The organism is Geodermatophilus sp. SYSU D00965, assembly GCF_054050075.1.
This window is the reverse complement of sequence record NZ_JBJGYQ010000013.1, coordinates 56,802-113,948: the sequence shown is the minus strand read 5'-3', so window position 1 is coordinate 113,948 and position 57,147 is coordinate 56,802. Positions and strand designations below refer to the sequence as shown.

The window sequence follows — 57,147 nt, the reverse complement described above, 5'->3', positions numbered from 1 at the left end:
CATGTCCTGGTAGCCCTGGTTGACGTCCTCCAGGCGGTAGGTCTTCGTCACCAGCTCGTCGAGCTTGAGCTTCCCGGAGCGGTAGAGGCTGATCAGCCGCGGGACGTCGTGCAGCGGGTTGCAGCCGCCGAAGATGCCGCCCTGCACGCGCCGCTGGTAGCCGATGAACACGCCCGGGTGCTCGTTCACCCAGCCGTTGCCGACGGCGGTGATGGTGACCTGCCCGGTCTTGCCGACCACCTGCAGGGCGTCGGCGATGACCTCGTCGTGCAGGCTGCCGACGGTGATGATGGCGTGGTCGGCCAGCTCACCCCAGGTCGACTCGACGACGAACTCGTGCGCCTCCTTGGCCGAGGCGAAGGTGTGGGTGGCGCCGAAGACGGTCGCCATCTCCCGCTTGAACTCCACCGGGTCGACGACGACCACCCGCTCGGCGCCGGCCAGGGCTGCACCCTGGACCGCGTTGCTGCCCACGCCACCGGCCCCGTAGATGACCACGGTGTCGCCGGCCTTGACGCCGGCGAGGTGGACCGCGCTGCCCCAGCCCGTGGGCACGCCGCAGCCGACGAGGGCCGCGATCTCGAACGGGATGTCGTCGGGGATCTGGATGACCGAGTACTCGCTGACGACGGCGAACTGGGAGAACGTGCCCAGCACGCAGAGGCCGCCGAAGTCCTGGCCGTCCTGGTGGAAGCGGAAGGTGCCGTCGGGGAACTCGCCGGTCGAGGCGTTCTTGCCCTCGTCGCAGAGGTTCTGCCGGCCGGTGGAGCAGTAGCGGCACTTGCCGCAGGCGGGGATGAAGGAGCAGACCACGTGGTCGCCGACCTTCACCCGGGTGACGCCCTCACCGACGGCGTCGACGATGCCGGCGCCCTCGTGCCCGCCGACCACGGGGAAGCGCATCTGCGCGTCGCCCTTCTGGATGTGGTCGTCGGAGTGGCACATCCCGGCCGCCATGAACTTGATGCGGACCTCGTTGGCCTTCGGCTCGTCGAGCTCGAGCTCGGTGATCTCCCACGGCCGACCAGGCTCGCGGCAGACCGCGGCGCGCGTGGTCATGCTCATATGGGCTCCTTCCCAGTACTGGACGTCGGCCGCTGCGGGGTGCTCGGCGGAGGCGGTGGGCCCCTCGGGAGGCCGTCCGTCACCGGCTGCTGAGCGCTCTCCCGGCCGGCCTCCAATCTGCGGCGACGACGGTGGCCTGGACCACAGGTCTTCCCCATCACGGAAGACGACGGCGCCGGTGGGCTGCCCGGCCGCGCTGTGCACTGCGTCTCCTTTCCGGGACGTGGAAGGAGGACTGCTCGCCCGCCGGTGCGGCTGCTGCACTCGTCGTGCCGACCGAGGTGACCGCTGCCCGGTCCGGTCGGTTCCCCCGACGAGCAAGCCCCGCGCCGCCCGGCGCCTCCGCGGAGCCTCCTGCCGGTCCGCGAGCGAGCCCATCCCCGTGGAAGGACCCATCCCCCGTGAAGGACCGCCAGTGATCGACAAGTTCCGCGAGGACGTCCTGTCCGTGGTCGACGCCGTGCCCTCGGGTGCCTCCATCGCCGTGGGCGGCTTCGGCAGCTCCGGCCGGCCGGACGGGCTGATCGACGCGCTCTGCGCGCTGGACAAGCGCGACCTGCACGTGATCGTCAACAACGTCGGCCACGACTTCACCGGCGTCGGCCGGCTGCTGCACGAGAGCCGGCTGCGGCGCGTGACGGCGTCCTTCCCGATCCTGCAGGAGTTCTACGACGAGTACTTCGCCGGCAAGGTGGAGCTCGAGCTCATCCCGCAGGGCACGCTCGCCGAGCGGCTGCGCGCCGGCGGCTCCGGCATCCCCGCCTTCTTCACGCCGTCCGGCGCCGGGACGATGCTCTCCGACGGCTCCTTCACGCTGCGCTACTCCCCCGACGGCGGCGTCGCCGAGCACGTGCCGGCCAAGGAGACCCGGCTGATCAACGGCCGCGAGTACGTCCTCGAGGAGGGCATCGTCGCCGACTTCGGGTTCGTCAAGGCGCACAAGGGCGACCGGAAGGGCAACCTGCGGTTCCGCCTCTCGGCCCGCAACTTCAACCCGATGGCGGGTATGTCCGGGAGGACCACCTTCGCCGAGGTCGAGCACCTGGTCGACGTCGACGAGCTGCACCCCGACGACGTGCACCTGCCGGGCGTGTTCGTGGACGACGTCGTGCTGTCCACGAGCAAGGCGCCCGCCACCGACGAGCCCGTCGCCGCGACCCCGAGGAAGGCCTCCTGATGACCGGCACCATCCCCGCCCCGGCCGCCCTCGTCGGCCGCACCCGCGAGGGCATCGCCCAGCGCCTGGCCGAGGACCTGCAGGACGGCTACGTCGTCAACCTCGGCGTCGGCATCCCGCTGCTGGTCCCCCGCTACCTGCCGGCGGACAAGGAGATCGTCCTCCACGCGGAGAACGGCGTCCTGGGCATCGGTGGCGAGGCCGCCCCCGGCGAGGAGGACCCCGACCTCACCGACGCCGGCAAGCAGCCGATCACCCTGATCAGCGGCGCGGCCATCACCGACTCGGCGCTGTCGTTCGCGATCATCCGCGGCGGCCACCTCGACGCCACGATCCTCGGCGCGCTGCAGGTCTCGGCCTCGGGCGACCTGGCCAACTGGTACGTGCCGGGCAAGAACCCCGCGGTCGGCGGCGCGATGGACCTCGTCGCCGGCACCCCGCAGGTGTGGGTCGCGATGGAGCACGTCGACCGCAAGGGCCGGCCGAAGATCGTGGCCGAGTGCACCATGCCCCTGACCGGCAAGCAGTGCGTCACGCGGGTCTACACCGACCTGGCCGTCTTCCACGTCGTCGACGGCGCGCTCCGGCTGGTCGAGTGCGCCCCCGGCGTCACGCCCGAGGACGTCCGCGCCCACACCGCCGCCCCCTACACCGAGCACCTGGCCGGCTGACCGGTCCGGTCCCACAGGCTCCCGGGCCCGTACCGCCGTCCGTGCGGTGCGGGCCCGGACCGTGTCGAGACGAGGAGAGAACATGCAGGACGTCGAGGGCAAGGTCGCGTTCATCACCGGCGGGTCCAGCGGGATCGGCCGCGGCATCGGGCTGGCCTTCGCCCGGGCGGGCATGACGGTGGTCATCAGCGGCCGCCGGCAGGAGCACGTCGACGAGACGCTCAAGGAGTTCGCCGACGCGGGGCTGTCCGCCGACGCCGTCCTCCTCGACGTCACCGACCGCGACGCCGTGGAGCGCGCCGCCGAGGAGACCGTGCGCCGCCACGGCCGGGTCGACGTGCTGGTCAACAACGCCGGCATCGGCCTCACCGGCCCGGTCATGGCGGCCACGCCGGCGGACTGGGACTGGCTGATCGACGTCAACATCAAGGGCGTCGGCCACGGCATCCAGGCGTTCGTGCCGCACATGCGCGCGCACGGGCAGGGCGGGCACATCGTCAACACCGCCTCGATGGCCGCGCTCATGCCGATCGTCGCGGGGCTGTACTCGATGACGAAGGCCGCAGTCGTGGCGCTGTCGGAGGCGCTGGCCATCGAGCTGGCCCCCGAGGGCATCGGCGTCTCGGCGTACTGCCCCGGCCCGGTGCACAGCAACATCGCCGGCGCCGTGGCCAACCGGCCGGAGCAGTACGGCGAGAGCGGCTACACCCCGCCGCCGGCCGAGTTCCTCGAGCGGGCCAAGACCCAGCCGTACATGAGCTACGTGGAGGCCGGCGAGCGGGTCCTGGACGGCGTCCGCCGGGGCGACCTGTTCATCCTCACCCACCCCGAGTTCAAGGCCGGCGTGCAGGACCGCTTCGACACCACGCTGGCCGCGTTCCCCGACGAGCCGATCGACCAGGAGCGGGCCGCGGCGATCCCGTTCCTGACCGCGTCCCCGATCTACTCGCCGGAGGAGCGGCTGCCCTCCCCGCGCTTCGCGCGCTGACCCCCGCCCGGAGGGGCAGGAATGGCCATTTCTGCCCCTCCGGTGCCGGGCCTGTGGACGGCGAGAGCGAGCACGTACCCACTCCGGCCACCCTGCCGCAGTGCCTCGCTCACACCTCACCGGCCTCTTCGTCGGCAGCCAGGCCGTCGCCGACGGGCTCCTCACCGCCAAGCAGTTGCGTGAGCGCAGCTACCGGCGCCTGGTGCAGGGCGTCTACGCCGACCCCGGGCTGGAGTTCGATCATCGGCTGCGATGTCAGGGCGTCGCCCTCCTCCTGCCACCCGGCACTGCGATCGGCGGTCACTCCGCGGCTGCCTGGCACGGCGCGCCCTTTGCCGGCCTGCACGACCCCGTGACCGTCGTCCGACCCGCCACCGTGCAGTGGAGGGGACCGCGCGAGGTCCGCGTCCACCGCAGTGACCTCGACGCGACCGACGTCGAGTGGCACGACGTCCCGGTGACGTCGGCCCTGCGGACGGCCTGGGACCTCGCCGCGCTGGAGTCGCGGGGTGCCGCAGTCGCCGCACTCGACGCGATGGTCCGGTGCAGAGCGGTCTCGCTGAACGGTCTGTCGGCCATGGCGAACGCGGGCACGGGCCGGTGGGGCGTCACTCGTGTGCGCAAGGCGGTCGCGCTCGTCGACCCGCGGGCGGAGTCGGCGCCGGAGTCCCGGGTGCGGGTGGCCCTCGTGGTGGCCGGCCTGACGCCGGTCCCCCAGTACGAGGTGCGCGTGGCCGGCGCTTTCGTCGCGCGCGTGGACCTGGCCTTCCCGGAGGCGCGCCTGGCGATCGAGTACGAGGGCGCCCACCACTTCACCGACGGCCAGATCGCCCGGGACGACTCCCGTCTCCGGAGACTGCGCGCAGCGGGTTGGAGGGTGATCCGGCTCAGCGCGACCGACCTGCGGGACCTGGACGGCGTCGTCGCCCGGGTCCGCGCCGCACTGAGCCGGTGACCCACTGGAGGGCAGAAATGGCCATCTCTGCCCTCCACCGACGACCAGGGTCAGGGCAGCGGGGTCTCGTCCAGCGGGATGAGCGGGACCGGACCGGCGAGGTCCTCGGGGTCGGCCGGGAAGTAGGCGAAGTTCTTCGCCCGCGCGCCGCCGTCGACGACCAGGTCGGTGCCGGTGATCAGCCGCGCGTAGTCCGAACACAGCCAGGCGACGGCGTGGCCGATGTCGGTCGGCGTCCCGGTGCTGCCCAGCGGCACCAGCGGCGGGCGCTCCCCCGTCCAGCGGGCCGGTCGGCGCCACGGCTCGTCGCCGGTGTTGCCGCCCAGGCCGCCGCCCTTGCGGCCGGCGCCCAGCATGTCGACGGGCCGGCCCTGCGCCTGCAGCTCGGCGACCAGCTCGGGGTTGTCGATCGTCGGCGCGGTCGGGGTGTAGCTGTTGACCCGGATGCCGTAGGGCGCGAGGTCCATCGCGGCCGCTCGGACGAAGTTGTTCACCCCGCCCTTGTTGAACGCGTAGGCGATGACCCCGGCCGAGCCGTTCCACCCGTTGGACGACGAGATGCAGACGATCGAGCCGCGGATGCCGCGCTCGGCCATGGCCCGGCCGACGATCTTGGTGTTGAGGAAGTAGCCGAGTCCGGAGACCTTGATCGAGCGCTCGAAGGTCGCGGCGTCCTCGTCGAGCACGCCCTTGCCGCCCAGCATGGCGGCGTTGTTGACCAGGATGTCGATCCGGCCCCACCTCTCCAGGACCGCGTCGACGTAGCCCTGCACCGCGGCCTCGTCGGTGACGTCCCCGGGCGCGGCCATCGCCTCGCCGCCGTTGCGCTCGATGCGCGCCATCGCGGCCTTGATGACGTCGTCGCTGACGTCGTTGCAGGCGACCTTGGCGCCGTACCGGGACAGCGCCAGGGCGATGCCGCTGCCGATGTTGGGGCCGACGCCGGTGACCAGCGCGACCTTCCCCTCCAGGGAGATCTCCACTCCGTGCTCCGTTCGCTGTGGCTGCAGGCGCGGGCTGCAGCGCGGGGGTCGACGTGTCGTGGGCACACCACGGACCCGTGGAGGAGCCGGCGGGCTCCCCACGGGTCCGCGGGGCTGCCGTCCGCGCGGGGGTCGGGACCCGCGCGGACGACGGCGGTCAGGCCTTGTCGGCCGGGTAGGTCAGCCGGATGCTCGCCGGCTCCACACCCAGGACGGGCGCCAGCATCGACTGCATGAGCGGCTTGGGCACGAGGCACTCCTCGCACGCGTCGGGCCCGGCGACGATCTGCACGTCGGCCGAGTCACCCTGGACGTCGACGTCGAGCCGGTAGTCGTCGGCCTGCAGCGTCTGCTTGAGCTGGTCGAGCTGAGCCTGGTCGATGGTCACGAGGAGACCTCCTGGACTGCGGTCTGCCGGGAGGCGGCCGACCAACGGACGGGAACGGAGCGGCCGGACCACGAGGCCCAGCCGAACGGACGGAACACCATGGAGATGGCGGCGTTGGCCGCCCCGGCGACGAGCACCGGGATCTCCGCGGCCGACGGCATCATCGCGAACGCCTCGTCGCCCTCGGCGGGGCCGCCGGGCCCACCGGCCTTGCCGGCCGCGGCCAGCTCGGCGGCGCTGCGGGTGGCGTGCTCGAACAGCCACTGCTGGACGTCGGCCCGGCTGTAGCCGGCGTCGGCCAGCACCTGCGCGTGCTCGGGGCCCAGCACCAGGCCGCCGCTGGAGTGGCGGACGCCCAGGTAGGCACCGATGCGGCCGAGCGAGTCGGCGAAGTCCTGCAGCACCGCCTCGGCGCTCTCGGTGTGCCGGTTGTCGACGTACTCGCAGCAGCGGATCAGCATCGCCGAGACCGCGTCGACGCCGGGCTCGAGGCCGCCGACGACGCTGAGCGGCTCCCACGGGGAGAGCTCCTCGTTCTCGCCGACGAGCAGCTGCCACCGGCCCGGGACGCCCTGGGTGGCCTGCTCGAGCTCCTGCGGCTTGATGCCGTAGCCGTTGCGCACGATGAGCCCGATGGCCCGGGCGATCGTGGCGTTGGCGCGGAAGCCGGGGCCGAAGACCCCGCCGGCGCAGTTGATGCCCAGCCGCTGCCGCATGGGGCCGTTGGCCACGAGCAGCGGCGCCGGGCCGCTGGTCGACTGCCACGCCCCGCCGTTGGCCGCGGGCTCCCCGTTGAGGGCGTCCCACGCGGCGAGGACCACCGGGAAGTACTCGGGCTCACAGCCGGCCATGATCGCGTTGACCGACGCCTGGCGCACGGTGACCCGGCGGTTGAGGTGGTCCTGCGCCCCGATCACCTCGTCGGGGTCGCGGTCGGTGGTGGCGAGGAAGGCCTCGACGTCCTCCGCCGTGGCGGGCACCACCGGCAGGCCGTCGGTCCAGCCCTGCTCGTAGCAGTACCGGATGGCCTCCTTCGCCGTCCGGACCGGGTCCGCCAGCGTCGTCACGAGGCCACCGCCACGGCAGGCCGGGTGAGCATGCCGACGATCTCCGGGAGCGCCTGGACGGCGCGCTCGCGGACCCCCTCGCGGGACAGGCTCGCGACCGGGTGGGCGGTGGTGACGTACTCGTAGCCCGGCGTCCCCTGCAGGTTCGCCATGGCGTCGGCGCTGACCCGGAAGGCGTCGCTGCAGATGACCGCGGCGGGGATGCCGGCGGCCTCCAGCTGCAGCCCGTCGGCGACGGCCGAGGCGCTGCAGGACCCGCAGTCCCCCACGCCGACGACCACGACGTCGGTCTCGCCGCGGAACTCGGCGAGCACCTCCGGCGGAGCCGGGTGGACGATGCTCGGCTTGGTGCGGGTGAGCACCGTGGTCAGGCCGTGCTCGGCCTCCAGCAGGGCGGCGACCTCCTCGAGGAAGTCCGCGGCGTTGCGCTTGGTGTTGACCAGCAAGCCCAGCCGCAGCCCGGCCAGCCCGGCGGGTCGGCCGGCCAGCGCCGTGCGGCCCCGGTCGTCGCCGGGAGCGCCGACGGTCGGGTCGACGATGCTGTCGAACACGTGCCCCTCCTCCGCGCTCATCGCGCTCATCGGGACGGCGGGCCGGCGGGCGCGGCCACCGGGGTGGGCTGCGCCGGCACCGGTGCCGGAGCGAGCGTGGCGCCGCCGGTCCGCGGCGGCACCTGGGGCATGGGCAGGTCCAGCGGGAAGTGGCAGGCGACCTGGTGGCCGGGCTGGTGCTCGACCAGTGCCGGCGCGACGTCGGCGCAATTCTGCTGCGCCCGCGGGCAGCGGGTGCGGAACCGGCAGCCGCTGGGCGGGTCGATCGGCGAGGGCGGCTCGCCGGGCAGCGCGACCGGACGGTGCGCGGCCCCGGTGACCGGGTCCACCCGCGGGATGGAGTCCAGCAGCGCGGCGGTGTAGGGGTGCAGCGGCTGCCGGTACATCGACTCGGACGGGCCGATCTCGGCCAGCTGCCCCAGGTACATGACCGCCACCCGGTCGCTGACCTGCTTGACCATCGCCAGGTCGTGGGCGATGAACAGGTAGGACAGGTTCATCTCGCGGCGCAGCTTCTCGAACAGGTTGAGCACCTGCGCCTGGATGAGCACGTCGAGGGAGGAGACCGCCTCGTCGGCGACGACCAGCGCCGGCTCCAGGGCGATCGCGCGGGCGATCGCCACCCGCTGGCACTGGCCGCCGGAGAGCTCGAACGGACGCCGCTTGGCGTACTGGGACGGGTCGAGGCCGACCAGGTCCAGCAGCTCCTCCGCCCGCCGCCGGCGCGTGTCGGCGGTGCCCCAGCCGTGGCCGACCAGCGGCTCCTCGACCAGCTCGGACACCCGCCAGCGGGGGTTCAGCGAGCCGAACGGGTCCTGGTAGACCATCTGCATCTGCCGGCGGGACTCCTTGAGCTCCCGGCGGCCCAGCGTCATGAGGTCCTTGCCCTGGAACTCCACCGTGCCGGACTTGGGCCGCGGCAGCTGGATCACCGAGCGGGCCAGGGTGGACTTCCCCGACCCGGTCTCCCCCACCACGCCCAGGGTCTCGCCGGGGTAGATGTCGAACGACACGTCCGACACCGCGTGGACGACGCCGCCCTTGACCCCGCCGGCACCCCGGACGGGGAACTCCTGCACGAGGTTGCGGGCGCGCAGCAGCGGGGCGCGCGCCCCCGCCCGGTCTCCGGCGGTGCGCTCCTCGACCGCGGTCATCGCTGGTCTCCGTTCGGGGTGGCGGTGCCGGCGGCGACCCCGACGGGGTGCCAGCAGGCCCAGAGGTGCTCGGGCTCGTGCTCGGTCAGCGGCGGCGCGGTCAGGCACTGCTCGGTGGCGTTGGAGCAGCGCGGCCGGAAGGGGCAGCCCTTGGGCAGGGCGGAGAGGTCCGGCGGCTGACCGGGGGTGACCTCGAACAGCGAGTGCGGCTCGCGGTCGAGGGCGGGGATGGCCCCCAGCAGGGCGTGGGTGTAGGGCATCCGGACGTTGCCGAACAGCGTCCCGGTGGGCGCCTGCTCCACGGCCCGCCCGGCGTACATGACCACGACGTCCTGGGCGTAGCTGGCCGCCAGCCCGAGGTCGTGGCTGATCATGATGACCGCCATGCCGAGCCGCTGCTGCAGCTCGACGAGCAGCTCCATGATCTGCGCCTGCGTGGTGACGTCGAGGGCGGTGGTCGCCTCGTCGGCGATGAGCAGCCGCGGCTCCCCGGCCAGCGCGATGGCGATCATGACGCGCTGGCGCATGCCGCCGGAGAGCTGGTGCGGGTACTCGTGGAACCGTCGCTCGGCGGCCGGCAGCCGCACCAGCTTCAGCAGCTCGACCGCCCGGGCGTGCGCGCCCTTCTTGTCCAGGTCGCTGTGCAGCCGGATCGCCTCGGTGATCTGGGCGCCGATCTTCATCGTCGGGTTGAGCGACCGCGCCGGGTCCTGGAACACCATCGCGATGTCGCCGCCGCGCAGCTCGCGGAACTCCCGCTCGGACAGGCCGAGCAGCTCGCGCCCGTCGAAGCGCACCGACCCGCTGATCCTCGCGGTCGGCGGGAGCAGGCCCATGAGGGCCCGCGAGCTGACGCTCTTGCCGGACCCGGACTCGCCGATGATCGCCATCATCGAGCCCGGGTGCAGCTCGTAGGACAGCCCGTTGACCGCGTTGACCTTCCGGCCGCCGCGGGTGAACTGGACCCGCAGGCCCTCGACCACCAGGAGCGGCTCGCCGGGCTGGGCCGCGTGCGCCGGTCCGCGCGCGGGCGCGGGCTCGAGGACGCCCTCGGAGACGGTCGTCCCGGCGGCGGGGTAGGTCACCGTTCGCTTGCTCATCGACCACTCCAACGTGCACGCAGGTTCTCGCCGAGGAGGTTGAAGGCGAGGACGGTGACCAGCAGCGCCACGCTGGGCCAGACGACGAGCATCGGCGTGGCCGAGAGGCTCAGCTGTCCGGTGGCGACCATGTTGCCCCAGCTGGGGGCCGGGTCGGGGATGCCGAGGCCGAGGAAGCTCAGTGCGCCCTCGATGATGATCACGATGCCCATGCCGAGCATGCCGAAGGTGATCAGCTGCGGGGCGATGTTGGGTGCGAGGTGCTTGAACAGCATCCGCCGGGCCGGCGTCCCGGCCAGCTGGGCGGCGGCCATGAAGGGCATGTCCCGCAGCCGCAGCACCGCGGAGCGGGCCACCCGGGCGAACGCGGGGATGCTGAAGAAGGCCAGGGCCAGGATGGTGTTGGTCATGCTCGGGCCGAGGGCCTGCGCCACCGCGAGGGTGAGCACCAGCGACGGGAAGGCGATGAGCACGTCGAGCACCCGCATGATCACGGTGTCGACGACGCCGCCGACGTAACCGGACAGCGCGCCCAGCGTGCCGCCGATCGCCAGGCCGAGCAGGTTGACCGCCACGGCGATCCACAGCGAGGACTGACCGCCGTTGAGCAGCCGCGACAGGATGTCGTTGCCGTTGGGGTCGGTGCCCAGGACGTGGCCCGGGGAGAACGCCGGCAGGTTGCTCTGCAGGATGTCGCCGCCGACCGGGCTGGGCAGCGACAGCAGGGTCGGGCCCAGGAAGCAGGCGATCACCACGAAGGCGATCAGCCCGGCCGGGATCCAGGTGCCCAGGTTGCCCGGCCGCCGGCGGCGACCGACCGCGGCCTCGGCGTCGTCGATCTCCGGGGTGATGGCGATCGACGGTGCCGGCTCAACGACTGCCATAGCGGATCCTCGGGTCCAGGACGGCGTAGAGCAGGTCCACGACCAGGTTGGCGACCACCGCGACCAGCGCGAAGATCACGACCGCGGCCTGCACGACGACGAAGTCACGGGTGTTGATGGCCTGCAGGAGCATCTGGCCGATGCCCGGCAGGGCGAAGATCTGCTCGATGATCACGGTCCCGCCGATGAGCGCGCCCAGGTTCAGGCCGACGACGGTGATCAGGCCGAACGAGGAGTTGCGGAAGGCGTGCCGGATGAGCACCGTCCACGAGCCGACGCCCTTGGCGCGGGCCGTGGTGACGTACTCCTCCTGCTGCATCTGGTCGACCAGGTCACCGCGGAGGAACCGGGTGTAGAAGCAGAACAGCGGCAGGCCGATCGCCGCCGACGGCAGGATCATGCCCTTGAGGTTGGCCCAGAGGCCCTCCTCCAGCGGCACGTAGCCGATGGCCGGCAGCCAGCCGAGGTTGACCGCGAAGACCAGCACGAGGATCAGGGCCAGCACGTAGTTGGCCACCGAGAGCCCGAGGGTGCTGACGACCATGCTGATCCGGTCCAGGACGCCGCCGGGCTTGTGGGCGGCCAGCAGGGCGACCGGGACGGCCAGCACCAGCGAGACGACGAACGCCAGCAGGACGAGCTCGCCGGTGACCGGGAGGCGGTCGGCCAGGATGTCCGAGACCGGCTGCCGGCTGACCAGCGAGTTCCCCAGGTCGCCGGTCACGGCGCCCTGCAGCCACTCGAAGTAGCGGACCACGCCGGGCTTGTCGAGGCCGAGCTGCTGCTCGAGCAGCGCGATGTCCTCGGGCGTGGCCTCCGGGCCGAGGAGCTGCTGGGCGGCGTTGCCCGGGATCAGGCTGAGCACCCAGAACGTCAGGACCGTGACGCCCAGCATGATCGGGATGGCCATCAGCAGGCGCTTGACGACCAGCCGGAGGACCGGCGACCCGGTGACCCGGGTGAGGCGGGAGGCCCGCGGGCCCCGGCTGTGCGCCGGGACCCGCGGGGTTGCTGCCGTGGCTGTCACTGCTCCCGCCAGACCTCGTCCCAGATCACACCGGTGTTGACCAGCAGCGGCGGGATCTTGGTGGTCAGACCCGGGCCGTGGACGCCGGTGGCGGCGAGGTTGGCCGGGGCGAAGGCCAGACCGAACGGGGCGTAGCGGTTCTCCGCGATCAGCTCGGCTGCCTGCTGGTACAGGTCGGCCCGCTGGTTCTCGTCGACGGTCGCGGCCGCGTCGGAGAGCAGCTGGTCCAGCGCCGGGTCGTTGACCCCGCTGTAGGGGACGCCGGAGTTGAACCGGAAGCCGACGCCGACACCGGCCGCGGGGTCCCAGGCACCCGCGGTCTGCAGCATGGCCTGCCACTGACCGCCGGTGAACTTCTGGATGACGCCGGAGAGCTGGGAGTCCTCGATGGTGACGTCGATGCCGGCCTTCTCCCACTGCGTCTGCAGCGCGGTGTTGATCTGCGTCGCGACGTAGTTGCTGATCGTGCCGATGTTGACGGTCAGCCCGCCGAGCTCCTGCACCAGCTCCTTGGCGCGGTCGAGGTCGTACTCCGGGTAGCCCTCGACCGACTCCTCGTAGAACTTGCCGCCGGGCGCGGTGAAGCCCTGGCTCACCTCGTAGTTGCCGCCGAAGATGCCCTTGTTGATGGCGTCGAAGTCCGTCGCCCGGTAGATGGCCTCACGGGCCCGCGGGTCGTCGAACGGCGCGATCTTCGTGTTGAGCTGGATGACGTAGGGCGAGGTGGCCGGCTGGATGGTCACCTGCAGCTGGCCGTTGGCCTGCGCCTGCTCGAGCAGCGGCGTGGTGTTGAGCCCCTCGTAGGCCTGCGCCTGGCCGGCCTGCAGCGCCTGGTAGGCGGGCTGGTCGCCACCGATCGACTGGAAGGTGAGCTTGTCCAGGTAGGGCAGGCCCTCCTTGAAGTAGTTGTCGTTGCGCTCCAGCTTCAGCACCGAGCTCAGCTGGTTGTCCACGACGACGAACGGGCCGGCGCCGACCGGCTTGATCTTGAAGGCGTCCTCGCCCATCTGCTGCAGCGCGGTCGGGGAGGCGATCCAGTTGACGTTGCTGACCGGGAACGAGGCCAGGATGGCCGGGTACGGCTGGCTGAAGGTGAGCTTGATGGTCAGCGGGTCGACCACCTCGATGCCGTTCTCGGCCAGCGGCCAGTTCGGCTTGCAGGTGCACGGGTTGGCCAGCGCCCGCTCCCAGTTGGCCCGGACCGCCTCGGCGTCCAGGGGCGTGCCGTCGCTGAACTGGATGCCGTCGTGGAGCTTGACGGTGAACTGCGTCCCGTCCTCCGACAGCTCGTAGCTCTCGGCCTGCTGCCCCTCGACGCGGGCGTTGGAGCCGTCGTCGTCGGCGCGCAGCAGGAAGAGGCCGCCGAAGATGGCCTGGTTCATGGCGATGTTGGAACCGCCGGTGGTGTTGGTCGCCGGGTCGAGGCCGGCCGGCCAGCTGCCCGCGAAGGAGGCGTCCTCGAGGACGGTCAGCTCGCCCCCGGACTGCGGGTCGCCGACCGGTCCCCCGGTACCGGAGGCGGCGGTGCCTCCGTCGCCACCGCCGCACGCTGACAACGCCAGCGCGGCGGCGGTGAGGAGGGACAGGATCGTCCGTTGCTTCATGTAGGTGCTCCCCTTGGGGCCTCGATGACTTCGGGGTGGACGGTGAGCGGTACGCCGAGGACTGACTCGAGCAGGCGGACCGGCGGCTGGACGCCGTGATGGGGGTCACTGGCAGCCGGACCAGATTCGGTGAGCCGCCTGCCCGTGAGCCCCGTCGCTTTCGTCCCGCGGAAGACAACTTCGCCCGTCCCACGGCGGACCGGACGGTCCGCTCGACGCGACGCCACAGGGGGCGCAGGCGGCACACGGACCGGCTCGCGAGCCCGTTTGACACGCCCGACCGCGCGCACGGACAGTGGCCGGGGAAGCGCGCCGTGCCCCGCGTCGGAGGCTGCTCGCGAGGCGGAGCTGGAGGTCGGGTTGAGCACGACGGGACCGCTGCGGGCTGCCGGCGGACGAGGCCGGGAGGTCCCCGCTCCCGGGCAGGGCGCCACCGCGGCGGGCCGGGTGCTCGCCGTCCTGGCGGCGTTCGGCCCGGCGCACGCCACCCTCACGCTGAGCGAGATCAGCCGTCGGTCCGGGCTGTCGCTGACCACCACGCACCGCCTCGTCGGCGAGCTGCGGGAGTGGGGCGCCCCGGAGCGGGGCGAGGACGGGCGCTACGGCATCGGGCTGCGGCTGCTGGAGCTCGGCGCGCTGGCGCCGCACGGACTGCAGCTGCGCGAGCTGGCGGTGCCCTACGTCGACGACCTGCACCAGGCGACGCGGGCCAACGTCGTCCTCGGGGTCCGGGACGGCGCCGACGTCGTCTACGTGGAGGCGCTGCGGGCCCGCGGCGCGGTGCGGCTGATGAGCCGGATCGGCGGGCGCTGGCCGCTGCACACGACCGGCACCGGCCAGGTGCTCCTGGCCTTCGCCGGCCCGGAGGTGCAGGAGGAGGTGCTCAGCGGCCCGCTGCAGGCGTTCACGCCGGAGACGATCACCGACCCGGCGGTGCTGCGGCGCACGCTGGCCGAGGTGCGCCGGACCGGGTTCGCCGCCGCCGAGAACCAGCTGACCGCGGACGCGCCGGCGCTCGCCGTCGCCGTCCCGGTGCGCGGCCGCGGCGACGAGGTGGTCGCCGCCCTCGGCGTGACGGTGGCCGCCGGGACGACGCAGGCCCAGGCGCTGGTGCCGGTGCTCAACGCCACCGCGCGCGGCATCTCCCGCGCGCTGGGCGCCCCGTCGGCGCAGCCGCCGTCCCGCCGCCGGCCGTGACGGCGGCCGGCTCCGGAGCCCGCGCGGCGCCCCGGAGCCGGGTGGTTCACCGGGTGGGCGCCGTGCCCAGCCAGCGCCAGGCGTTGTCCCAGGTGATCTGCCGCAGGACGTCCTCGGGCAGGTCCATGGACCGCAGCGTGCGGCCGGCGGGTTCCTCCCGCGGCATGGCGGGGAAGTCCGAGCCGACCAGCAGCCGGTCGGCGCCGAGCAGGTCGACCAGGTAGGTCAGCGCCCGGCGGTCGAAGACCAGCGAGTCGTAGTAGAAGCGCCGCGCGTACTCCAGCGGTGAGGGGCCGTCGTCGGGCATGACCGCGCGCTCGGGGTTCTTCGGCTCCTCGTTCCACGAGCCGCCCCAGAAGTACTGGTGGCGCGGGATCATCAGCGGGTAGCCGCCGGCCGCGTGGCTGAAGGAGATCCGCAGGTCGGGGCACTTGGCGGCGGTGCCGCCGGTGACCATCGAGGCGGCCGCGAACGCGCCCTCGACGCCGACCACGTAGGTGCCCATGGCCGACATCGGCAGCCGCTCGGTGGGCGAGGGCATCGCGTGCACGAACACCGACAGCCCGAGCCGCTCGGCCTCGGCGAAGAACGGCAGGAACTTCTCGTGGCCGATCGAGGAGCCGAGGATGTTCGAGGCGATCTCGACGCCGGCGAGGCCCAGCTCCTGGATGGCGGACAGCTCGGCGGTGGCGGCGTCCGGGTCCTGCATCGGGACCATGCCGAGGGCGATCAGCCGGGTGGGGTCGGCCTGGCACAGCGTCGCGCTGAACTCGTTGACGTGGCGGGCCAGGGACAGGCCGTCGGCCAGCGGCAGGTCGTAGCGCAGCAGCGGCGGCATGGGGCTGAGCACCTCGACGTCGACGCCGGAGGCGTCCTGGGCCTCGAGGCGGCGCTCGGCGTCGAAGAAGACGTCCTTGGCCTTGAACTGCATATGGCCGAACAGCAGGGTGCGGGCGGTCTCGCCGTCCACCGGCTCCATGCGGGGGAAGCACTCGGGGGCGTCTTCGGGGTAGGAGTGGGGCAGCAGGTGGGCGTGGGTGTCGACGAGCATGCGGTCCTCCGGTCAGAGGTTCGGGTGGACGGAGACGTGGACGGCGGACTCGCCCGGCACCTCGCCGGCGAGGACCTCGATGGCGTGCGCGGTGTCGTCCAGGCCGAAGGAGTGGGTGTGCAGCCGCTCCAGCGGGAAGCGGCGGGACTCGATGAGCGCGATCGCCTCGGCCATCGCCTTGGCGTCGACGCCGAACGCGCCCTGCACGGTGAGCGCCCGGTTGATGATCAGGTCGGTGCGCACCGGGATCTCCCGGTCGCCCTTGATGCCGGCCAGGACGACCCGCCCGCCGTGCTTGGTGGCCAGCAGCGCGTCGGTGACCGGCCCGGCGGCCATCGGGGTGAGCTCCAGGGTGACGTCGACGCCGCGGCCGTCGGTGAGGTCGCGGACCCGCTCGACGACGTCCTCGGCGGCGTCGCCGTCGACGACCACGGTGTGGTCGGCGCCGAACTCGCGGGCCAGCGCGAGCTTGTGCGCGTCGGCCTCCAGGCCGGTGACCACGACCCGCCCCGCGCCGGCGGCCTTGGCGGCGATGACCGCGGCGATGCCGCGCAGGCCGGAGCCGAGAACGAGCACGGTGTCGCCGAACTGGACCTGCCCGTAGTGCAGCGCCCAACGCACCCCGGCGCCCATGGAGTTGTACATGGCCGCCACCTCGACCGGCAGCGTGTTGTCGATCTTGTGGACGACGGACCCCGGGGCCAGGTACATGTACTCGGCGAACCCGCCCCACAGGGACGGCGCGACGTCGACCGGGGTGACCCCGTGGCCGCCGACGCGGTTGCGGCAGGCCTGGTAGTTGCCGGTCAGGCAGTCGAAGCAGTTGCGGCACGGGATGACGACCTCGAGGGCGACCCGGTCCCCCGGCTGGACGCCCCAGCGCTTGGCGGCGTTCTCGCCGACCTCCTCGACGATCCCCATCGGCTCGTGGCCGGGCACGAACGCCGGGGCGTCCGGGCGGGCGTGGCCCTTGTAGAACTCGACGTCGCTGCCGCACAGGCCGTTGGCCTCGAGGCGGAGGAGGCCGTCGTCCGGCCCGGTCTCGGGGCGGGGGAACTCCTGGATCTCGATCTTGCGCGGCCCGACCTGCACCGCGGCGCGCACCATCTCGGCCAACTCGTCCTCTTCTCTCTCGGAGCGCAGCGCCTCGACCGGCTGCTCGCGCGCGGGAGTGCGCCGCTGCTCCCGGGTGTGCCGCCGGTCACGCTAGGTGCGGTCCGTCCGCGGCGACCACGGCCCTTCCGCCCGGTGGACGGCCACCCGCCAGGGGCCCTCCGCCTGAGCCTGCGAGGCGTCCGGGGAAGGGGCGTCCTTCACCAGCGGTGCGGCGGGAGGAGCAGGGGGGGCTGCGAGAGGGCGCCCCCCCAGCCGCGGGTCACCCACAACGCCGCGACGACCGGGGTCCGTAGGAGCGCGACCCCCCGGTCCACCCCGGCCGGCCGGCCGGCGCCCAGGCCGTAGAGGTAGGGCCGGCCGACGAGCACGGCGCGGGCGCCGAGCGCGAGCGCCTTGAGCACGTCGGTGCCGCGCCGGACGCCGCCGTCGAGCAGCACGTCGACCCGCCCGTCCACCGCCTCGACGATCGCGGGCAGCGCCTCGATCGTGGCGGGGACCCCGTCGAGCTGGCGCCCACCGTGGTTGGACACCACCAGGCCGTCCACGCCCGCGTCGAGGAAGCGCGTGCACTCGTCCGGGCGCAGCACGCCCTTGACCACCAGCGGCCCGTGCCACAGGCCGCGGACGTAGGCCAGGTCGTCCCAGGTGACCGGCCGGGGCGAGGCCAGGATCTGCCGCTGCGTCGCCCACGCCGACAGGCGGCCGCCCCGCCGGCTGGGCAGGTTGCCGCGGAGGAAGTCCACCGCCCAGGCCGGGCGGGAGGCGCCGTGCAGCAGCATCCGGGGCCGCGGGCGGATCGGCAGCGAGAAGCCGTTGCGGCGGTCGCGCTCCCGGCCGCCGAAGACGGGGGTGTCCACGGTCAGGACCAGCACCCGGTAGCCGGCCGCGGCGACCCGGTCCAGCGCCGCGCGGGCCTCGTCGCGGGTCGCGGGCAGGTAGAGCTGGTACCACAGGTCTCCCCCGCCGGCCCGCGCCACCTCCTCGAGCGGGTACCCGGTGACGGTGCTCTGCACGTAGACGGTGTCCTGCGCGCGGGCGGCGGCCGCGACCGCCAGCTCCGCCCGCCGGTGGGCGACGCGCCCTCCCCCGGTCGGCGCGAGCAGGACGGGCATCGACAGGCGCCGGCCGAACAGCTCCAGCGAGGGGTCGACGGCGCCGACGTCGGCCATCGTGCGGGGGCTGAGCCGGATCTCGCGGAAGGCCGCCTCGTTGCGGGCCAGCGTCAGCTCGTCGTCCGCCCCGCCGTCGACCATGTCGAAGACCGGGCGGGGCAGCCGCCGGCGGGCCAGCTGCCGGACCTCGGCGACGTTGACCGCCGACTGCACCCGCACGGGCGGACCTCCGGGAGGGACGGGCCGGGGGCCGGCCGGGGACGAGGAGCGGCCGGACCGGAGGGAGCATAGGAGTCGGTCGCGACCGTCCCGACCGCGTGTGCCCGGTCGCGGGAGCGGCTGGCAGGGTGACCGCCGTGGAGTTCGCCGACGTCGTCCGTCGCCGCCGGATGGTGCGCGACTACGACCCCGATCGTCCGGTGCCGCCGGAGGTGCGGGAGCGGCTGCTCGAGCACGCGATCCGGGCGCCGTCGGCCGGCTTCAGCCAGGGCTGGGCGTTCCTGGTCCTGGAGGACGCCGAGGACCGCGCGCGGTTCTGGTCGGTGACCACCTCGCCCGGCGAGCCGGACGCCTGGCTCACCCGGATGCGCCGGGCGCCGCTGCTGATCGTGCCGCTGTCGTGCAAGGACGCCTACCTCGACCGCTACGCCGAGCCGGACAAGGGCTGGACCGACCGGGACGAGGCGCGCTGGCCGGTCCCCTACTGGGACGTCGACACCGGCATGGCCGCGCTGCTGGTCCTGCTGACCGCCGTCGACGAGGGGCTCGGCGCCTGCTTCTTCGGCGTCCCCGCCGAGCGGGTCGACGCCTTCCGGTCGGCGTTCGGCGTGCCGGCGCAGTACCGGCCGGTGGGCTGCCTGTCGGTCGGCTACCCCGGCGGCGAGGACCGCCGGTCGCCGTCCCTGCGCCGGGGGCGGCGTGGCGTGGAGGAGGTCGTGCACCGCGGCCGGTGGTGAGGACCAGACCCCTGGCCACCGCGGGCGCGGGTGCTCAGGATGGAGCAGTCACGGGCGGGCCGAGCGGGAGGGACCGATGGCCCGATGCTCGCCCCGGGGCCGCACGCCGGACCCCGAGGCCCTCTTCGCGACGACGCTGGCTCTCCGGCGGCGGGCCCGCGCCATCGTCGCCCGCGCAGTGCAGGCGGCGTCCGAGGCCGAACGGCTCCGCGACAGGCGGACGCCGGGGACCGAGCTGCGCCGGCTCCGGGCGGAACTGTCCGCGGTGGAGGCGCGCGCCCGGCACCTGGAGGTGGCGCTGGGCAGCAACCGCCGGATCGGCATGGCGCTGGGCATCCTCATGGCCCGGCACGGCATCACCGAGGAGCGGGCCTTCGCCGCCCTCCAGCGGGTCAGCTGCCGCCGCAACGTCAAGCTGCGGGAGGTCGCGGAGGAGGTCGTGCACACCGGGGCGACGCCCCGGGGCTGCGGCCTCAGTCGAGCGTCTGCAGCCAGTTCGTGAGCAGCTGGGCCCCCGCGTCGCCGCTCTTCTCGGGGTGGAACTGGGTCGCCGACAGCGGCCCGTTCTCCACGCCGGCGACGAACCGGTCGCCGTGCTCGGCCCAGGTGACCAGCGGCGGGGCGAGCCGGGACGGCGCGCCGTCGGCCCCGAGGGGGAACTCGCGCACGCCGTAGGAGTGCACGAAGTAGAAGCGCTGGTCCTCCAGCCCGTCGAACAGCACGGTGTCCTGCGGCGCCTGCACGGTGTTCCAGCCCATGTGCGGCAGCACCGGCGCCTCGAGCGGCTCGACGACGCCGGGCCACTCCCCGCAGCCCTCGGCGTCCTGGCCGTGCTCCACGCCGCGCTCGAAGAGGATCTGCATGCCGACGCAGACGCCGAGCACCGGCCGTCCGCCGGCCAGCCGGCGGCCGATCACCCGCGGGCCGTCGACGGCGCGCAGCCCGGCCATGCAGGCGGCGAAGGCGCCCACGCCGGGGACGACCAGCCCGTCGGCGTCGAGGGCCGCCTGCGGGTCGCCGGTCACGGTCACGTCGGCGCCGACGCGGGCCAGCGCGCGCTCGGCCGAGCGGAGGTTGCCCGACCCGTAGTCGAGGACGACGACCTTCTTCATGGCTCCCACGCTAGTTCTCAGCCCGCAGCGGGCCGGCCGTTGTTCCGGGAGGTCCCTCACACCATCCGCAGCACGCCGGAGACCGTGGCCAGCAGGGCTGCCGCCAGCAGGACGAGGGCGAAGAACACCTGCGGGCCGGTGCGCCCCTCGGTGTCGGAGTCGGCCTTCCAGATGCTCCAGGCCCCGCCGAGCAGGAAGCCGCCCAGGACGAGCAGCAGGACGGCGAAGGTCACCTACAGCGCACCCTTGGTGGAGGGGACGTCGGTGACGCGCGGGTCGAGGGCGACCGCGGCGCGCAGCGCCCGGGCCAGCGCCTTGAACTGGCCCTCGACGATGTGGTGGGCGTCGCGGCCGGCGTAGAGGACCCGTACGTGCAGGCTGATCCGCGCGTTGAAGGCGAAGGACTCCAGCACGTGCTTGGTCAGGCTGGTCGGGTAGTCCGGCCCGATCATCGGCGTCATGTTGTCGGGCTCGGAGTGCACGAAGTACGGCCGGCCGGAGAGGTCCACCGCCGCCTGCGCCAGCACCTCGTCCATCGGGATCGTGGCGTCGCCGTAGCGGGTGATGCCCTTCTTGTCCCCCAGCGCCTGGGCGAAGGCCTGGCCGAGGGCGATGGCGACGTCCTCCACCGTGTGGTGGGCGTCGATGTGCAGGTCGCCGTCGGCCTGCACGGTGAGGTCGATGCCGCTGTGCTTGGACAGCGCGGTCAGCATGTGGTCGTAGAACCCGACCCCGGTGCTGATGGAGCTCGTCCCGGTGCCGTCGAGGTCGAGCTCGACGACGAGCTTGGTCTCGCTGGTCTCGCGCTCGACGCGTGCGGTGCGGGTCATGGCTCCTAGTCTCCCAGGCGGTGGTCGGCGGCCACCTCACCCAGCGCGGTGAGGAAGGCGTCGGTCTCCTCCGGCGTCCCGGCGGTGACCCGCAGCCAGCCGGGCAGCCCGACGTCGCGCACGAGGACGTCGCGGTCGAGCAGCGCCTGCCAGGCGGCGGGGGCGTCGGCGAATCGGCCGAAGAGGACGAAGTTGGCGTCGCTGGGCACGCTGGTCAGCCCCATCCCCGGCAGCGCCGCGACGATCCGGTCGCGCTCGGCCTTGACTGCGGCGACGGTGGCCAGCAGCGCGTCGGTGTGCGCGAGCGCCGTCCGGGCGGCGGCCTGGGTCAGCGAGCTGAGGTGGTAGGGCAGCCGGACCAGCTGCAGCGCGTCGACGACGGCGGGGTCGGCGGCCAGGTAGCCCAGCCGCAGGCCGGCCATGCCGAAGGCCTTGCTCATGGTGCGGCTGACGATCAGCCGCGGCCGGCCCGGCAGCAGGGTGAGCGCCGAGGGCGTGCCGGTGCGGGCGAACTCGGCGTAGGCCTCGTCGACGACCACGACGCCGTCGGTCGCGTCGTAGAGCGCCTCGACGGTCGCCAGCTCCACCGCGGTGCCGGTCGGGTTGTTGGGGCTGGTCACGAACACGACGTCCGGGCGGACCTCGCCGACCTGCGCCGCGGCGGCGTCGGGGTCGATGGTGAAGTCCGACCGCCGCCGTCCGTCGACCCAGGCCGTGCCGGTGCCGGCGGAGATGATCGGGTGCATCGAGTAGGACGGCGTGAAGCCCAGCGCCCGCCGGCCCGCGCCGCCGAACGCCTGCAGGACCTGCTGCAGGATCTCGTTGCTGCCGTTGGCCGCCCACACCTGCGTCGCGTCGAGCTCCTGCCCACCGGTGCGGGTCAGGTATGCGGCGAGGTCGCGGCGCAGGTCGAGGGCGTCGCGGTCCGGGTAGCGGTTGAGCTCGAGCGCGGCGCGACCCAGGGCCTCGCCGAGGTCGGCGAGCAGCTCCGGCGGCAGCGGGTGCGGGTTCTCGTTGGTGTTGAGCCGGTACTTGGCCGGCAGCTGCGGGGCGCCGTAGGGCGTGCGGCCCCGCAGCTCCGGCCGCAGCGGGAGCTCGTCGAGTCGCGTCATGCGCGCTGCCGGACCCGGACGGCGGCGGCGTGCGCGGGGAGGTCCTCGGCGCCGGCGAGGGCGTCGATGTGCCCGGCCACCTCGGCCAGGGCCTGCTCGTCGTACTCGACCACGTGGATGCCGCGCAGGAACGACTGCACCGACAGGCCGCTGGAGTGCCGCGCGCAGCCGCCGGTGGGCAGCACGTGGTTGGAGCCGGCGCAGTAGTCGCCGAGCGACACCGGCGACCAGGGCCCGACGAAGACCGCGCCGGCGTTGCGCACCCGCAGCGCCACCTCGCGCGCGTCCCGGGTCTGGATCTCCAGGTGCTCGGCGGCGTAGGCGTCGACCACGCGCAGGCCGGCCTCGACGTCGTCGACCAGGACGATCCCGGACTGGCTGCCGTCGAGCGCGGTGGTGATGCGGTCGGAGTGCTTGGTGGCGGCCACCTGCCCCGGGACCAGGCCGAGGACGGCGTCGGCCAGTTCCTCGCTGGTCGTCACCAGCACCGCGCCGGCGAGCGGGTCGTGCTCGGCCTGGCTGATGAGGTCCGCGGCCACGTGCGCGGGGTCGGCGGTGTCGTCGGCGAGGATGGCGACCTCGGTGGGGCCGGCCTCGGAGTCGATGCCGATGAGCCCGCGCAGCAGCCGCTTGGCCGCCGTCACGTACACGTTGCCGGGGCCGGTGACCATGTCGACCGGCTCGCAGGAGCCCGCGCCGTAGCCGAAGACCGCGATCGCCTGGGCGCCGCCGACGGCGTAGACCTCGCGGACGCCGAGGAGGGCGCACGCGGCGAGGACGCCGGGGTCGGGCAGGCCGCCGTGGTCGCGCTGCGGCGGGGAGGCGACCGCGATCGACTCGACGCCGGCGATCTGCGCCGGGACGACGTTCATGACCACGCTGGACAGCAGCGGCGCCAGGCCGCCGGGCACGTAGAGACCGACGCGGCGCACCGGCACCCAGCGCTCGGTCACCGTGCCGCCGCGGACCACCTGGGTGGTGACGTCGGTGCGCCGCTGGTCGGCGTGCACCTTCCGCACCCGGGTGATCGCCTCCTCCAGCGCGGCGCGGACGGCGGGGTCGATCTCGGCCAGGGCCCGCTCGATCGCCGCGGCCGGGACGGCGAAGTCCTCGAGGTCGACGCCGTCGAGGCGGGCGGTGATCTCGCGGACCGCCTGGGCGCCGCGGATGCGGACGTCCTCGCACAGCGGCCGGACCGTCGCCAGTACCGAGTCGATGTCGGTCGCGGCGCGCGGGAGCAGGCCGGAGAGCTCACGCACCCCCGGGAGCGCGGACCCACGCAGGTCGATGCGGGCGAGCACGGGCGGACCTCCGGGCGGTTCCGAGGCGGGGAACGGGAACACCCCAGGGTAGACGGGGGTAGCGGGGCCGCCGTCGTCGTGCCCGGTCCGGCGTCCGGCCCTCCCCCGTAGGCTCGGCGCCGTGGGCGACGTGATCCCGCTCTTCCCGCTCGGGACGCCGCTGTTCCCCGGGGTGGTCCTGCCGCTGCAGGTCTTCGAGCTCCGCTACCGGCGGCTGATGAGCGACCTGCTGGCCCGGCCCGACGGCGAGGGCCGGTTCTTCGGCGTGGTCGCCATCCGGCAGGGCTGGGAGGTCGAGCAGGTGGCCCCCGCGGAGGCGCTGTACGACGTGGGCTGCACCGCCCGGTTGCAGGCCGTGCGCCCGCAGCCGGACGGCGGGTTCCGCATCGTGACCGTCGGCGGCGACCGGTTCCGGCTGCTGGACGTCCTCGTCGGCGACGACCCGCCCTACCTGCGGGCCGAGGTGGAGTGGCTCGCGGACGAGGAGGCCGCCGAGGAGGCCGCCGGTGACCACGAGGGCCTGGCGCCGGCTGACGGTGCGGTGCCCGACGACGAGCTCGACGACCTCGTCTCCGACGTCGCGCGCAGCTCGCTGGGGGTGCTGGTCCGGGGCGTGGGCGAGCTGTTCGCGCAGTACGTCGCCGCGGTCGCCGAGCTCACCGGGGAGGCCGACGGGGACGAGCCGGACCCGGAGCTGCTGCTGGACGCCGTCTCCGGTGACCCGCGGGCGCTGTCCTACCTGGTGGCGTCGGCGGCGCTGCTGACCACCGAGGACCGGCAGGCGCTGCTCGCCGAGTCGGCGACCCGGCGGCGGCTGCGGGCGGAGTCCCGGTTGCTGCGGCGGGAGCTGACCCTGCTGGAGACGGTGGGCGCGGTGCCGGCGCCGCTGCAGCGGTTCGCCGGGCCGCGCAGCGTCAACTGAACCGGGCGTCCTCGCGGGCCGACGCCTCCGGGGCCACCCCGCCCGGCAACGGCGGCGCGGCCGCGGCGGGCGGCGGGTCGGGCCGGCCGAGGTCCTCGGTGGCGGCGAGCAGCGCGGCCAGCAGGTAGGCCAGGACGGCGCAGAACGGGCCGATGGCGAGCGCCGCCGGCGAGTTCAGCCGCAGCCCGGTGGTGACCGCCGCGCCGACGTCGGCCAGCTGCTCCTGGGTGGGCGGGGGGCCGAGCAGCTGCCCGAGCTGCCAGGCCAGGACCGCGGCGAGCAGCGTGCCCACCGCGAGGGCCAGCAGCACGGCGACCCCGCGGCGGCGGCGCAGCCGCCAGGCCAGCACGCCGGCCAACAGGCCGAGCGCGGCCAGCACGAGGGTGAAGACGCCGTCGTCGGCGACGAGCAGCTCCGCGGACGGGCGCCCGATCGGCACCGAGCCGTCACCGGTGACCTCGAACCGCGCCCGCGGCGCCAGGGCCCACCACAGCAGCCCGGCTGGCAGTCCGCACACCAGCAGCACCCCGGCCACGCCGAGCGCGCTGCGCAGGTCGGCGCGCAGCTCCGCGGCCCCGGGCCAGCGGGGTCTGCTCGCCCACCAGGCCCGCCCGGGAGCGCGCAGCGGCTCGACGGGGCCGGGCGGAACGGGAGCGTGCACGTCCCCAGTCAACCGCGCGACCCTGGGAACCTCTTCCCGGACCGTCGCGCCGCCCTCGGTGACGTACTGGAACGGCCACCCTTCAGGGCCCCGCGCCGAGCTCGCGAGGCGTGGGGGGAAGGGTGGTCCTTCTTCACAGCAGCGCCACGCTGGTCGGGCCGAGCAGGGCCTTGATGTCCCCCATCAGCGCGGTGCTCGGCCGCACCCGCAGGCCCTGGTCCAGCCGTAGCACGGTCTCCCGGCCGCCGTTGACCAGCTTGAGCTGCACCTCGGTGGTGCCCGGGTGGCTGCCCAGGACCTCCCGCAGCCGCTCGACGACCGGCGGGGTGCAGCGGGCGGCGGCCATCGAGACCATCACCGGGCCGCGCGGACCCTCGGTGAGCTCGGGGATGGTCACCTCGGCGCCGAACAGCGAGGGCTGGTCGTCGCGCCGGCTGATCCGGCCCTTGACCACCACGATCTGGTCGCGGACGACCTTCTCCGACACCTCGGCCCAGGTCTTCGGGAAGAACAGCACCTCGATGCCGGACTCGAGGTCCTCCAGCGTCGCGATCGCCCAGGGCGCGCCCTGCTTGTTGGTGCGGGGCTGCACCGACGTGAGGATGCCGGCGATGGTCACGTTCGCGCCGTCCTCCACGCCGCCGGCGTTGATCTCGGCGATCGGGGTGTCGGCGTGCGCGGTGAGCACGTGCTCGACGCCGTGCAGCGGGTGGTCGGAGACGTAGAGGCCGAGCATGTCGCGCTCGAACATCAGCCGCTCGGACTTCGACCAGTCGGCGGTCGGGATCACGATGTCCAGCGCCCCGCCGAACGGGTCGTCCCCGCCGTCGTCGTCGCCACCGAAGCTGCCGAAGAGGTCGAACTGGCCCTCGGCCTCCTTGCGCTTGAGCGCCATCGCCGAGTCGACCGCCTGGGCGTGGACGGCGACGATGCCCTGCCGGGAGTGGCCCAGGGAGTCGAACGCGCCGGCCTTGGCCAGGGACTCGATGACCTTCTTGTTGCAGGCCACCGTGTCGATCTTCCGCATGAAGTCCGCGAAGTCCTTGAACGCGCCCTTCTCCTCGCGGGCCCGGCGGATGGAGTCGACCACGTTGTGCCCGACGTTGCGCACCGACGCCAGCCCGAAGCGGATGTCGGTGCCGACGGCGGCGAAGTCCCAGGACGACTCGTTGACGTCCGGCGGGAGCACCTTGATGCCCATCCGCCGGCACTCCGCCAGGTAGATCGGCCGGCGGTCCTTGTCGTCGCCGACGCTGGTCAGCAGCCCGGCCATGTACTCGGCCGGGTAGTTCGCCTTGAGGTACGCCGTCCAGTACGAGACCAGGCCGTAGGCGGCCGAGTGGGCCTTGTTGAAGGCGTAGTCGGCGAACGGGACGAGGATGTCCCACAGCGTCTTGATCGCCGCGTCGGAGTAGCCGCGCTCCTTCATGCCGGCCTCGAACCCGACGAACTCCGCGTCGAGGACGGACTTCTTCTTCTTGCCCATCGCGCGGCGCAGCAGGTCGGCCTTGCCGAGCGAGTACCCGGCGACCTTCTGCGCGATCGCCATGACCTGCTCCTGGTAGACGATCAGGCCGTAGGTGGTGCCGAGGATGTCCTCCAGCGGCTCGGCCAGCTCCGGGTGGATCGGCGTGATCTCCTGCTGCCCGTTCTTGCGCAGCGCGTAGTTGGTGTGCGAGTTCGCGCCCATCGGGCCGGGCCGGTAGAGCGCGCCGACGGCGGAGATGTCCTCGAAGTTGTCCGGCCGCATGAGCCGCAGCAGCGACCGCATCGGGCCGCCGTCGAACTGGAACACGCCGAGGGTGTCCCCGCGGGAGAGCAGCTCGTAGGTGGCCTTGTCGGTGAGGTCCTTGCTGATCTCGTCGAGGTCGACCGGCTCCTTGCCGTTCGCGACGATGTTGCGCAGCGCGTCGTCGATGACCGTGAGGTTGCGCAGGCCCAGGAAGTCCATCTTCAGCAGGCCGAGCGTCTCGCAGGTCGGGTAGTCGAACTGCGTGATGATGGCGCCGTCGTTCTCCCGGCGCATGATCGGGATGCTGTCGATCAGCGGGTAGCGGCCGATGATGACGCCGGCGGCGTGCACGCCCCACTGCCGCTTCAGCCCCTCGAGCTTGCGGGCCTGGTCGACGACCTCGGCCGCGCCCGGGTCGGACTCGTAGCGGGCGCGGAACTCCGCGGCCTCCTTGTAGCGCGGGTGGGACGGGTCGAACACGCCCGACAGCGGGATGCCCTTGCCCATGACGTCCGGCGGCATGAGCTTGGTCAGCTCGTCACCGACCGAGTAGGGCCGGTCGAGCACGCGGGCGGCGTCCTTGATCGCGGCCTTCGCCTTGATCGTGCCGTAGGTGACGATCTGGCTGACCCGCTCCTCGCCGTACTTCTGCGAGACGTACTGGATGACCTCGCCGCGGCGGCGGTCGTCGAAGTCGATGTCGACGTCGGGCATCGAGACGCGCTCGGGGTTGAGGAACCGCTCGAAGATCAGCCCGTGCGCCAGCGGGTCGAGGTCGGTGATGCCCATCGCGTACGCGGCCAGCGAGCCCGCGGCCGAGCCACGGCCGGGGCCGACGCGGATGCCGTTGTCCTTGGCCCAGTTGATGAAGTCGGCGACCACGAGGAAGTACCCCGGGAAGCCCATCTGGGTGATGATCCCGACCTCGTAGTCGGCCTGCTTGCGCACGTGGTCGGGGATGCCGTTCGGGTACCGCTTGTGCAGCCCGCGCTCGACCTCCTTGACGAACCAGGAGGTCTCGTCCTCCCCCGGCGGCAGCGGGAAGCGCGGCATCAGGTCGGCGCCCTCGGTGAAGGACACCTCGCACTGCTCGGCGACCAGCAGCGTGTTGTCGCAGGCGGCCTTCAGGTCACCGGTGAACAGCGCCCGCATCTCCGCGGCGCTCTTCAGGTAGTAGCCGTCGCCGTTGAACTTGAAGCGGTTGGGCTCGTTGAGGCGCGACCCGGTCTGGATGCACAGCAGGGCGTCGTGGGCCTCGGCGTCCTCCTTGTGCGTGTAGTGCAGGTCGTTGGTCGCCAGCAGCGGGATGCCGAGGTCCTTCGCGATCGCCAGCAGCTGCGGGCGGGTCTTCTTCTCGATGGACAGCCCGTGGTCCATCAGCTCGGCGTAGAAGTTCTCCTTGCCGAAGATGTCCTGGAAGTCGGCCGCGGCCTGGCGGGCGCGGTCCTCCTTGCCGGCCCGCAGCCACATGTTCACCTCACCGGACGGGCAGCCGGTGGTGGCGATCAGCCCCTTGCCGTACTTCTCCAGCAGGTCGCGGTCGAACCGCGGCTTGCGGTACTGGCCCTCGAGGCTGGCCAGCGAGGAGATGCGGAAGAGGTTGTGCATCCCCTCGGTGGTGCGGGCCAGCAGCGTCATGTGGGTGTAGGCGGCCTTGCCGCGCGACGAGCCGCCCTCGCCGTCCTCGTCGATGAGGTTGTCGCCGAAGTCGAACGGCGCCCGGTCGAACCGCGAGCCGGGCGTGTAGTAGCCCTCCATGCCGATGATCGGCTTCACGCCGGCGCTGTTGGCCTGCTTGTAGAAGTCGTAGGCCCCGAACACGTTGCCGTGGTCGGTCATCGCCAGGGCGGGCATGCCGTGCTCCGCGGCGGCCTTCGTCACCTCCGGCAGCTTCGCCGCGCCGTCGAGCATCGAGTACTCGGTGTGGACGTGCAGGTGCACGAACGAGTCGGACGACGGGGTGCTGCTCACGGGGGTGCGTGCTCCTCACAGGTCGTGCGTGCCCGGCCGTCGGGGATCCGAGCGGGCGACCGGCGGGGAAGACCGGCGGTGCTGTGGTCCGGGGTGCGGGCCGGGGGACGACCCGATCCTCGCACCACGGAGGTCTACTCCGGGGGACCGACAGAAAGGTGTCTCGCCACAGGCGGACCGCTCGGTCACACGACGTCAGCCGAGGTCACGCCGCATCGTGACGTGCGCGATGCCGGCCTCCTCGTACTCGTCGCCGACCGCGGTGTAGCCGGCCCGCTCGTAGAACCCGCGGGCGGTGACCTGCGCGTGCAGCTCCACCTCCGGCAGGCCGCGCAGCACCGCCTGGCGGTGCAGCTCGGCCAGGACGGCGGCGCCGTGGCCGCGGCCGCGAGCCGACGCGTCGACCGCCATCCGGCCGACCACCGCGCGCCCCTCCCGGGTCAGGAGCCGGCCGGTGGCGACCACCCGGCCGGCGTCGTCCCGGACGAGGGCGTGCACGGCCGTGGCGTCGAGGGCGTCCTGCTCGATCTCGGCCGGCACCCCCTGCTCCTCGACGAAGACCCGGGTGCGCAGCGCGACCACCTCCGGCCAGTCCGCCGCGGTCGCGATCGACGCCCGCCCGCTCACCGGCTGCCCGCCGGGAGCGCGCTCGCGGGGACGAGCAGGAAGCGCAGGTCGATGAGCACGTGCAGCACGACCGGCACGAGCAGGGAGCCGGTGTCCAGGTACACCGCGGCCAGCACGCCCCCGAGCACGCCGGTGGTCACGATCCCGGCGACCCCCTGGTAGGCGTGCGCCAGGCCGAACGCCGCGGCGGCGACGGCCACCAGCGCGGGGGTGGACAGCCCTCCGGCGACGGCGGCGACGACGGCGAGGAAGAACCCGCGGTAGAGCCACTCCTCGCACACGCCCGCGGTGACGCCCACGACCGTGAACAGCCGCCGCTCGGCGGGCGTGCGGGGCAGCAGCGCCAGGGTAGCGTGCACCTGCGGCTCCGCGTGCCGGCCCTCTCCCGGCCGCCGCACCTCGGCGGCGGAGACCAGCGCCCCGGAGCGCAGCGCCCGGGTCGACAGGACCACGAAGACGACGACCAGGACGGCGGCTGCGGCCGACAGCGGACCGGGCCACGACTGCGGCCACCGCAGGCCCACCTCGGCCGCGCTCACCCCGGGGGCGGACAGCCAGACGACGGTGGCGACCAGCGCCAGGCCCCACTCGAGGACCAGCAGCCGCCGGTAGAACGACCGGCGGGCGCCGTCGTCGGTGCGCAGCCGCCCCTCGAACCGGCGGTGCAGCACGTGCCCGACCAACGGCTCGCCGGCCACCAGGTAGCCGGCGACGACGACCGCCGACAGCGCCGCCGGGCCGTACTCGGCGAGGGACCCGGGCAGATCCATCAGGGACCGGGCCTCACGCCTCTGCGCGCAGGATCTCCAGCGCGCCGGCGAGGTCGGGCGGATAGGGGCTGGTGAACTCCATCCACCGCCCGTCGGCCGGGTGCGGGATGCCCAGCCGGACGGCGTGCAGCCACTGCCGGGCCACGCCGAGCCGGGCGGCCAGGGTCGGGTCGGCGCCGTAGGTCGTGTCGCCCACGCACGGGTGGCGCAGGGCGGAGAAGTGCACGCGGATCTGGTGCGTGCGGCCGGTCTCCAGCTCGATGTCGACCAGGCTGGCGGCCGGGAAGGCCTCGACGACCTCGTAGTGGGTGACCGAGGGCCGGCCGCCCTGGACGACGGCGAACTTCCAGTCGTGCCGCGGGTGGCGGTCGATGGGGGCGTCGATCGTGCCGCGCGAGGGATCGGGGTGGCCCTGCACCAGGGCGGAGTAGCGCTTCTCGACGGTGCGCTCCTTGAACGCCGCCTTGAGCAGCGTGTAGGCCCGCTCGCTCTTGGCCACGACCATCAGCCCGGTGGTGGCGGCGTCGAGCCGGTGGACGACGCCCTGCCGCTCGGCTGCGCCGGAGGTGGAGATGCGGTACCCGGCCGCGGCCAGGCCGCCGACGACGGTGGGCCCCTCCCAGCCGGGGCTCGGGTGCGCCGCGACGCCCACCGGCTTGTCCACCACCACGATGTCGTCGTCGTCGTGGACGACGGTGAGCCCCGCGACCGGCTCGGGCGCGACGGGCTCCCCGGGCGGCGGGGGCAGCTCGACCTCCAGCCAGCTGCCGCCGCTGACCCGGTCACCCTTGCCGCGGGCGCGCCCGTCGATGAGGACGGCGCCGGCGTCGGCCAGGTCGGCGGCGGCGCTGCGGGTGAGGCCGAAGAGCCGGGACAGCGCCTGGTCGACGCGCTGGCCCTCCAGCCCGTCCGGCACCGGGAGGGCCCGGTGCTGGCCCGCGGAGCTGGTCACGGCCTCCATCGTGCCAGGGGGCCGCGACCGGGCCGGTGCGCCGCCACCGCGGGTGCTCAGCCGCCCGCCGGGCCGCCGTCGCCCGCCGCGCGCGCGGCCGAGGCCCGGGAGCCGTCGAACTCGACGCCGCGCAGCGCCAGCACGGCGCCGAGGACGCCGCCGCAGACGATCGCCGAGTCGGCCAGGTTGAAGATCGGGTACACCCGGCCGTCAGGGGCGAAGACGGAGAGGAAGTCGACGACGCCGCCGCGCAGGAACCCCGGGTCGCGGAAGACCCGGTCGACCAGGTTGCCCACCGCACCGCCGAGCACCAGCCCCAGCGCCACCGCCCAGCCGGCCGAGAACAGCCGGCGCGCGGTGCGCACGATCACCACCGCCACGGCGACCGCGACGAGGGTGAAGACGACGGTGAAGCCCTCGGCGAAGGAGAACGCCGCACCGGTGTTGCGGGCGTGCGTCAGGTAGAGGGCGCCGCCGAGCAGGCGGACGTCCTCCCCCGGCGCGATCGTGGCGACGACGAGCAGCTTGGTGGCGAGGTCGGCCAGCAGGACGCCCAGCGCGAGGACGAGCAGCAGCCGGGTGCGCGGGCGCCGCGGGCGCGGACCGGCGTCGTCCCGGGGGTCGCTGGGTTCGGACAGGAGGAGCTCCTCGGTCGTTCCGGACGTGGCCGGATCGACGATAACCGGGGTGACGGCGTGGCCTGCTCCGCTCGGCGGACCGGCGCAACTCGAACCGGGTGTGATCCATCTCATGACGCCGTGCGACTCATCTCACCACGGCGAGTGACATGTTCGGACGGTTAGGCACCGTTACTGGATAGGTACAGCGCCACCCCCGAGCACGGAAGGCCGTCGTGTCCACCGATCTCGCCCCCGCCACCGACCCCGACGTAGTCCTCGTCGGCGGCGGCATCATGAGCGCGACCCTCGCGTCGCTGCTCGGTGTCGTCGCTCCCGACTGGAGCGTCGCCGTCTTCGAGTCCGGACCCTCGGTGGCCGGTGAGAGCTCCGACGCCTGGAACAACGCCGGCACCGGTCACGCGGCCCTCTGCGAGCTGAACTACACCCCCGCGGCAGCCGACGGCTCGGTGGACGTGAGCAAGGCCGTCACCATCAACGAGCAGTTCCAGGTGTCGCGCCAGTTCTGGTCGCACCTGGTGCGCGCGGGCCTGACCGGCTCGCCCAAGGACTTCATCACCCCGGTCCCGCACATCAGCTTCGTCACCGGTGACGCCGGCCGGCAGTACATGCGCACCCGCCACGAGGCCATGGCCGCGCACCCGCTGTTCACCGGCATGGAGTACACCGACGACTCCGCCGAGCTGGCCTCGTGGGTGCCGCTGATGATGGCCGGGCGCCCCACCGACCAGGTCGTCGCGGCGACCCGCTCGGCCGCCGGGACCGACGTCGACTTCGGGTCCCTGACCCGGCTGCTGTTGGCCGCGGCCGAGGACCGGGGCGTCCACGTGCACGTCGGCCAGCGGGTCACCGCCGTCGACCGGCGCAGCGACGGCCGGTGGACGGTCACCGTCCGCGACGCGGCCAGCGGCGAGGAGCGGACCGTCCGCACCCGGTTCGTGTTCGTCGGCGCCGGTGGCGGCGCTCTGCCGCTCCTGCAGAAGGCCGGCATCCCGGAGATCCGCGGCTTCGGCGGCTTCCCGGTGAGCGGCATGTTCCTGCGCACCCGCTCCCCCGAGCTCGTCGCGGCCCACCAGGCCAAGGTCTACGGCCAGGCCGCCGTCGGGGCGCCGCCGATGTCGGTGCCGCACCTGGACCTGCGGCTGATCGACGGGGACCACTCGCTGCTGTTCGGCCCCTACGCCGGCTTCTCCCCGAAGTTCCTCAAGGCCGGCTCGATGTTCGACCTGCCGCTCAGCGTCAAGCCGAACAACCTCGGGTCGATGCTGGGCGTGGCCCGCACCGAGATGGCGCTCACCCGCTACCTCGTCGGCGAGCTGCTCCAGACGCGGTCGGCGCGCCACGCGACGCTCCAGGCCTTCGTGCCGCTCGCCGAGCAGCAGGACTGGGACATGATCACCGCCGGGCAGCGGGTCCAGGTCATCAAGCAGGACCCGAGGACCGGCCGCGGCGTCCTGCAGTTCGGCACCGAGCTCGTCGTCGGCGGGGACGGCTCGATCGCCGGCCTGCTGGGCGCCTCCCCGGGCGCGTCCACCGCGGTCTCGGCGATGCTCACCGTGCTGGAGCGGTGCTTCCCCGACCGGATCCCCGCCTGGCGGCCGCGGCTGCAGGAGGCGATCCCCTCCTACGGGCGCCGGCTGGCCGACGACCCGGCCCTGCTCGCCGAGGTGCGCGCCGAGACGATGCAGACCCTCGAGCTCAACGGCTGACCCAGCCCCTCGACGGAGGCCCCCTCGCACACCGCGAGGGGGCCTCCGTCGTCTCCGGCCCGCACCGGCCTCGCGGTGTCGTCGATCGCGCACCTCTCAGTCACTCTCGGTGGCGGCACCGGTCTCGCCACGCCAGGAGGCCAGGCGCCCGGCGCGGCTGACCGCGCGCAGCCGCCGCTCGGCCTCCGACCGGGAGCGGCGGGCCGACACCAGCAGCGCCTGGTCCCCGCGCACCAGCCGGGTGGTGGGCCCGGGCACGAAGGACCGGCCGTCGCGCACGATGAGCACGACGGCGGCGTCCTCGGGCAGCCGCAGCTCCGGCAGGTACACCCCGTGCAGCCGGGACCCGGGCGGCACGGTCAGCTGCAGCAGGTCCGCGTCGAGCTCGTCGAGCGGCGCGGACTCGACGTCGACGTCCCGCGGGGTCACCGGCGCGGCGATCCGCAGCCGCCGGGCCACCCAGGGCAGCGACCAGCCCTGGATCAGCGTGAAGACGACGACCAGCACGAACACCGTGTCGAAGATGCGGGTCGCGCCCTCCACCCCCGCGGCGACCGGGAACGTGGCGAGCACGATGGGCACCGCCCCGCGCAGGCCGGCCCAGGAGATGAACGCCTGCTGGGCCAGCGGCATCCGGAACCAGACCAGGCTGGCCAGGACCGACAGCGGCCGGGCCACCAGCAGCAGGGCGCCGCCGACCAGCAGGGCCGGCAGCAGCGCCTCGTCCAGCCGGGCGGGCGAGACCAGCAGCCCCAGCAGGACGAACAGGCCGATCTGGGCGAGGGAGGCCATGCCCTCGGCGAAGCCGATGCTGGCCGACCGGTGCGGCAGCGCGCGGTTGCCCAGCGCCACGCCGGCCAGGTAGACGGCGACGAACCCCGAGGTGTGGGCGAGGTCGGCCAGGGCGAACGCGAGCACGCACAGCGCGAGGGTGGCCAGCGGGTAGAAGCCGGCCAGCGGCAGCGCCACCCGGCGCAGCAGCTCCGCGCCGCCGAGGCCGACGGCGACCCCGATCGCCGCGCCGCCGACGAGCTCGGCGACGATCTCCAGCCCGATCAGCCACCACGACTCGCCGTGGTCCCCGGTCAGGTAGGTCGCCAGCGCGGTCACCAGCAGGATGGCGGGGGCGTCGTTGAGCCCGCTCTCGGCCTCGATCGAGGCGGCCAGCCGGCGCGGGAGGGACAGCCGGCGCAGCGCGGCGAACACCGCCGCGGCGTCGGTGCTGCTGATCACGGCCCCCAGCAGCAGGGCGAAGGCCCAGGGGAAGTCCAGCAGCCAGACGGCGACCGCCGCGGTGACGACGACGCTCACCAGGACGCCGACCGTCGCCAGCGCCACGCCCGGCCCGATCGCCCGCCGGACGTCGTTCCACCGCGTGGTCAGGCCGCCCTCGGCGAGGATGACCACGAGGGCGGCCACGCCGAGGGTCTGGGTCAGCTGCACGTCCTCGAACTGCACGCCCAGGCCGTCCTCGCCGAGGAGGACGCCGAGCGCCAGGTAGAGGAGCAGGCTCGGCAGGCCCAGCCGGTCGGCCAGGCGCAGCGCGACGGCGGCCACGAGGACCACGACGGCCCCGAGCGCGAGGCCGAGGGTGACCGTCGTGTTCACCGCGCGCCCCTGACCACCTCCGCAGTCTCCCGTACGCCCGTCGTGGAGCCGTTCCACGACCCGGTCGACGCCTCGGGGACAATGGGGGCGTGAGCTCTCCCGGTCCCTTCCGCGCGCTGCCCCCGCAGGTCGACCTGCCCGTCCTGGAGCAGGAGATCCTGGGCCGCTGGGAGGCCGACAAGGTCTTCGCCCGCTCGCTGGAGGCCTCCGTCGGCCGGCCGCAGTGGAACTTCTACGAGGGCCCGCCCACCGCGAACGGCCGGCCGGGCACCCACCACATCGAGGCGCGCGCGTTCAAGGACGTGTTCCCGCGGTTCAAGACGATGCAGGGCTGGCACGTGCCCCGCCGCGCCGGCTGGGACTGCCACGGCCTGCCGGTGGAGATCGCCGTCGAGCAGGAACTGGGCTTCGCCGGGAAGCCCGACATCGAGCGCTACGGCATCGCCGAGTTCAACGCCCGCTGCCGGGAGTCGGTGGAGCGGCACGTCAGCGACTTCTCCGACCTGACCCGCCGGATGGGGTACTGGGTCGACCTGTCCACCGCCTACTGGACGATGGACCCCGCCTACATCGAGAGCGTCTGGTGGTCGCTCAAGCAGGTCTTCGACAAGGGCCTGCTCGTCGAGGACCACCGCGTCGCCCCCTACTGCCCGCGCTGCGGCACCGGGCTCTCCGACCACGAGGTCGCCCAGGGCTACGAGTCGATCACCGACCCGTCGGTCTACGTGCGGCTGCCGGTCACCAGCGGCGAGTGGGCCGGCAAGGCCGACCTGCTGGTCTGGACGACGACGCCGTGGACGCTGCCGTCCAACACCGCCGTCGCCGTCCACCCGGACGTCACCTACGTCGTCGCGCGGCGCGGTGACGACACCCTCGTGGTGGCCGAGCCGCTGCTGGGCGCCGTCTTCGGCGACACCGACGACGTCGAGGTGCTGGCCCGCACCACCGGCCGGGACTGGGAGCGGGTGCACTACCGGCGGCCGTTCGAACTGGTCGACTTCCCCGAGGGCGAGGACACCCACTTCGTCGTCCTGGCCGACTACGTCACCACCGACGACGGCACCGGGCTGGTCCACCAGTCCCCCGCGTTCGGCGCCGACGACCTCGCGGTCTGCCGGGCCTACGGGCTCCCGGTGGTCAACCCGATCGACGACACCGGGCACTTCCTGCCCGACGTCCCGCTGGTCGGCGGCCGGTTCTTCAAGGCTGCCGACGACACGCTGGTGGCCGACCTGGCCGCGCGCGGCGTGCTGTGGCGCGAGCAGCGCTACGAGCACAGCTACCCGCACTGCTGGCGGTGCCACACGCCGCTCATGTACTACGCGCAGCCGTCCTGGTACATCCGCACCTCCGCGATCAAGGACCAGCTGCTCGCCGAGAACGAGAAGACCTCCTGGCACCCCGAGCACATCCAGTGGGGCCGCTACGGCGACTGGCTGCGGAACAACGTCGACTGGGCGCTGTCCCGGGACCGGTACTGGGGCACGCCGCTGCCGATCTGGCGCAACGACGCCGACCCGAGCCGCATGGTGGTCGTCGGGTCGCTGGCCGAGCTGTCGGAGCTGACCGGCCGGGACCTGTCCGGCCTGGACCCGCACCGGCCGTTCATCGACGAGGTCACCTTCACCCGCCCCGGCGAGGAGGGCACCTACCGGCGGGTGCCGCAGGTCATCGACGCCTGGTACGACTCCGGCTCGATGCCCTTCGCCCAGTGGGGGGCGCCGTACCGCAACCAGGCGGAGTTCGAGGCGGCCTACCCGGCGCAGTTCATCTGCGAGGCGATCGACCAGACCCGCGGCTGGTTCTACTCGCTCATGGCGGTGGGCACGCTGGTGTTCGGGCGCAACTCGTACGAGAACGTGCTGTGCCTGGGCCACATCCTGGCCGAGGACGGCCGGAAGATGAGCAAGCACCTGGGCAACATCCTCGAGCCGATCCCGCTGATGGACCGGCACGGCGCCGACGCCGTCCGCTGGTTCATGCTGGCCGGCGGGTCGCCGTGGTCGGCCCGGCGGGTCGGGCACGAGACGCTGTCCGAGGTGGTCCGCAAGGTCCTGCTGACCTACTGGAACACGGCCAGCTTCTTCACCCTCTACGCGGAGACCAACGGCTGGGACCCGGCCACGACGCAGGCTCCCCCGCGGGCGGAGCGGCCGCTGCTGGACCGCTGGGCGCTGGCCGAGCTGGCCGCGGTGACCGAGGGCGTGACCGCGGCGCTGGAGGACTTCGACACCCAGGGCGCCGGCCGGCTGCTCGCCCAGTTCGTCGACGACGTCTCCAACTGGTACGTGCGCCGCTCCCGCCGCCGGTTCTGGGACGGCGACCCGGCCGCGCTGGCCACCCTCCACGAGGTGCTCGACGTCCTCACCCGGCTGATGGCGCCGTTCACGCCGTTCGTCACCGAGGAGGTCTGGGCCCGGGCGGTCACGCCGGGGCTGGCCGACGCGCCGGACTCGGTGCACCTGTCCTCCTGGCCGCAGGTGGACGCCGAGGCCCGCGACGACCGGCTCGTCGAGCAGGTCGCGCTGGTCCGCCGGCTGGTCGAGCTGGGCCGCTCGGCCCGGACGTCGGCCAAGGTGCGCACCCGCCAGCCGCTGGCCCGCGCCGTCGTCTCCGCGCCGGGCTGGTCGGCCCTGCCCCGCGACCTGGTCGCCGAGGTGGCCGACGAGCTCAACGTGGCCGAGCTGATGGACCTCTCCGCGGTCGGCGGCGACCTGGTCGACGTCAGCGTGAAGGTCGACTTCCGCGCCGTGGGGCGCCGCCTGGGCAAGCAGGTGCAGGCCGTCGCCAAGGCCGTCGCCGCCGCCGACGCGCCCGCGCTCGTCGCCGGCTACCGCGCCGGGACGGCGAGCGTCGAGGTCGACGGGGCGGCCGTGCCGCTGCAGGAGGGCGACCTCGTCGTGACCGAGACCCCGCGGGAGGGCTGGACCGTGGCCAGCGGCGGCGGGCTCACCGTCGCGCTGGACCTCGAGCTCACCCCGGCGCTGGAGCGGGCCGGCCTGGTCCGGGAGGCCGTCCGGCTGGTCCAGGAGGCCCGCAAGACCAGCGGCCTGGCCGTCAGCGACCGCATCGAGCTGTGGTGGACCGCCGACGCGACGGACGGGGAGCAGATGGCCCAGGCGCTGACCGAGCATTCCGCCCAGGTGGCCGACGAGGTGCTCGCGGTCCGGGTGCACGCGCAGCAGCCCGGCACCGGCGAGGGCGTCGAGGGCCCGGCCGGCTCGCGCTTCTGGGTGGCCCGCGCGGAGAGCTGAAGCAGGACCCCGTCCAGGGCCGCCCGCGGACCAGTCACTCGCGGGCGGCCTGGCGGCGGGCGCGCTCGGTCTCGGCGGCGTGCCGGGCCGGGCGGCACACGGCGCACGGGGTGAACCCGTCGGCGCGGGCCTCGACCATGGGCAACGGCACCGCCGTCCGGCCGGCCAGGTGCGGGCAGCCGGCCAGGTGGTACCGCGGGTGCTCGTCGACCACGAGCACGTCGTCGTGCAGGTCCACGACGAGCAGCAGGTCGGTGACCTCGACGTCCTCCTCGGCCGGCTCGCCGTCCGCGCCGACGTCCGGGGTCGTCGTGCGGGCGACCGCGGCGTGCGCGCCGGTGGACGGCTCGTCGTCGGGCTCCGGCTCGGCGAGCGGCGCCTCCTCCCACCGCGGCGGGGCCGGGTCCGGCAGCGCGACCTGGCCCCGCGGCGGCGGGGCCGGGCCCTCCGGCACCCGGCGGCCGGCCTCCCGGGGGCGCCGCGGGGCCTCCGGTGTGCGAGCGGCGAAGTCGGCGGCCTCCCGGGCCATCCCGCTCCGGGCCATGACCAGCAGGACGGCGGCGAGTGCGCAGGCCGCCACGCACCCCCAGTACAGGGCCGTGAGGCCGGTGACCAGTCCGCCGCCGAACAACCCCAGACCGATCAACACCAGCAGGCCCGCAGCCAAGATCACGCGCCGACTGTAACCGGGCGCGTACGCGGTGCGCCCCGGACAGCCGGGGGCGCCGAGACGACGACGGGCCCCCGGACGTCGTCCGGGGGCCCGTGGTGCGGGGTCCTGTCCTACGCGGTCGCGTGCTGGCTCTGGCGGCTGTTCGAGGCCGGCTCGGCCGAGCCGCGGCTGTCCAGGTCGCGCAGGTGGGACTCGAGGTAGGACCGCAGGCGGGTGCGGTACTCGCGCTCGAAGGTCCGCAGCTCCTCGATCTTGCGCTCCAGGCTGCTGCGCTTCTCCTCCAGCGACCCCATGACCTCGGTGTGCCGGCGCTCGGCGTCCTGCTCGAGGGCGGCGGCCTTGGCGCGGGCCTCGCGCTCCATCGTGTCCGCGCGGGTGCGGGCGTCGGTGACCATCGAGTCGGCGCGCATCTTGGCCTCGCTGACCATCTGCTCGCTCTTGGCCCGCGCGTCGGTGACCATGCGGTCGCTGTTGCTCTTGGCCGTCGCCACCATCTGGTCGGCCTGGGCCTTGGCCTCGTTGACGTACCGGTCGGCGGTCTCCGTCGCGAGGGCCAGCATGCGGGAGGCGCGGGCGCTGTCGTCCTCGCGCGGAGCGGCCGGCGGGGGCGGCGGGGCCACCGCCGGGGCCGGGGCCGGCGGCTCGGGAGCCTCCTGGCGCGGGGTGCGGCCGGTGGTCGAGCCCGCGCGGAGCTCGTTGTTCTCCTCGATCAGCCGCGCCAGCTCGGCCTCGACCACGTCGAGGAACGCGTCCACCTCGTCCTCGTCGTAGCCCCGCTTGCCGATCGGCGGCTTCTTGAAGACGACGTTGTGCACGTCGGCAGGCGTGAGTGGCATCGGGGTCACCTCGGGTCGGACAGCGGGAACAGGGACGTTGTCGGACGAGCGACGGCGGACCGCACCCAGCCTCCGACGTCGCCCTCCCCGGCGGGTTCAGGGGTCACGCGGTGGCGGCGAGTGAGGTCGTGATGCCACGCAGGATGTACACGGCAATCAAGAGCACCATAAACCCGAGGTCCAGCCGGATGGTGCCCAGGTTCAGGGGCGGGATGACCTTCCGGATGGCCTTCAGCGGCGGGTCGGTGGTCGCGTACACGACCTCGAGTCCGGCGGCGACGATCCCGGAGGGACGCCAGCTGCGCGCCAGGACCATCACCCAGTCGACGACGAACCGCGCGAAGAGCAGGACGAGGAAGACGAGCAGCACCGACGAGACGATCTGCCAGAAGAGAGCCACGGTCCTCGTTCGTTCGGGGCACCTCGCGTGCCGGGTCGGAGTCCTGCCGGTCGCCTCAGGACTCGGCGAAGAAGCCGCCCTCGCGGATCCGCGCCTTGTCCTCGGCCGTCACGTCGACGTCCCTCGGGCTGAGGAGGAACACCTTGTTCGTGACGGGCTCGATGCTACCGCGCAACCCGAAGATCAGTCCCGCAGCGAAGTCCACGAGCCGCCGCGCGTCGGCGTGGTCGAGTTCGGTGAGGTTCATGATGACCGGGCTGCCGTCCCGGAACGCCTCGCCGATCTGGCGGGCCTCGTTGTAGGTCTTCGGGTGCAGGGTGGTGATCCGGTAGGGCTGCGGCGCGGGAGCCGGGGCCGGAGCGGGTGCCGGCTCGGGGGCGGCTGCGGCGGCCAGGCCCGCGGCGCCCGAGGCGGTGGACCCGGCGCCGGAGGCGGGCGTGGCGCCGGCCAGCCCACCGAGGCGGGGGGTGCCGGAGGTGCCGGCGGGCGCCAGTCCGAGGTTGCGCGTGGAGCCGGTGCGGCGGGGCAGGGTGACCGGCTCGGGGCTCGGCTCGGGCAGGTCGGCCTCACGGTCGGCCGCGTAGTCGGACGAGTAGCCGGGCTCCTTGTAGCCGGACTCCTTGTACCCGGCGTCCTTGTACCCCGAGCCCTTGTACCCGGCGTCCTCGTACTCGGAGTCGCGGAAGTCCGACTGGCGGTAGTCCGCGTCGCGGAAGTCGTCGGCCCGGTAGTCGCTGTCGGCGAAGCGGTCGCCGGGCTCGGCGTAGCGGTCGTCGTAGCGGTCGTCCGCGGCGTACCGGTCGTAGCGACGGTCCTCGACCCGGTCGTACCGGTCGGCGTGGTCGGGCTGCCGGGCGTCGTACCGGCCGTACGCGCGGGCGTCGTCGTCCTCGACGAGCCCGAGGTAGATGCCCATCTTCCGCATGGCTCCGGCCATCGGCCCTCCCCCTCCGGTTCCGCGAGCGTTGCCCGCGTCGGTCACCCGGGCTGGTGGGACCCGTGTGACTGGTGTGACTCGTCCTCTCGGGAGGGTAGGGGGCGCTCGCCGAAGAGCGCGGTACCGACACGCACGAGCGTGCTCCCGGCGGCGACGGCCTGCTCCAGGTCCGCGGTCATCCCGGCGGAGAGCTCCCGCGCTCCGGGGTGGGCGGCGCGCACCCGCTCGGCCAGCTCCGCCAGCCGGGCGAAGGCCGGACCGGGGTCCGCGTCGCGGGGCGCCACCGCCATGAGGCCCCGCAGCCGCAGGCCCTCCTCGGCGGCGACGGCGTCGGCGAGCCCGGGGACCTCCGCGGGGTCGGCCCCGCCCCGGGCGGCGAGCTCGCCCTCGGGGCCGCCGAGGTCCACCTGGAGGAAGACCTCGACCGGGCGGCCGAGCTCCACCCCTGCCCGGGCGAGCGCGCGGGCCAGCGACAGCCGGTCCACGGAGTGCACGACCGCCCCCAGGCGGGCCACCGCCGCGGCCTTGTTGCGCTGCAACTGGCCGACGAAGTGCCACCGCAGCGGCAGGTCGGTCAGCTCACCGGCCTTGGCCACCAGCTCCTGGGCGCGGTTCTCGCCGAAGTCGGACTGACCCAGGGCGGCCAGCTCCCGGACGGCGGACGCCGGCCAGGTCTTGCTCACCGCGAGCAGGTCCACCGAGGCCGGGTCACGGCCCGCGGCGCGGGCGGCGGCGGCGATGCGGGCACGCACGGTGGCGAGCCGGTCCGCGGGGGTGGTCACGCCCGCGATCCTGCCTCAGCCGAGCCAGACCACCCCGGCCTGCCGCCCGGTGACGCCGTCCCGGCGGTGGGAGAACAGCCGGGGGTCCTCCACCGTGCACCGCGGGTCGTGCACCACCTGGCCGGCGCCCGCGGAGCGGAGCAGCTCGGCGAGCCCCGCGCGCAGGTCCAGCCCGGGCGTGCCCTTGCGGGTGCGCACGGCGGCCGCCGGCGCCACCCGGGCCACCTCGGCCTGCATCGCGCGCGGCACCTCATAGCAGGCCCCGCAGACCGCGGGACCCAGCAGGGCCGTGACGTCGCCCGGCCGGCTGCCCAGCCGGGTCATCGCCGCCAGCGTGGCCGGGACGACGCCGCGCCGGACCCCCTCCCGCCCGGCGTGCACCGCGGCCACCACCCCGGCGACCGGATCGGCCAGCAGCACCGGCACGCAGTCGGCGACCAGCACGCAGAGCACCAGGCCCGGCGTGCGGGTGACGACGGCGTCGGTCGCCGGGAGCGGGACCTCGACGGGGCCGTCGACCACGGCGACCCCGGTGCCGTGGACCTGGTCCATCCACACCAGCCGGTCGCCGTCGACGCCGAGCTCGCGGGCCAGCCGCGCCCGGTTGGCGTCGACGTCCGCCGGGTCGTCGCCGACGTGGCCGCCGAGGTTGAAGGAGTCGTAGGGCGAACGGGACCGGCCGCCCCGCCGGTCGGTGACGACCCGCCGGGGTCGCACCGCCTGCGGAGCGGCCGGGGGCTGCGTCACGGCCCCGTCCAGAGGCTCACCGCGAGCCTGCGAGTGGTGAGGAGGACGGGGTCCTTCGACGAGTGGTGGGGGGCACGGGCGGCCCTCCTGCAGGGGCCCGCCGCGAGCGTGCGAGCGGTGGGGGGCACGGGGGTCCTTCTACTGGCGGAGGAACTCCGGGATGTCGAGCTCCTCCTCGAAGTCCTCGTCCGACAGCGGCCGGCGTCCTCCCGCACCGGCGCTCTGCGCGGGGGGCAGCGGCGGCACGGTGATGCCCTGACCGGCCGCGGGCCGGGCGGGCAGCTGGGAGGTCGAGGGCAGCGGCGGCGCCGGCTGGACCGGCGGCAGGGAGGACGCCGAGCCCAGCAGCCGCTCGCCGGTCTGCGCCGGCTGCGCGCCGGTGACCGGCTGCGGGTGCACCGGCAGCCGCGGGGCGGCCGGCGGGGCCACGGGGGCCGCGGTGGGCACCGAGGCGATCCCGGCGTCCTTGCGGCCGGCCGGCTTGCCGCCGTCGAAGCCGGCGGCGATGACGGTCACCCGCACCTCGTCGCCGAGGGCGTCGTCGATGACGGCACCGAAGATGATGTTCGCGTCGGCGTGCGCGGCGTCGGAGACCAGCGAGGCGGCCTCGTTGATCTCGAACAGCCCGAGGTCCGACCCGCCCGAGATGGACAGCAGGACGCCGTGCGCGCCCTCCATCGAGGCCTCGAGCAGCGGGCTGGCGATGGCCTGCTCGGCAGCCAGCAGGGCGCGGTTGTCGCCGCGCGCGCTGCCGATGCCCATGAGGGCCGAGCCGGCACCGGACATGACCGACTTGACGTCGGCGAAGTCCAGGTTGATCAGACCGGGCGTGGTGATCAGGTCGGTGATGCCCTGGACACCGGAGAGCAGCACCTGGTCGGCGGTGCGGAAGGCGTCCATGACGCTGACGTTCCGGTCGCCGAGCTGCAGCAGCCGGTCGTTGGGGATCACGATGAGCGTGTCGCACTCGTTGCGCAGCTCCTCGATGCCCGACTCGGCCTGCACGGCCCGCCGCTTGCCCTCGAAGGAGAACGGGCGGGTGACGACGCCGATGGTCAGCGCGCCGAGCTTGCGGGCGATCGAGGCGACGACGGGCGCGCCACCGGTGCCGGTGCCGCCGCCCTCCCCCGCGGTCACGAAGACCATGTCGGCGCCCTTGAGCACCTCCTCGATCTCCTCCCGGTGGTCCTCGGCGGCCTGCCGGCCGACGTCGGGCTGCGCGCCCGCGCCGAGCCCGCGGGTCAGCTCGCGGCCGACGTCGAGCTTGACGTCGGCGTCGCTCATCAGCAGCGCCTGCGCGTCGGTGTTGATGGCGATGAACTCGACCCCCTTGAGGCCGACCTCGATCATCCGGTTCACCGCGTTCACGCCGCCGCCGCCGATGCCGACGACCTTGATGACCGCGAGGTAGTTGTGCGGAGGTGTCATGTGGGGCTCCCGACCTCGACCCTCATCCTCAAGTAAAGCCTTATAGTTATGTCAACTGGGTCGACGCGGACGAAGTTAAAGGGGCGCCAGAGGCCCCACAAACACCCTGCAGCGACCGGCGTGTCGACCGGGCGGGTTCCCACGGATCCCGGATGACCCAGTAGTCACATTCGTATCACGCGGTGTGACGACGCGCGTCCGGAACGTCTCATGTGCAGGTCGAGGGCCCCGACACACCGACGACCGCGAACTCGGAAAAGTGATGTCGCGCGTCGGGCGTGTCGCGGCGCCGCGCGTGTCGTCCCGCGCTCCTGAACTGGGCGGTCCGCTGCGGCCCGGCCCCTGCCGGGTGCCGCCGCGAGCGAGCGGCGGTCGGCCACGGGTCCCGTCTCACTCCCGGGGCAGCCTGCCCAGGAGGTAGAACTCGTCGTTCGGCGGGATCGCGGCCCAGTGCGCCAGCCGGTTGGACAGCGCGAACAGCGCCACGATCGCGCCGACGTCCCACACGTCGTCCTCGGTGAGCCCGTGGGCGCGCAGGCCGGCGAGGTCGGCGGCGGTGACCGTGGCCGGCGCCACCGCCAGGCGGACGGCGACGTCGAGCACCGCGTGCATGCGTGGCGGCAGCGGCGCCTTGCGCCAGTCGACGGCGACCTGGTCGGCGATGTGCGGGTCCCGGGCGCGGATGCGGGCGATGGCCCCGTGCGCCACCACGCAGTACAGGCAGTCGTTGGCCGCGCTGGTGGCGACCACGACGATCTCCCGGTCGGCCTTGGACAGCCCGGGGGTCTCCTTGTCCATGAGCGCGTCGTGCATCGCGAAGAACGCCGCGGCCTCGGCCGGGCGCCAGGCCAGCGCGCCGAAGACGTTGGGCAGGAAGCCCGAGCGCTCCTCGACGTCGGCGTAGCGCTCGCGCAACTCCTCGGCGAGCTCGTCGCGGGGAGGGACGGGGAACCGGCTGATCGGCGAGGAGGTCACCCGGCCAGCCTGCCGCGCACCTCCCGCACGCGGCCACCCCGGCCGGCCCCGTGCAGTGGCTCGCCGGGAGCGGTGCGGAGGACGGGGTGTCCGCCGCTCAGCGCAGGACGACCGCCCGCGGCGCGCTGACGTCGATCTCGTCGGCGGGCTCCAGCGCGCCGGAGTCCAGCTGGTCGAGGAGCCCGACCAGCGCCTGCGCCTTGTCCTCGCCCTGGTCGGCGCTCCCCCACAGCACCGTGGTGCCGTCGTCGAGGGTGAGCGTGACGTCCTCGGTCGTGGTGGCCGACGCGCCGGCCAGGTCGTCGCGCACCTGCTCGGGCAGCGCGACCAGCGCGGACAGAGCGGCGCGGGTCACCCGGTCGTCGGGGCCGGGGTGGGCGACGTCGAGGGGCACCACGCCGTCCGGCGTGCTGCCGGTCACGGTGTCGAAGAGCACCCCGCCGGCGTCCACCAGCCACCGGGCGCCGTCCTTCTCCACCTCGGCCACGGGCACCCGCTCGACCACGGTGATGACGACGCTGCGCGGCCAGCCGCGGGCGACCTCGACCGACGCCACCTGCGGCAGCCCGGCGACCCGGGCCTCGGCCACGTCGACGTCGACCCGCAGCAGCGGCGTGCCCTCGGCGATGCCGGCGACGTCGACCACCTCGGCGGACGTGAGGCTGCCGGCGCCGTCCACCTGGATCCGGTGCACGCCCAGTACCGGACTCCCCCACAGCAGCCAGGCCAGCAGCACCACGACCGTCCCCGCGACGCCCACCCGGACGAGCAGCCGGCGGCGGCGGGCGGCGGGGGTGTCCGGGCGCGGCCGCCGGGGCGACCGCGCGGGTCGGCGGGCGGGGTCCGGTCCGGCCCCGGCGACGCGGGCTCGGTCACGGGTCGTCGACCCCGAGCGGCTCACCGGGCCGGGACCGCCGGGTCGTCGCCGCCGCGGGCGCGCAGCGCCTCCAGCACCTCCGGGCCGACCATCGAGACGTTGCCGGCGCCCATCGTGATCACCAGGTCGCCGGGGCGGGCCCGGTCGGCCAGGGCCGGTGCGGCGGCCGACCAGGACGGCTCGAACAGCACCCGCTCGGCCGGCAGCGGGACGGCGTCGGCCACCATCGCGCCGGTGATGCCGGGCACCGGGTCCTCGCGGGCGCCGTAGACGTCCATCACGACGACCTCGTCGGCCAGGCCGAGGGCCTCCCCGAAGCCGGCAGCGAACTCGCGGGTGCGGCTGTACAGGTGCGGCTGGAAGGCCACCACCACCCGGCCCCCGTCGGCGACCGCCCGGGCCGCCCGCAGCTGCGCGGCGACCTCGGTCGGGTGGTGGGCGTAGTCGTCGTAGACCCGCACGCCGTGCACGGCGCCCTTGAGCTCGAACCGGCGGTGCACCCCGCCGAACCGGCCCAGCCCGGCGATCAGCCCGTCTGCGGGCAGGCCCAGCTCCAGCCCGGCCAGCAGCGCCGCGGCGCTGTTGCGGGCCATGTGCTCCCCCGGCACCCGGATCTGCACCCGGCCGAGGACCTCGCCGTCCAGGACGGCGGTCCAGGCGGTCGTGTCGGGCCCGACCTCGATGTCGAGCAGCCGCAGGTCGGCGTCCTCGGCGGTGCCGTAGGTGCGCACCCGCGCGGGCGTCGGCACCCCCCGCAGCCGCGCCGCCCCGGGGTCGTCGGCGCACAGGACGACGAACCCGGCCGGGTCGACGGTGGTGAGGAACCGGTCGAACGCGGCCTCGACCGCGGCCAGGTCCCCGTAGTTGTCCAGGTGGTCGGCCTCGACGTTGGTGACGATCGCGCCGTGGGGGGCCAGCAGGAGGAAGGAGCGGTCGCTCTCGTCGGCCTCGGCGACGAAGACGTCGCCCCGCCCGGCGTGCGCGTTGCTGCCCGACTCGTTGAGGTCGCCGCCGATGGCGAACGACGGGTCCGCGCCGCAGGACTGGACGGCCACGGTGAGCATCGACGTGGTCGAGGTCTTCCCGTGGGTGCCGGCCACCGCGACGCTGCGCTTGCCGGCCATCACCGCCGCCAGCGCCACGGCCCGGGGCAGCACCCGCAGCCCCCGCGCGCGGGCTGCGGCCAGCTCGGGGTTGTCCTCGCGGATGGCGGTGGAGACCACCACCGTGTCGGCGTCGCCCAGGTTCGCCGCGTCGTGGCCCAGCTCCACCCGGGCGCCCAGGGCGCGCAGCGCGAGCAGGGTCGGGGTGTCCCGGCGGTCGCTGCCCGAGACCGGGACCCCGCGGGCCAGCAGGATCCGCGCGATCCCGCTCATGCCGGCCCCGCCGATGCCCACGAAGTGCACCGCGCCGAGCTCCTCCAGCGTCGGGACCGGGGCGCTCCAGGCGGCCACGTCAGCGGCGGGCACGGGCGACCTCCAGCACGATGTCGGCCAGCCGCTCGTCGGCGTCGGGCGCGCCGGCCGCCGCGGCGTGCCGGGCGTACCCGGCCAGCGCGGCCGGGTCGGTGATCAGCGGGAGCACGTGTTCCTCGATCCAGGACGGCGACAGGTCGGCGTCGTCCACCAGCAGTCCTCCCCCGGCCTCGACCAGCGGCAGCGCGTTGCGCCGCTGCTCGCCGTTGCCGATCGGCAGCGGCACGAAGGCCGCGGGCAGCCCGACGGCGGCCAGCTCGGCGACGGTCACCGCGCCCGCCCGGCACAGCGCCAGGTCGGCGGCGGCGTAGGCGAGGTCCATCCGCTCCAGGTAGTCGACGACGACGTAGGGGGCGCCGCCCGGGGCTCGGGCGGGCACGGTCACGTCGGTGTTCTTCGGTCCGCGGGCGTGCAGCACCTGCACGCCGGCCGCGGTGAGCGCGTCGGCCGCGCCGACGGCGGCCCGGTTGAGCGAGGCCGCGCCCTGGGACCCGCCGAAGACCAGCAGCGTCGGCCGGTCGAGGTCCAGGCCGAAGGCCGCGCGGGCCTCGGCGCGGCGGGCGGCGCGGTCCAGCGTCGTGAGCGCCGTCCGCAGGGGCATGCCGACCTGCTCGGCGCCGGGCAGCGGCGTGCCGGGCACCGTGACCGCGACCCGAGCGGCCAGCCGGGCACCGATGCGGTTGGCCAGCCCGGGCAGCGCGTTCTGCTCGTGGACCACGACCGGCACCCGCTCGCGGCGGGCGGCCAGGTAGGCCGGCAGCGCCACGTACCCGCCGAAGCCGACGACGACGTCGGCCTCGAGCTCGCGCAGCAGCGCCCGGGTCTCGGCCACCGACCGGCGCACCCGGCCGGGGACCCGGAGCAGGTCGGGGGTGGGCTTGCGGGGCAGCGGCACCGGCGGGATCAGCCGCAGGTCGTAGCCGCGGGCGGGCACCAGCCGGGTCTCCATGCCGCGGGCGGTGCCCAGGCAGGTGATCCGCGGGCCGCCCTCCTCCACGGCACGGCGCAGCAGCGCGTCGGCGAGGGCGAGCATCGGCTCGATGTGCCCGCCGGTGCCCCCGCCGGCGAGGACGACGCTCAGGGGTCGGGTGCCCACGGGCCCGTCGCCGTGGGAGGCCCCACTCACCGCGGCCGCCGGGGGGACTCGGGCGCCGTCGAGCGGGCGCGCGGCGGTGGCTGCCGGCGGGCCTCGCCGGTCCGCCCGCGGCCGTCGGGGGTGCGGCGCTCGCGCGCGGGGGTCCGCTCCCGCGCGGGGTCGACGGCGACCCGGGCGACGGTGCGGCTGCCCGAGACGGCCGGCCGCCGGGCCCGCTCGCCCCGCCCCGCGGAACGCTCGGGCCGCCGGTCGCCGGGGGCCTCCGGCGCCGGGCGGTTCCGCCGCGGCCGGACCGGGTCCACCGCCTGCGCGGGGATCGGCAGCAGCAGACGGGTCAGCCGGCCGCGCTCGCGCCGGCGCTGGTGCTCGATCGCGTCGGGCTCTGACCGGGCGAAGCGGATGAGCAGTCCGACGATGAAGAGGGTGAGCACCAGCGAGGTGCCGCCGGCCGAGACCAGCGGCAGGGTGACCCCGGTGACCGGCAGGACGCCCACCACGTACCCCATGTTCATGGCCGCCTGCCCGACCAGCCAGACCGTGATGGCCACGCTGGCCAGTTGCACGAACCGGTCGGTGGAGTTGCGGGCGATCCGGAAGCCGGCGTAGGCGAGCACACCGTAGAGGGTGACCACCACCAGGCACCCCAGAAACCCGAGCTCCTCGCCGATGATGGCGAAGATGTAGTCCGACTCGGCCTCGGGCAGCAGGTTCCACTTCATCGCGGAGTTGCCCAGCCCGACCCCCCACAGTCCCCCGGTGGCGAGGGCGTAGAAGCCGCGGATGGCCTGGAAGCCGCTGTCGGAGGGGTCGGCGAACGGGTCGAGGAACGAGGTGATCCGGGCCATCCGGTAGGGCGCGGCGATCACCATGGCCCACAGCCCCAGCGCCGCGACGCCCGCCCCCCAGGCGAAGAACCGCTTGGGCAGGCCCGCGCCCCACAGCAGGCCGACCAGCACCAGGCCGAGGGTGACGATGCCGCCGAAGTCGGGCTCGAGGTAGAGCAGGACCGCCAGCACCCCGAACACCGGCAGCAGCGGGACCAGCAGCGACTTGACCGTCAGGAAGCGGCCCCGCAGGGCCAGCATGTGCGCGCCCCACAGCGCGAAGACCAGCTTGGCCAGCTCCGACGGCTGGAAGTTGGTGATCTTCAGGTCCAGCCAGGCCCGGGAGCCGTTGAGCTCCATCCCCAGGCCGGGCACGAAGACCAGCAGCAGCGAGAGGGCCGAGGCGACCAGTGCCAGCGGCGCCCAGCGGCGGATCAGCCCGACGGGCAGCCGCACCGCCACGAGCAGGGCGCCCAGCCCGATGCAGGCGAACACGACCTGGTCGACCCCGGGCCGCCAGGCCGGCTGGTCGTCGAGCGCCGCCTCGATCGCCGAGGCGGAGAAGACCATGACCAGGCCGATGGCCAGCAGCAGGCCCGCCGCGCCGACCACCAGGTGGCAGCTGGTCATGGGCCCGTCGAGCCAGGCGGGCCCGGCGAACCGGCGTGGGGACGACGGCCGCACCCGGCCGGCCGCCGCGGTCCGCCGTCCGCCGGCCGGGGGGACGCCGGTGGACTCCATCGGGCCATCGTCGCCGCTCCCGCGCGTGTCCCGGGGGACCGACGGGGCGTGTCGCGGCAGCGCCTCCCTCACCAGCCGGGGCTCACAGCCCGGTGATGGTCAGCCAGTCGGCGTAGAACAGGCCCAGCCCGAAGGCCACCGCCATGCCCGTGACCAGCCAGAAGCGGACGATCACCGTGTTCTCGGTCCAGCCGGCCAGCTCGAAGTGGTGGTGCAGCGGGGCCATGCGGAAGACCCGCCGGCGGGTGGCCCGGAAGAACGCGACCTGGATCACGACCGACAGGGTGACCGCGACGAACAGCCCGCCGAGCACGATCAGCAGCAGTTCGGTGCGGGTGACGATGGCCAGGCCGGCCAGCAGCCCGCCGAGGGCCAGCGACCCGGTGTCGCCCATGAAGATCCGCGCCGGGCTGGTGTTCCACCACAGGAAGCCCAGGCAGGCACCGAGGCCGGCGGCCGCGACCAGGGTGATGTCGAGCGGGTCGCGGACCTGGTAGCAGCCGTCGATGAGCTCGGTCGTGCAGTCGTGGGTGAACTGCCAGAACGAGATGATCGTGTAGGCGCCGCAGACCATCGCCGAACAGCCGGCGGCCAGGCCGTCCAGACCGTCGGTGAGGTTCACCGCGTTGGAGAACCCGGCGATGAACAGGTAGGCCAGGATGACGAACCCGATCGACCCCAGCGCCAGCGGGGCGATGTCGCGGACGTAGGAGACGAACGTCGAGGCCGGGGTGTTGCCCGCGTCGTCGGGGAAGTTGATCGCCAGGACGGCGAAGGCGACGCCCACGACGAGCTGGCCGACCAGCTTGGCGGTCTTGTTCAGCCCCAGGCTGCGCCGGTACCGGATCTTGAGGTAGTCGTCGAGGAAGCCGACCGTGCCGAGCCCCACCATGAGGAACAGCACCATCAGGCCGCTGGCGGTCACGCCCCGGCCGGGCTGGTTGACGAGGAACAGGTGGGCGATCAGGTAACCGCCGACCGTGGCGGCGACGATCACCGTCCCGCCCATGGTGGGCGTGCCCTTCTTCGACAGGTGGGTCTCGGGACCGTCGTCCCGGATCTCCTGGCCGAAGCCCTTCCGGCGGAACAGGTGCACGGCCACCGGGGTGGCGAGGATCGAGATCACCAGGCCGAACGCGGCGGCGATGAGGACGGACTTCACGCGCCTGCCCCGGCGTCGAGCAGGTCGGCGGCCAGCACCTCGAGCCCGTAGGACCGGCTGGCCTTCACCAGCACGACGTCACCGGGCACCAGCACCTCCGTGAGCAACTGCCGGGCGGCCGCCCGGTCGGGCACGTGCACCGCGCCCTCGTCCTCGGTCGCGCCGGCAGCGGACGCGCCCCGCGCTATCCCTACCGCATCGCGACCGACGGCCACGACCAGGTCCACCCCGGCGGCGACCGCGTCGCGACCGAGCCGCTCGTGCTCGCCGTCGGCCCCCGGGCCCAGCTCCGCCATCGCGCCGAGCACGGCGATCCGCCGCCGGCCGGGCAGCCGGGTCAGCGCCGCCAGCGCGGCCCGCATCGACTCGGGGTTGGCGTTGTACGCGTCGTTGACCACGGTGACCCCGTCGGCCCGGCGGGCGATCTCCATCCGCCAGCGGCTGCGCGGCACGGCCGCCGACAGCGCCGCGGCGACGTCGGGCAGCGGCATCCCCGCGGCGAGGGCCGCCGCGGCCGCCGACAGCGCGTTGGCGACCTGGTGCTCCCCCACCACCTGCAGGGAGACGGCGGCGCTCGCGCCGGCAGCGCTGAGCGTGAACCGCGCCCGGCCGGAGTCGTCGAGGACGACGTCCTCGGCCCGGACGTCGGCGTCGGCCCCCCGGCCGGTGGTCAGCACCCGCGCCCGGGTGCGGGCGGCCATCCCGAGCACCCGGGGATCGTCGGCGTTGAGGACGGCGGTCCCCTCCTCCGGCAGCGCCTCCACCAGCTCGCCCTTGGCCGCGGCGATGCCCTCCGGCGAGCCGAACTCGCCCAGGTGCGCCGAGCCCACGTTGAGCACCACCCCGACGTCGGGGCGGGCGACGCGGCAGAGCCGGGCGATGTGCCCGGGCCCGCGGGAGCCCATCTCCAGCACGAGGAAGCGGGTGCTCTCGTCGGCGTCGAGCACGGTGAGCGGCAGTCCGATGTCGTTGTTGTACGAGCCGGGCGGGCTGACCGTCGGGCCCGCGGCGGCCAGCACCTGCCCGAGCAGGTCCTTGGTCGAGGTCTTGCCCGAGGAGCCGGTGATCCCCAGCGTCGTCAGGCGCCCCCGCGCCAGCCGAGCGTGCACCGCGGCGGCCAGCCGGCCCAGCGCGGCCACCGGCTCGTCGACGACGACGCAGGGCAACGCGTCGTCGGGGCGGGTGGTCAGCGCGGCGACCGCGCCGGCGGCGGCCGCGGCGGGGAGGAAGTCGTGCCCGTCGACTCGCTCCCCCGGCACGGCGACGAACAGGTCGCCGGGCGCGACGGTGCGCGAGTCGACGGTGACCTTCCCGGTGACCGTTCCCGCGCCGGAGGCGAGCCGCCCCCCGACCGCCTCGGCCAGCTCGGACAGGGTCAGGGGGATCACGGGGTCTCCTCCACGGCGCCCGCCAGCGCCTCGCGCAGCACGGCGCGGTCGTCGAACGGGTGCACGGTGCCGGCCACCTCCTGGCCGGTCTCGTGGCCCTTGCCGGCCACGAGGACGGCGTCGCCGGGGCGGGCCCGGGCGACGGCGGCGGCGATCGCCGCGCGGCGGTCCCCGATCTCCAGGACCGCGTCCCGCCGGTCGGCGGGCACGCCGGCGATCATCGCGGCGCGGATGGCGGCGGGGTCCTCCGAGCGCGGGTTGTCGTCGGTGACGACGAGCAGGTCGCTGCCCCGCGCGGCGGCCTCCCCCATCCCGGCGCGCTTGCCGGGGTCTCGGTCGCCGCCGCAGCCGAGGACGGTGATCACCCGGCCGGGCGTGGCGGCGCGCAGGGCGGCCAGGGCGGTGTCGACCGCGTCGGGGGTGTGCGCGTAGTCGACGACGGCGACGAACGGCTGGCCGGCGTCGACCGGCTCCATGCGGCCGGGCACCACGACGTCGGCCAGCCCGGTCAGCGCCGCCTCCACCGGGACGCCGACCGCGTCGAGCAGGGCGACGGCGAGGACGGCGTTGGCCACGTTGAACCGCCCGGGCAGCCGCACGCGGGCGGGCCAGCTGCGGCCGCCGGGGCCGTGCAGGGTGAACGCCGAGCCACCGTCGGCGGGGACCGAGACCTCGTCGGCCCACCAGTCGGCGTCGGCGCAGCGGCTGGAGACGGTGACCGGACGGCGCCCGCCGAGCATGCCGGTCAGCCGCCGTCCGTGCGGGTCGTCGACGTCGATCACCTCGACCGCGGCGCGGCCGTCGAAGAGCCGGGCCTTGGCGAGGAAGTAGTCCTCGAGGTCGGCGTGGAAGTCCAGGTGGTCGCGGCCGAGGTTGGTGAACCCGGCGGCGGCGAACGGGATGCCGCCGACCCGGCCGAGCACCAGGGCGTGGCTGGAGACCTCCATGACCACGGTCTGCACGCCGGCGTCGGCCATCGTGGCCAGCAGCTCGTGCAGGGCGGGCGCCTCGGGCGTCGTCCGGACGCTGCGGATCGCCGTCACCGTGGCGGTGCCGTCGGCCGCCGTCGTCCGGGTCCGGGTCTCGACGGTGCCGACCAGCCCGGTCCGCCGTCCGGCCGCGGCCAGCCCGGCCTCCACCAGGTAGCTGGTCGTGGTCTTGCCGTTGGTACCCGTGATCCCGACGACCTGCAGCCGGCGGGCCGGCTCGCCGTACACGCGGGCGGCGACGGCGCCGAGCAGCTCGCGCGGGTCGTCGACGACGCAGACCGGCAGGCCGGTGGCGAGGGCCTGCTCCCGGCCGGACGGGTCGGTGAGGACGGCGACCGCGCCGCGGGCCGCGGCGTCGGCGGCGTACCGGGCGCCGTGGGTGCGGGCGCCGGGCAGGGCGGCGTAGAGGGTGCCGGGCGTGACCTCGCCCGACGCGAGGGTCACCCGCGCGACGACCGTCGCGGGGTCGCCCTGCACCGGGGCACCGACCAGGTCACCGAGGTCGGCGAGGGTCACCGGACCGGCCGGCGGGGTGGTCCCCGACCGACGGAGCACCGACCCGTCCTCGGTCGGGGTCACACGTCCTCCTCGCCGGCGCTCGTCGAGCGCGCTCCCGGTGCTGCCGTGCTCGTGCGGAAGCGAGACGGCTCGCTCACCGGGACTCCAATCTACCGACGGTCGGGCCCCGTCCCGGGCACTGCCCATCAGTGCGACACGACGGTGGCCCTCCTGCAGGGTCCCGGCGCGAGCCTGCGCGCGTCGGGGGGCAGGAGGGTCCTTCAACCGGTGAGCCGGAAGTCGGGGCGCGGCGTCCCGGACGGCACGATCCCGTCGGCGGTCAGTGCCTGGCGCATGACGTCGGCGAACACCGGCGCGGCGACCTGGCCGCCCTCCGCCGAGCTGGTCGGCCGCTCCAGGTCGACGGCGACGACGTACTGCGGGTCGTCGGCCGGGGCGAACCCGACGAAGGTGGTCACGTAGCCGCCGCCGTCGTAGCAGTTGCACTCGGGGTTGGCCCGCTGCGCGGTGCCGGTCTTGCCGGCCACGCGGAACCCGTCGATCTGGGCCAGCGGCGCCGTGCCGCCCGGCCCGACGACCGCCTCGAGCATGTACGCCATCTGCTCGGCGGTCTTCTCGCTGACCACCCGGGTGCCCTCCGGCGCGGCCGCCGCCTCGCCACCGACCGAGCCGACCACCCGCGGCGGGATGCGCACCCCGTCGTTGGCGATCGCCTGGTAGATCGACGCCATCTGCAGGGTGGTGACCGAGACGCCCTGGCCGATCGCCACGTTGGCCGCGCGGCTGGCCGCCCAGTCCGCGGAGGCCTGCAGGATGCCGGCGCTCTCGCCCGGCAGCTCGATGCCGGTGGTGCTGCCGACGCCGAAGGCCCGGAGGTACTCCTCGAGCTTCTCGTCGCCGACCTCCCGGGCCAGCATGATCGTGCCCACGTTGCTGGACTTGGCGAGGACGCCGGTGACCGTCCAGTCGATCGGCTCGTGGTCGTGGGCGTCGGTGACCACCGCGTCCCCGGCCTGGATGTGCCCGTTCACGGTCAGCACGGTGTCCGGCGTGGCCTTCCCCTCCTCCAGGGCCGCGGAGAGCGTCACCGCCTTCATCACCGAGCCGGGCTCGAAGACGTCGGACACCAGGGGGTTGCCCAGCAGCTCCGGGTCGGTCCGCGACGCCTGGGCCGGGTCGTAGCCCGGGCAGGAGCCCATCGCGGCGACCTGGCCGGTGTGCACGTCGAGCACGACCGCCGACGCGCGGGTGGTCGCGCCGTCCTCGCAGGCCTCCTCCAGGCGCTGCTCGGTGACGTACTGCAGGTCCGAGTCGAGGGTGAGCTCGACGGTCTCGCCGTCGGTGGCCGGGGTGGACTCGTCGATGCCCGACGGGATCGGGTGCCCGCCGCTGCCCACCTCGACCCGCCGCTCGCCGTCGGACCCGGCCAGCTGCTCGTCGAAGGTCTGCTCGATGCCGGCCAGCCCGTCGCCGTCCCGGCCGATGAAGCCGACCACCTGCCCGCCGGTGATCCCGGCCGGGTAGAGCCGGACGGGGTCGTCCTCGAAGAAGATGCCGCCCAGGCCGAGCGCGTCGATGGCGTCGACGGTCTCCGGCGTCACCTGCGAGGCCAGGACGACGTACCGGCTGTCCCGCGACAGCTCGTCGGTCAGGTCCGACACCGGGACGTCGAGCAGCGTGGTCAGCGCGAGCGCGGTTCGAGCCGGGTCGGTGACCACCGTCGGGTCGGCGACCACGCGGGAGGCGTCGACGGTGTAGGCCAGGGGGTTGCCGTCCCGGTCGGTCACCGCGCCGCGCAGCGCGGCGATCGGGTAGCTGCGCAACCGGTCCTGGGCCGCGGCGGTGGCGTACTCGGCACCGTCCACGCCCTGCAGCAGGACCAGCTTGCCGGTGACCACCAGCAGCGGGACGACGACCAGGACCAGACCGACGGTCAGCCGGCGGCTGCTGGACCGGATCGCGGCGACGGTGCGGCGGCTGCCGGGCGTGCGGCGGGGCGCGAAGGCGCCCGACCCCTTCGGGAGCCGGTCGGCGGGACGCCGTCCGGAGGCGGGGCGGCGGGCTTCGGGTGGCACCGGTCAGCCTCCCGTGCCGGACTCGGGGTCGGTCGCGGGGTCCTCGGCGGGCCGGGGTTCCCCGCGCAGGGTCACCGTGCCGTCCTCGCCGATCACCAGGTAGGCGGCCGGGCCGGCCGGGACCAGCCCCTCCTCCGCGGCGGCCGAGGCCAGCGCGGCGGGCGTGCTGCCGTCGACGACCTGCTGCTCCAGGCGCTCCACCTCCTGGGCGCGGTCGGCGTTGGCCGACGCCAGCTGCGTCGCCTTGAGCGAGTTGACCGCGATGGCGGTGTTGAGGACCAGCAGGGCCAGCGACGTGCCGACCAGCAGCCCCACCACCAGCAGCACGAACGGGGCCTGCCGGCGGGAGAGCGCGCGGCCGCGGTCCCGGCCCGGCGCGGCGGCACCGGCCGGGCGGGGCGTGGGCCCCGTCGCGAGCGGGCGGGCGCGCAGGCCGCCGGTGCGGACGGGGACGCTGTGTGCACGGCCCGGCCGGTCCGGGCCGGTGAGGGGTGCGCGGGCGCCCGAGGAGCGGTCCGGGGGCACCGGCACCGCGCGGGGGGTGGTCCGGCGCCCGGCGCCGGGGGCGCGGCGCGGCTCCGGCGGGACCCCGGCGGCGCGGGCGGCGGAGCTCATGCGGCCCTCCGGGTGCGCTCGGCGGCACGGACCCGCGCGGAGGCGGCGCGCGGGTTGGCGGCGACCTCGGCATCGGACGGGGCCTCCCCGCCGCGGGTGAGCAGCCGCAGCGTGGGGCCGTACTCGGGCAGCGGCACCGGCATCTCCGGGGGCGTGCGGTCGGTCGCGGCGGCGGTGAGGGTCTGCTTCACGATCCGGTCCTCGAGGGAGTGGAAGGTGATGACGGCGATGCGCCCGCCCACGGCCAGCGCCTCGATCGCGGCCGGCAGGGCCCGCTCCAGGACGCCGAGTTCGTCGTTGACCTCGATCCGCAGCGCCTGGAAGGTCCGCTTGGCGGGGTGCCCGCCGGTGCGGCGGGTGGCG

General features: G+C 74.4%; 53 protein-coding genes (2 of these 53 running past the window's edge). 10 read left to right on the top strand and 43 right to left on the bottom strand.

Translation table 11 applies throughout. From position 1 onward, the window contains the following. Window positions 1-1,059 carry the 5' portion of an NDMA-dependent alcohol dehydrogenase gene (locus ACI789_RS14190; RefSeq protein WP_457010014.1) on the bottom strand. 45 nt of this gene lie to the left of the window's left edge, so only the first 1,059 of its 1,104 coding nucleotides appear in the window; its start codon is at window positions 1,057-1,059; the stop codon falls past the left edge of the window. Between the two features lie 421 nt (window positions 1,060-1,480). On the opposite strand from ACI789_RS14190, the gene ACI789_RS14185 reads away from it, so the two are divergent. The 4 genes from ACI789_RS14185 (at window position 1,481) to ACI789_RS14170 (ending at window position 4,856) form a co-directional block, all read left to right on the top strand. Beyond that, window positions 1,481-2,242 (top strand): CoA transferase subunit A, encoded by a 762-nt coding sequence (locus ACI789_RS14185; RefSeq protein WP_457010012.1) that lies wholly within the window; start codon window positions 1,481-1,483, stop codon window positions 2,240-2,242. Further along, window positions 2,242-2,913 (top strand): 3-oxoacid CoA-transferase subunit B, encoded by a 672-nt coding sequence (locus tag ACI789_RS14180; protein WP_457010010.1) that lies wholly within the window; start codon window positions 2,242-2,244, stop codon window positions 2,911-2,913. Before ACI789_RS14185 ends, ACI789_RS14180 begins: the two co-directional genes overlap by 1 nt. An 82-nt stretch (window positions 2,914-2,995) precedes the next feature. Next, a complete protein-coding gene (locus ACI789_RS14175) occupies window positions 2,996-3,901 on the top strand; it encodes an SDR family oxidoreductase (RefSeq protein ID WP_457010008.1) in 906 nt (301 codons plus the stop codon). A 100-nt stretch (window positions 3,902-4,001) separates the two neighbouring features. Beyond that, entirely contained in the window at window positions 4,002-4,856 is an 855-nt protein-coding gene (locus ACI789_RS14170) for a DUF559 domain-containing protein (protein ID WP_457010006.1), read from the top strand. 50 nt (window positions 4,857-4,906) lie between these two features. On the opposite strand, the gene ACI789_RS14165 is transcribed toward ACI789_RS14170, so the two are convergent. From ACI789_RS14165 to ACI789_RS14125, 9 genes are all read right to left on the bottom strand, one after another. Further along, window positions 4,907-5,839 carry an SDR family NAD(P)-dependent oxidoreductase gene (locus ACI789_RS14165; protein ID WP_457010004.1) on the bottom strand — a complete coding sequence of 311 codons (933 nt, stop codon included), beginning with the start codon at window positions 5,837-5,839 and terminating at the stop codon, window positions 4,907-4,909. Between the two features lie 157 nt (window positions 5,840-5,996). After that, window positions 5,997-6,227: a hypothetical protein gene (locus tag ACI789_RS14160; RefSeq protein WP_456919737.1), complete on the bottom strand. Its 231-nt coding sequence runs from the start codon at window positions 6,225-6,227 to the stop codon at window positions 5,997-5,999. Beyond that, window positions 6,224-7,294, bottom strand: coding sequence for a hypothetical protein (locus ACI789_RS14155; RefSeq protein ID WP_457010001.1), 1,071 nt, complete (start codon window positions 7,292-7,294; stop codon window positions 6,224-6,226). The genes ACI789_RS14160 and ACI789_RS14155 overlap by 4 nt, the downstream gene beginning before the upstream one ends. Further along, window positions 7,291-7,845 (bottom strand): UGSC family (seleno)protein, encoded by a 555-nt coding sequence (locus ACI789_RS14150; RefSeq protein ID WP_457009999.1) that lies wholly within the window; start codon window positions 7,843-7,845, stop codon window positions 7,291-7,293. The genes ACI789_RS14155 and ACI789_RS14150 overlap by 4 nt, the downstream gene beginning before the upstream one ends. Before the next feature lie 26 nt (window positions 7,846-7,871). Then, window positions 7,872-8,999, bottom strand: coding sequence for an ABC transporter ATP-binding protein (locus ACI789_RS14145; protein ID WP_457009997.1), 1,128 nt, complete (start codon window positions 8,997-8,999; stop codon window positions 7,872-7,874). Next, window positions 8,996-10,099 (bottom strand): ABC transporter ATP-binding protein, encoded by a 1,104-nt coding sequence (locus tag ACI789_RS14140; protein WP_457009995.1) that lies wholly within the window; start codon window positions 10,097-10,099, stop codon window positions 8,996-8,998. The genes ACI789_RS14145 and ACI789_RS14140 overlap by 4 nt, the downstream gene beginning before the upstream one ends. Then, window positions 10,096-10,983 (bottom strand): ABC transporter permease, encoded by an 888-nt coding sequence (locus ACI789_RS14135; RefSeq protein WP_457009993.1) that lies wholly within the window; start codon window positions 10,981-10,983, stop codon window positions 10,096-10,098. Before ACI789_RS14135 ends, ACI789_RS14140 begins: the two co-directional genes overlap by 4 nt. Next, on the bottom strand, window positions 10,970-12,010 hold the full coding sequence (locus tag ACI789_RS14130) for an ABC transporter permease (RefSeq protein ID WP_457009991.1): 1,041 nt from the start codon (window positions 12,008-12,010) through the stop codon (window positions 10,970-10,972). The genes ACI789_RS14135 and ACI789_RS14130 overlap by 14 nt, the downstream gene beginning before the upstream one ends. Next, window positions 12,007-13,614, bottom strand: a complete 1,608-nt coding sequence (locus tag ACI789_RS14125) for an ABC transporter substrate-binding protein (protein ID WP_457009989.1) — start codon at window positions 13,612-13,614, stop codon at window positions 12,007-12,009. The genes ACI789_RS14130 and ACI789_RS14125 overlap by 4 nt, the downstream gene beginning before the upstream one ends. Window positions 13,615-13,974: 360 nt before the next feature. On the opposite strand from ACI789_RS14125, the gene ACI789_RS14120 reads away from it, so the two are divergent. After that, window positions 13,975-14,811 carry an IclR family transcriptional regulator gene (locus ACI789_RS14120; protein WP_457009987.1) on the top strand — a complete coding sequence of 279 codons (837 nt, stop codon included), beginning with the start codon at window positions 13,975-13,977 and terminating at the stop codon, window positions 14,809-14,811. 46 nt (window positions 14,812-14,857) lie between these two features. On the opposite strand, the gene ACI789_RS14115 is transcribed toward ACI789_RS14120, so the two are convergent. The 3 genes from ACI789_RS14115 to ACI789_RS14105 form a co-directional block, all read right to left on the bottom strand. After that, complete coding sequence (locus ACI789_RS14115) at window positions 14,858-15,862, bottom strand: amidohydrolase family protein (protein WP_457009985.1); 1,005 nt, start codon at window positions 15,860-15,862, stop codon at window positions 14,858-14,860. Between the two features lie 12 nt (window positions 15,863-15,874). Beyond that, window positions 15,875-16,969 carry a zinc-dependent alcohol dehydrogenase gene (locus ACI789_RS14110; protein ID WP_457010079.1) on the bottom strand — a complete coding sequence of 365 codons (1,095 nt, stop codon included), beginning with the start codon at window positions 16,967-16,969 and terminating at the stop codon, window positions 15,875-15,877. A 206-nt stretch (window positions 16,970-17,175) separates the two neighbouring features. Continuing rightward, a complete protein-coding gene (locus tag ACI789_RS14105) occupies window positions 17,176-18,309 on the bottom strand; it encodes an alpha-hydroxy acid oxidase (protein WP_457009983.1) in 1,134 nt (377 codons plus the stop codon). A gap of 128 nt (window positions 18,310-18,437) precedes the next feature. Here ACI789_RS14105 and ACI789_RS14100 point away from each other — a divergent pair, with 128 nt between their 5' ends. Further along, complete coding sequence (locus ACI789_RS14100; protein WP_457009981.1) at window positions 18,438-19,046, top strand: nitroreductase family protein; 609 nt, start codon at window positions 18,438-18,440, stop codon at window positions 19,044-19,046. Window positions 19,047-19,122: 76 nt separating this feature from the next. Then, window positions 19,123-19,548: an ANTAR domain-containing protein gene (locus ACI789_RS14095; RefSeq protein WP_457009979.1), complete on the top strand. Its 426-nt coding sequence runs from the start codon at window positions 19,123-19,125 to the stop codon at window positions 19,546-19,548. On the opposite strand, the gene hisH is transcribed toward ACI789_RS14095, so the two are convergent. The 5 genes from hisH to hisD are packed head-to-tail and all read right to left on the bottom strand — an operon-like array spanning window position 19,520 to window position 23,401. Next, on the bottom strand, window positions 19,520-20,158 hold the full coding sequence (gene hisH / locus ACI789_RS14090) for an imidazole glycerol phosphate synthase subunit HisH (protein ID WP_457009977.1): 639 nt from the start codon (window positions 20,156-20,158) through the stop codon (window positions 19,520-19,522). The genes ACI789_RS14095 and hisH overlap by 29 nt on opposite strands. A 56-nt stretch (window positions 20,159-20,214) precedes the next feature. Next, window positions 20,215-20,391 (bottom strand): hypothetical protein, encoded by a 177-nt coding sequence (locus ACI789_RS14085; RefSeq protein ID WP_456919723.1) that lies wholly within the window; start codon window positions 20,389-20,391, stop codon window positions 20,215-20,217. Further along, window positions 20,392-20,988 carry an imidazoleglycerol-phosphate dehydratase HisB gene (hisB, locus tag ACI789_RS14080; protein WP_457009975.1) on the bottom strand — a complete coding sequence of 199 codons (597 nt, stop codon included), beginning with the start codon at window positions 20,986-20,988 and terminating at the stop codon, window positions 20,392-20,394. It abuts the gene before it with no gap. 5 nt (window positions 20,989-20,993) lie between these two features. Then, window positions 20,994-22,100, bottom strand: coding sequence for a histidinol-phosphate transaminase (locus tag ACI789_RS14075; RefSeq protein ID WP_457009973.1), 1,107 nt, complete (start codon window positions 22,098-22,100; stop codon window positions 20,994-20,996). Beyond that, a complete protein-coding gene (gene hisD, locus ACI789_RS14070; protein ID WP_457009971.1) occupies window positions 22,097-23,401 on the bottom strand; it encodes a histidinol dehydrogenase in 1,305 nt (434 codons plus the stop codon). Before hisD ends, ACI789_RS14075 begins: the two co-directional genes overlap by 4 nt. Before the next feature lie 121 nt (window positions 23,402-23,522). Here hisD and ACI789_RS14065 point away from each other — a divergent pair, with 121 nt between their 5' ends. Beyond that, entirely contained in the window at window positions 23,523-24,323 is an 801-nt protein-coding gene (locus ACI789_RS14065; protein ID WP_457009969.1) for an LON peptidase substrate-binding domain-containing protein, read from the top strand. On the opposite strand, the gene ACI789_RS14060 is transcribed toward ACI789_RS14065, so the two are convergent. From ACI789_RS14060 to lspA, 6 genes are all read right to left on the bottom strand, one after another. After that, entirely contained in the window at window positions 24,316-24,984 is a 669-nt protein-coding gene (locus ACI789_RS14060) for a DUF2567 domain-containing protein (RefSeq protein WP_457009967.1), read from the bottom strand. The genes ACI789_RS14065 and ACI789_RS14060 overlap by 8 nt on opposite strands. Before the next feature lie 133 nt (window positions 24,985-25,117). Further along, a complete protein-coding gene (gene dnaE / locus ACI789_RS14055) occupies window positions 25,118-28,687 on the bottom strand; it encodes a DNA polymerase III subunit alpha (protein WP_457009965.1) in 3,570 nt (1,189 codons plus the stop codon). A gap of 195 nt (window positions 28,688-28,882) precedes the next feature. Then, complete coding sequence (locus ACI789_RS14050) at window positions 28,883-29,314, bottom strand: GNAT family N-acetyltransferase (protein WP_457009963.1); 432 nt, start codon at window positions 29,312-29,314, stop codon at window positions 28,883-28,885. Then, a complete protein-coding gene (locus tag ACI789_RS14045; protein WP_457009961.1) occupies window positions 29,311-30,084 on the bottom strand; it encodes a CPBP family glutamic-type intramembrane protease in 774 nt (257 codons plus the stop codon). The genes ACI789_RS14050 and ACI789_RS14045 overlap by 4 nt, the downstream gene beginning before the upstream one ends. A 13-nt stretch (window positions 30,085-30,097) precedes the next feature. Further along, window positions 30,098-31,045 carry an RluA family pseudouridine synthase gene (locus tag ACI789_RS14040; protein ID WP_457009959.1) on the bottom strand — a complete coding sequence of 316 codons (948 nt, stop codon included), beginning with the start codon at window positions 31,043-31,045 and terminating at the stop codon, window positions 30,098-30,100. Between the two features lie 47 nt (window positions 31,046-31,092). Next, window positions 31,093-31,788 (bottom strand): signal peptidase II, encoded by a 696-nt coding sequence (gene lspA / locus ACI789_RS14035; protein ID WP_457009957.1) that lies wholly within the window; start codon window positions 31,786-31,788, stop codon window positions 31,093-31,095. Between the two features lie 101 nt (window positions 31,789-31,889). Here lspA and ACI789_RS14030 point away from each other — a divergent pair, with 101 nt between their 5' ends. Continuing rightward, a complete protein-coding gene (locus tag ACI789_RS14030) occupies window positions 31,890-33,383 on the top strand; it encodes a malate:quinone oxidoreductase (protein ID WP_457009954.1) in 1,494 nt (497 codons plus the stop codon). A gap of 96 nt (window positions 33,384-33,479) precedes the next feature. Here ACI789_RS14030 and ACI789_RS14025 read toward each other — a convergent pair whose 3' ends face one another. Continuing rightward, entirely contained in the window at window positions 33,480-34,991 is a 1,512-nt protein-coding gene (locus tag ACI789_RS14025) for a potassium/proton antiporter (RefSeq protein ID WP_457009952.1), read from the bottom strand. Between the two features lie 89 nt (window positions 34,992-35,080). On the opposite strand from ACI789_RS14025, the gene ileS reads away from it, so the two are divergent. Beyond that, entirely contained in the window at window positions 35,081-38,245 is a 3,165-nt protein-coding gene (ileS, locus tag ACI789_RS14020; RefSeq protein WP_457009950.1) for an isoleucine--tRNA ligase, read from the top strand. A 34-nt stretch (window positions 38,246-38,279) separates the two neighbouring features. Here the strand turns inward: ileS and ACI789_RS14015 are convergent, their stop codons facing one another. The 18 genes from ACI789_RS14015 to rsmH form a co-directional block, all read right to left on the bottom strand. Next, the gene (locus ACI789_RS14015) at window positions 38,280-38,918 is read right to left on the bottom strand and encodes a hypothetical protein (protein WP_457009948.1); all 639 of its coding nucleotides are present in this window, start codon (window positions 38,916-38,918) and stop codon (window positions 38,280-38,282) included. A gap of 110 nt (window positions 38,919-39,028) precedes the next feature. Then, window positions 39,029-39,754, bottom strand: coding sequence for a DivIVA-like cell division protein Wag31 (gene wag31, locus ACI789_RS14010; protein WP_457009946.1), 726 nt, complete (start codon window positions 39,752-39,754; stop codon window positions 39,029-39,031). A 103-nt stretch (window positions 39,755-39,857) separates the two neighbouring features. After that, window positions 39,858-40,154 (bottom strand): YggT family protein, encoded by a 297-nt coding sequence (locus tag ACI789_RS14005; protein WP_456912228.1) that lies wholly within the window; start codon window positions 40,152-40,154, stop codon window positions 39,858-39,860. Window positions 40,155-40,209: 55 nt separating this feature from the next. Next, on the bottom strand, window positions 40,210-41,091 hold the full coding sequence (sepF, locus tag ACI789_RS14000; protein WP_457009944.1) for a cell division protein SepF: 882 nt from the start codon (window positions 41,089-41,091) through the stop codon (window positions 40,210-40,212). Window positions 41,092-41,132: 41 nt separating this feature from the next. After that, a complete protein-coding gene (locus ACI789_RS13995; RefSeq protein WP_457009942.1) occupies window positions 41,133-41,873 on the bottom strand; it encodes a YggS family pyridoxal phosphate-dependent enzyme in 741 nt (246 codons plus the stop codon). 15 nt (window positions 41,874-41,888) lie between these two features. Beyond that, window positions 41,889-42,620 (bottom strand): peptidoglycan editing factor PgeF, encoded by a 732-nt coding sequence (pgeF, locus tag ACI789_RS13990; protein WP_457009940.1) that lies wholly within the window; start codon window positions 42,618-42,620, stop codon window positions 41,889-41,891. Between the two features lie 138 nt (window positions 42,621-42,758). Then, complete coding sequence (gene ftsZ / locus ACI789_RS13985; protein ID WP_457009938.1) at window positions 42,759-44,048, bottom strand: cell division protein FtsZ; 1,290 nt, start codon at window positions 44,046-44,048, stop codon at window positions 42,759-42,761. Between the two features lie 390 nt (window positions 44,049-44,438). Then, the gene (locus ACI789_RS13980) at window positions 44,439-45,023 is read right to left on the bottom strand and encodes a peroxidase-related enzyme (RefSeq protein ID WP_456919703.1); all 585 of its coding nucleotides are present in this window, start codon (window positions 45,021-45,023) and stop codon (window positions 44,439-44,441) included. A 97-nt stretch (window positions 45,024-45,120) separates the two neighbouring features. Next, entirely contained in the window at window positions 45,121-45,783 is a 663-nt protein-coding gene (locus tag ACI789_RS13975) for a cell division protein FtsQ/DivIB (protein ID WP_457009935.1), read from the bottom strand. Between the two features lie 137 nt (window positions 45,784-45,920). Next, complete coding sequence (gene murC, locus ACI789_RS13970) at window positions 45,921-47,369, bottom strand: UDP-N-acetylmuramate--L-alanine ligase (protein WP_457009933.1); 1,449 nt, start codon at window positions 47,367-47,369, stop codon at window positions 45,921-45,923. Continuing rightward, window positions 47,356-48,471 carry an undecaprenyldiphospho-muramoylpentapeptide beta-N-acetylglucosaminyltransferase gene (murG, locus tag ACI789_RS13965; RefSeq protein ID WP_457009931.1) on the bottom strand — a complete coding sequence of 372 codons (1,116 nt, stop codon included), beginning with the start codon at window positions 48,469-48,471 and terminating at the stop codon, window positions 47,356-47,358. The genes murC and murG overlap by 14 nt, the downstream gene beginning before the upstream one ends. A gap of 26 nt (window positions 48,472-48,497) precedes the next feature. Then, window positions 48,498-50,036, bottom strand: a complete 1,539-nt coding sequence (gene ftsW / locus ACI789_RS13960; protein WP_457009929.1) for a putative lipid II flippase FtsW — start codon at window positions 50,034-50,036, stop codon at window positions 48,498-48,500. Window positions 50,037-50,118: 82 nt separating this feature from the next. Next, window positions 50,119-51,198, bottom strand: a complete 1,080-nt coding sequence (mraY, locus tag ACI789_RS13955) for a phospho-N-acetylmuramoyl-pentapeptide-transferase (protein ID WP_456919698.1) — start codon at window positions 51,196-51,198, stop codon at window positions 50,119-50,121. Beyond that, window positions 51,195-52,586, bottom strand: coding sequence for a UDP-N-acetylmuramoyl-tripeptide--D-alanyl-D-alanine ligase (locus tag ACI789_RS13950; protein WP_457009927.1), 1,392 nt, complete (start codon window positions 52,584-52,586; stop codon window positions 51,195-51,197). The genes mraY and ACI789_RS13950 overlap by 4 nt, the downstream gene beginning before the upstream one ends. Continuing rightward, the gene (locus ACI789_RS13945) at window positions 52,583-54,154 is read right to left on the bottom strand and encodes a UDP-N-acetylmuramoyl-L-alanyl-D-glutamate--2,6-diaminopimelate ligase (RefSeq protein WP_457009925.1); all 1,572 of its coding nucleotides are present in this window, start codon (window positions 54,152-54,154) and stop codon (window positions 52,583-52,585) included. Before ACI789_RS13945 ends, ACI789_RS13950 begins: the two co-directional genes overlap by 4 nt. Window positions 54,155-54,354: 200 nt before the next feature. Further along, window positions 54,355-56,169: a peptidoglycan D,D-transpeptidase FtsI family protein gene (locus ACI789_RS13940; RefSeq protein WP_457009923.1), complete on the bottom strand. Its 1,815-nt coding sequence runs from the start codon at window positions 56,167-56,169 to the stop codon at window positions 54,355-54,357. Window positions 56,170-56,172: 3 nt separating this feature from the next. Beyond that, the gene (locus ACI789_RS13935; RefSeq protein WP_457009921.1) at window positions 56,173-56,784 is read right to left on the bottom strand and encodes a hypothetical protein; all 612 of its coding nucleotides are present in this window, start codon (window positions 56,782-56,784) and stop codon (window positions 56,173-56,175) included. Then, on the bottom strand, window positions 56,781-57,147 hold the 3' end of the coding sequence (gene rsmH, locus ACI789_RS13930; protein ID WP_457009919.1) for a 16S rRNA (cytosine(1402)-N(4))-methyltransferase RsmH. The gene runs 611 nt beyond the window's last position; only the last 367 of its 978 coding nucleotides appear in the window; its start codon lies beyond the right edge, outside the window; the stop codon is at window positions 56,781-56,783. Before rsmH ends, ACI789_RS13935 begins: the two co-directional genes overlap by 4 nt.

What these genes read in the sequence shown, in the direction of transcription:
- ACI789_RS14180 (WP_457010010.1), top strand. Translation starts at nt 2,242, where the DNA reads ATGACCGGCACCATCCCCGCCCCGGCCGCCCTCGTCGGCCGCACCCGC.
- ACI789_RS14175 (WP_457010008.1), top strand. Translation starts at nt 2,996, where the DNA reads ATGCAGGACGTCGAGGGCAAGGTCGCGTTCATCACCGGCGGGTCCAGC.
- ACI789_RS14145 (WP_457009997.1), bottom strand. Translation starts at nt 8,999, where the DNA reads ATGACCGCGGTCGAGGAGCGCACCGCCGGAGACCGGGCGGGGGCGCGC.
- ACI789_RS14140 (WP_457009995.1), bottom strand. Translation starts at nt 10,099, where the DNA reads ATGAGCAAGCGAACGGTGACCTACCCCGCCGCCGGGACGACCGTCTCC.
- ACI789_RS14135 (WP_457009993.1), bottom strand. Translation starts at nt 10,983, where the DNA reads ATGGCAGTCGTTGAGCCGGCACCGTCGATCGCCATCACCCCGGAGATC.
- ACI789_RS14125 (WP_457009989.1), bottom strand. Translation starts at nt 13,614, where the DNA reads ATGAAGCAACGGACGATCCTGTCCCTCCTCACCGCCGCCGCGCTGGCG.
- ACI789_RS14115 (WP_457009985.1), bottom strand. Translation starts at nt 15,862, where the DNA reads ATGCTCGTCGACACCCACGCCCACCTGCTGCCCCACTCCTACCCCGAA.
- ACI789_RS14110 (WP_457010079.1), bottom strand. Translation starts at nt 16,969, where the DNA reads ATGGTGCGCGCCGCGGTGCAGGTCGGGCCGCGCAAGATCGAGATCCAG.
- ACI789_RS14095 (WP_457009979.1), top strand. Translation starts at nt 19,123, where the DNA reads ATGGCCCGATGCTCGCCCCGGGGCCGCACGCCGGACCCCGAGGCCCTC.
- hisH (WP_457009977.1), bottom strand. Translation starts at nt 20,158, where the DNA reads ATGAAGAAGGTCGTCGTCCTCGACTACGGGTCGGGCAACCTCCGCTCG.
- hisB (WP_457009975.1), bottom strand. Translation starts at nt 20,988, where the DNA reads ATGACCCGCACCGCACGCGTCGAGCGCGAGACCAGCGAGACCAAGCTC.
- ACI789_RS14075 (WP_457009973.1), bottom strand. Translation starts at nt 22,100, where the DNA reads ATGACGCGACTCGACGAGCTCCCGCTGCGGCCGGAGCTGCGGGGCCGC.
- ACI789_RS14045 (WP_457009961.1), bottom strand. Translation starts at nt 30,084, where the DNA reads ATGGATCTGCCCGGGTCCCTCGCCGAGTACGGCCCGGCGGCGCTGTCG.
- ACI789_RS14040 (WP_457009959.1), bottom strand. Translation starts at nt 31,045, where the DNA reads ATGGAGGCCGTGACCAGCTCCGCGGGCCAGCACCGGGCCCTCCCGGTG.
- lspA (WP_457009957.1), bottom strand. Translation starts at nt 31,788, where the DNA reads ATGAGATGGATCACACCCGGTTCGAGTTGCGCCGGTCCGCCGAGCGGA.
- wag31 (WP_457009946.1), bottom strand. Translation starts at nt 39,754, where the DNA reads ATGCCACTCACGCCTGCCGACGTGCACAACGTCGTCTTCAAGAAGCCG.
- sepF (WP_457009944.1), bottom strand. Translation starts at nt 41,091, where the DNA reads ATGGCCGGAGCCATGCGGAAGATGGGCATCTACCTCGGGCTCGTCGAG.
- ftsZ (WP_457009938.1), bottom strand. Translation starts at nt 44,048, where the DNA reads ATGACACCTCCGCACAACTACCTCGCGGTCATCAAGGTCGTCGGCATC.
- ftsW (WP_457009929.1), bottom strand. Translation starts at nt 50,036, where the DNA reads ATGGAGTCCACCGGCGTCCCCCCGGCCGGCGGACGGCGGACCGCGGCG.
- ACI789_RS13935 (WP_457009921.1), bottom strand. Translation starts at nt 56,784, where the DNA reads ATGAGCTCCGCCGCCCGCGCCGCCGGGGTCCCGCCGGAGCCGCGCCGC.